Annotated in this window: 49 protein-coding genes, 1 tRNA gene and 6 pseudogenes (1 of these 56 cut by a window edge); 28 read left to right on the top strand and 28 right to left on the bottom strand. The window is 69.5% G+C overall.

What is annotated here, in order from left to right; all coding sequences use genetic code 11:
* Positions 1-93: 93 nt before the first annotated feature.
* On the bottom strand, positions 94-543 hold the full coding sequence (locus tag ACIOMQ_RS35885) for a MarR family transcriptional regulator (protein WP_362212912.1): 450 nt from the start codon (positions 541-543) through the stop codon (positions 94-96).
* A gap of 100 nt (positions 544-643) precedes the next feature.
* Positions 644-1,564 carry an alpha/beta hydrolase gene (locus ACIOMQ_RS35890; RefSeq protein ID WP_362212915.1) on the bottom strand — a complete coding sequence of 307 codons (921 nt, stop codon included), beginning with the start codon at positions 1,562-1,564 and terminating at the stop codon, positions 644-646.
* A gap of 176 nt (positions 1,565-1,740) precedes the next feature.
* On the opposite strand from ACIOMQ_RS35890, the gene ACIOMQ_RS35895 reads away from it, so the two are divergent.
* Positions 1,741-2,667: a helix-turn-helix transcriptional regulator gene (locus tag ACIOMQ_RS35895; protein WP_401944845.1), complete on the top strand. Its 927-nt coding sequence runs from the start codon at positions 1,741-1,743 to the stop codon at positions 2,665-2,667.
* Positions 2,668-3,652: 985 nt separating this feature from the next.
* Here the strand turns inward: ACIOMQ_RS35895 and ACIOMQ_RS35900 are convergent.
* The 4 genes from ACIOMQ_RS35900 to ACIOMQ_RS35915 all read right to left on the bottom strand — a co-directional run bounded on the left by ACIOMQ_RS35900 (position 3,653) and on the right by ACIOMQ_RS35915 (position 7,680).
* Entirely contained in the window at positions 3,653-4,198 is a 546-nt protein-coding gene (locus ACIOMQ_RS35900; protein ID WP_401270631.1) for a hypothetical protein, read from the bottom strand.
* A gap of 824 nt (positions 4,199-5,022) precedes the next feature.
* Positions 5,023-5,095 (bottom strand) — tRNA-Ala (locus ACIOMQ_RS35905).
* Between the two features lie 321 nt (positions 5,096-5,416).
* Positions 5,417-5,818: a hypothetical protein gene (locus tag ACIOMQ_RS35910; protein ID WP_401759285.1), complete on the bottom strand. Its 402-nt coding sequence runs from the start codon at positions 5,816-5,818 to the stop codon at positions 5,417-5,419.
* Between the two features lie 296 nt (positions 5,819-6,114).
* The gene (locus ACIOMQ_RS35915) at positions 6,115-7,680 is read right to left on the bottom strand and encodes a serine protease (RefSeq protein ID WP_402191944.1); all 1,566 of its coding nucleotides are present in this window, start codon (positions 7,678-7,680) and stop codon (positions 6,115-6,117) included.
* A 142-nt stretch (positions 7,681-7,822) separates the two neighbouring features.
* Here ACIOMQ_RS35915 and ACIOMQ_RS35920 point away from each other — a divergent pair, with 142 nt between their 5' ends.
* Positions 7,823-8,494, top strand: coding sequence for an RNA polymerase sigma factor (locus tag ACIOMQ_RS35920; protein ID WP_401270624.1), 672 nt, complete (start codon positions 7,823-7,825; stop codon positions 8,492-8,494).
* Positions 8,491-9,585, top strand: coding sequence for a CU044_5270 family protein (locus tag ACIOMQ_RS35925; RefSeq protein ID WP_402191946.1), 1,095 nt, complete (start codon positions 8,491-8,493; stop codon positions 9,583-9,585). The genes ACIOMQ_RS35920 and ACIOMQ_RS35925 overlap by 4 nt, the downstream gene beginning before the upstream one ends.
* A 71-nt stretch (positions 9,586-9,656) precedes the next feature.
* Here ACIOMQ_RS35925 and ACIOMQ_RS35930 read toward each other — a convergent pair whose 3' ends face one another.
* Positions 9,657-10,910, bottom strand: coding sequence for an MFS transporter (locus ACIOMQ_RS35930; RefSeq protein ID WP_402191949.1), 1,254 nt, complete (start codon positions 10,908-10,910; stop codon positions 9,657-9,659).
* Positions 10,911-10,968: 58 nt separating this feature from the next.
* Between ACIOMQ_RS35930 and ACIOMQ_RS35935 the strand changes: the two genes are divergently transcribed.
* Both ACIOMQ_RS35935 and ACIOMQ_RS35940 read left to right on the top strand, forming a co-directional pair.
* Positions 10,969-11,949 carry an ArsR/SmtB family transcription factor gene (locus ACIOMQ_RS35935; protein WP_402191951.1) on the top strand — a complete coding sequence of 327 codons (981 nt, stop codon included), beginning with the start codon at positions 10,969-10,971 and terminating at the stop codon, positions 11,947-11,949.
* Positions 11,950-12,390: 441 nt separating this feature from the next.
* The gene (locus ACIOMQ_RS35940) at positions 12,391-12,927 is read left to right on the top strand and encodes a hypothetical protein (protein WP_362208693.1); all 537 of its coding nucleotides are present in this window, start codon (positions 12,391-12,393) and stop codon (positions 12,925-12,927) included.
* 95 nt (positions 12,928-13,022) lie between these two features.
* On the opposite strand, the pseudogene ACIOMQ_RS35945 reads toward ACIOMQ_RS35940, so the two are convergent.
* A pseudogene (locus ACIOMQ_RS35945) lies at positions 13,023-13,244 on the bottom strand (SDR family oxidoreductase); the annotation flags it as partial.
* An 831-nt stretch (positions 13,245-14,075) separates the two neighbouring features.
* Here ACIOMQ_RS35945 and ACIOMQ_RS35950 point away from each other — a divergent pair.
* Complete coding sequence (locus ACIOMQ_RS35950) at positions 14,076-15,389, top strand: MFS transporter (RefSeq protein ID WP_362208688.1); 1,314 nt, start codon at positions 14,076-14,078, stop codon at positions 15,387-15,389.
* 71 nt (positions 15,390-15,460) lie between these two features.
* Here ACIOMQ_RS35950 and ACIOMQ_RS35955 read toward each other — a convergent pair whose 3' ends face one another.
* Positions 15,461-16,060, bottom strand: a complete 600-nt coding sequence (locus ACIOMQ_RS35955) for a TetR/AcrR family transcriptional regulator (protein ID WP_362208685.1) — start codon at positions 16,058-16,060, stop codon at positions 15,461-15,463.
* A 134-nt stretch (positions 16,061-16,194) separates the two neighbouring features.
* Between ACIOMQ_RS35955 and ACIOMQ_RS35960 the strand changes: the two genes are divergently transcribed.
* The 5 genes from ACIOMQ_RS35960 to ACIOMQ_RS35980 all read left to right on the top strand — a co-directional run bounded on the left by ACIOMQ_RS35960 (position 16,195) and on the right by ACIOMQ_RS35980 (position 21,405).
* Complete coding sequence (locus tag ACIOMQ_RS35960; RefSeq protein ID WP_401759270.1) at positions 16,195-17,787, top strand: AMP-binding protein; 1,593 nt, start codon at positions 16,195-16,197, stop codon at positions 17,785-17,787.
* Positions 17,788-17,823: 36 nt separating this feature from the next.
* A complete protein-coding gene (locus ACIOMQ_RS35965) occupies positions 17,824-19,020 on the top strand; it encodes an acyl-CoA dehydrogenase family protein (RefSeq protein ID WP_401759267.1) in 1,197 nt (398 codons plus the stop codon).
* A 40-nt stretch (positions 19,021-19,060) separates the two neighbouring features.
* Positions 19,061-20,236 carry a CaiB/BaiF CoA transferase family protein gene (locus ACIOMQ_RS35970; protein WP_401944835.1) on the top strand — a complete coding sequence of 392 codons (1,176 nt, stop codon included), beginning with the start codon at positions 19,061-19,063 and terminating at the stop codon, positions 20,234-20,236.
* Between the two features lie 94 nt (positions 20,237-20,330).
* Positions 20,331-20,630: a GrpB family protein gene (locus ACIOMQ_RS35975; protein ID WP_362208673.1), complete on the top strand. Its 300-nt coding sequence runs from the start codon at positions 20,331-20,333 to the stop codon at positions 20,628-20,630.
* A gap of 265 nt (positions 20,631-20,895) precedes the next feature.
* Positions 20,896-21,405 carry a hypothetical protein gene (locus ACIOMQ_RS35980; RefSeq protein ID WP_402191954.1) on the top strand — a complete coding sequence of 170 codons (510 nt, stop codon included), beginning with the start codon at positions 20,896-20,898 and terminating at the stop codon, positions 21,403-21,405.
* A 357-nt stretch (positions 21,406-21,762) separates the two neighbouring features.
* On the opposite strand, the gene ACIOMQ_RS35985 is transcribed toward ACIOMQ_RS35980, so the two are convergent.
* Positions 21,763-21,888 (bottom strand): hypothetical protein, encoded by a 126-nt coding sequence (locus ACIOMQ_RS35985; RefSeq protein ID WP_401944831.1) that lies wholly within the window; start codon positions 21,886-21,888, stop codon positions 21,763-21,765.
* 263 nt (positions 21,889-22,151) lie between these two features.
* Positions 22,152-22,754 (bottom strand): GNAT family N-acetyltransferase, encoded by a 603-nt coding sequence (locus ACIOMQ_RS35990; RefSeq protein WP_362208662.1) that lies wholly within the window; start codon positions 22,752-22,754, stop codon positions 22,152-22,154.
* Between the two features lie 821 nt (positions 22,755-23,575).
* On the opposite strand from ACIOMQ_RS35990, the gene ACIOMQ_RS35995 reads away from it, so the two are divergent.
* Positions 23,576-24,283, top strand: a complete 708-nt coding sequence (locus ACIOMQ_RS35995) for a recombinase family protein (protein WP_402191956.1) — start codon at positions 23,576-23,578, stop codon at positions 24,281-24,283.
* 301 nt (positions 24,284-24,584) lie between these two features.
* On the opposite strand, the gene ACIOMQ_RS36000 is transcribed toward ACIOMQ_RS35995, so the two are convergent.
* The 3 genes from ACIOMQ_RS36000 to ACIOMQ_RS36010 form a co-directional block, all read right to left on the bottom strand.
* On the bottom strand, positions 24,585-25,220 hold the full coding sequence (locus ACIOMQ_RS36000) for a DUF1707 domain-containing protein (protein ID WP_362208657.1): 636 nt from the start codon (positions 25,218-25,220) through the stop codon (positions 24,585-24,587).
* Positions 25,217-25,678, bottom strand: coding sequence for a hypothetical protein (locus ACIOMQ_RS36005; protein WP_402191958.1), 462 nt, complete (start codon positions 25,676-25,678; stop codon positions 25,217-25,219). Before ACIOMQ_RS36005 ends, ACIOMQ_RS36000 begins: the two co-directional genes overlap by 4 nt.
* A gap of 102 nt (positions 25,679-25,780) precedes the next feature.
* Positions 25,781-26,305 carry a GNAT family N-acetyltransferase gene (locus tag ACIOMQ_RS36010; protein ID WP_402191961.1) on the bottom strand — a complete coding sequence of 175 codons (525 nt, stop codon included), beginning with the start codon at positions 26,303-26,305 and terminating at the stop codon, positions 25,781-25,783.
* 219 nt (positions 26,306-26,524) lie between these two features.
* On the opposite strand from ACIOMQ_RS36010, the pseudogene ACIOMQ_RS36015 reads away from it, so the two are divergent.
* Positions 26,525-27,082: pseudogene (locus ACIOMQ_RS36015) on the top strand (helix-turn-helix domain-containing protein); the annotation flags it as partial.
* Positions 27,083-27,087: 5 nt separating this feature from the next.
* Here the strand turns inward: ACIOMQ_RS36015 and ACIOMQ_RS36020 are convergent.
* Together ACIOMQ_RS36020 and ACIOMQ_RS36025 are read right to left on the bottom strand one after the other, a co-directional pair.
* Positions 27,088-27,432 (bottom strand): annotated as a pseudogene (locus ACIOMQ_RS36020) (transposase); the annotation flags it as partial.
* Between the two features lie 157 nt (positions 27,433-27,589).
* Positions 27,590-27,655: pseudogene (locus ACIOMQ_RS36025) on the bottom strand (hypothetical protein); the annotation flags it as partial.
* Between the two features lie 257 nt (positions 27,656-27,912).
* Between ACIOMQ_RS36025 and ACIOMQ_RS36030 the strand changes: the two are divergent.
* A pseudogene (locus tag ACIOMQ_RS36030) lies at positions 27,913-28,412 on the top strand (integrase core domain-containing protein); the annotation flags it as partial.
* 503 nt (positions 28,413-28,915) lie between these two features.
* On the opposite strand, the gene ACIOMQ_RS36035 reads toward ACIOMQ_RS36030, so the two are convergent.
* Together ACIOMQ_RS36035 and ACIOMQ_RS36040 are read right to left on the bottom strand one after the other, a co-directional pair.
* Complete coding sequence (locus tag ACIOMQ_RS36035) at positions 28,916-29,533, bottom strand: FxLYD domain-containing protein (protein ID WP_401943866.1); 618 nt, start codon at positions 29,531-29,533, stop codon at positions 28,916-28,918.
* 340 nt (positions 29,534-29,873) lie between these two features.
* Entirely contained in the window at positions 29,874-31,454 is a 1,581-nt protein-coding gene (locus ACIOMQ_RS36040; protein WP_402191965.1) for an alpha/beta hydrolase, read from the bottom strand.
* Between the two features lie 997 nt (positions 31,455-32,451).
* Here ACIOMQ_RS36040 and ACIOMQ_RS36045 point away from each other — a divergent pair.
* On the top strand, positions 32,452-32,871 hold the full coding sequence (locus ACIOMQ_RS36045) for a hypothetical protein (protein ID WP_402191967.1): 420 nt from the start codon (positions 32,452-32,454) through the stop codon (positions 32,869-32,871).
* A gap of 204 nt (positions 32,872-33,075) precedes the next feature.
* On the opposite strand, the gene ACIOMQ_RS36050 is transcribed toward ACIOMQ_RS36045, so the two are convergent.
* The 4 genes from ACIOMQ_RS36050 to ACIOMQ_RS36065 are packed head-to-tail and all read right to left on the bottom strand — an operon-like array spanning position 33,076 to position 37,943.
* On the bottom strand, positions 33,076-34,224 hold the full coding sequence (locus ACIOMQ_RS36050; protein WP_402191969.1) for an XdhC family protein: 1,149 nt from the start codon (positions 34,222-34,224) through the stop codon (positions 33,076-33,078).
* A complete protein-coding gene (locus ACIOMQ_RS36055; protein ID WP_401943860.1) occupies positions 34,217-36,379 on the bottom strand; it encodes a xanthine dehydrogenase family protein molybdopterin-binding subunit in 2,163 nt (720 codons plus the stop codon). The genes ACIOMQ_RS36050 and ACIOMQ_RS36055 overlap by 8 nt, the downstream gene beginning before the upstream one ends.
* Positions 36,376-37,368 (bottom strand): FAD binding domain-containing protein, encoded by a 993-nt coding sequence (locus ACIOMQ_RS36060; RefSeq protein WP_401270583.1) that lies wholly within the window; start codon positions 37,366-37,368, stop codon positions 36,376-36,378. Before ACIOMQ_RS36060 ends, ACIOMQ_RS36055 begins: the two co-directional genes overlap by 4 nt.
* Positions 37,365-37,943, bottom strand: a complete 579-nt coding sequence (locus ACIOMQ_RS36065; protein ID WP_401270580.1) for a (2Fe-2S)-binding protein — start codon at positions 37,941-37,943, stop codon at positions 37,365-37,367. Before ACIOMQ_RS36065 ends, ACIOMQ_RS36060 begins: the two co-directional genes overlap by 4 nt.
* Positions 37,944-38,186: 243 nt before the next feature.
* Here ACIOMQ_RS36065 and ACIOMQ_RS36070 point away from each other — a divergent pair, with 243 nt between their 5' ends.
* The 4 genes from ACIOMQ_RS36070 to ACIOMQ_RS36085 all read left to right on the top strand — a co-directional run bounded on the left by ACIOMQ_RS36070 (position 38,187) and on the right by ACIOMQ_RS36085 (position 42,023).
* Entirely contained in the window at positions 38,187-38,813 is a 627-nt protein-coding gene (locus ACIOMQ_RS36070; RefSeq protein WP_362208626.1) for a TetR/AcrR family transcriptional regulator, read from the top strand.
* Positions 38,814-39,032: 219 nt separating this feature from the next.
* The gene (locus tag ACIOMQ_RS36075) at positions 39,033-39,266 is read left to right on the top strand and encodes a hypothetical protein (protein ID WP_362208623.1); all 234 of its coding nucleotides are present in this window, start codon (positions 39,033-39,035) and stop codon (positions 39,264-39,266) included.
* 74 nt (positions 39,267-39,340) lie between these two features.
* On the top strand, positions 39,341-40,900 hold the full coding sequence (locus tag ACIOMQ_RS36080) for a hypothetical protein (RefSeq protein ID WP_402191972.1): 1,560 nt from the start codon (positions 39,341-39,343) through the stop codon (positions 40,898-40,900).
* A gap of 181 nt (positions 40,901-41,081) precedes the next feature.
* Positions 41,082-42,023, top strand: coding sequence for an FAD-dependent oxidoreductase (locus tag ACIOMQ_RS36085; protein WP_401270570.1), 942 nt, complete (start codon positions 41,082-41,084; stop codon positions 42,021-42,023).
* A 162-nt stretch (positions 42,024-42,185) separates the two neighbouring features.
* Here ACIOMQ_RS36085 and ACIOMQ_RS36090 read toward each other — a convergent pair whose 3' ends face one another.
* Positions 42,186-42,338 carry a hypothetical protein gene (locus ACIOMQ_RS36090; RefSeq protein ID WP_402191974.1) on the bottom strand — a complete coding sequence of 51 codons (153 nt, stop codon included), beginning with the start codon at positions 42,336-42,338 and terminating at the stop codon, positions 42,186-42,188.
* A gap of 910 nt (positions 42,339-43,248) precedes the next feature.
* Between ACIOMQ_RS36090 and ACIOMQ_RS36095 the strand changes: the two genes are divergently transcribed.
* The 3 genes from ACIOMQ_RS36095 to ACIOMQ_RS36105 all read left to right on the top strand — a co-directional run bounded on the left by ACIOMQ_RS36095 (position 43,249) and on the right by ACIOMQ_RS36105 (position 45,772).
* Positions 43,249-44,271: a helix-turn-helix domain-containing protein gene (locus tag ACIOMQ_RS36095; RefSeq protein WP_401270568.1), complete on the top strand. Its 1,023-nt coding sequence runs from the start codon at positions 43,249-43,251 to the stop codon at positions 44,269-44,271.
* 16 nt (positions 44,272-44,287) lie between these two features.
* Positions 44,288-44,800 carry a hypothetical protein gene (locus ACIOMQ_RS36100; RefSeq protein WP_362208614.1) on the top strand — a complete coding sequence of 171 codons (513 nt, stop codon included), beginning with the start codon at positions 44,288-44,290 and terminating at the stop codon, positions 44,798-44,800.
* Positions 44,801-44,950: 150 nt separating this feature from the next.
* Complete coding sequence (locus ACIOMQ_RS36105) at positions 44,951-45,772, top strand: SAM-dependent methyltransferase (protein ID WP_362208611.1); 822 nt, start codon at positions 44,951-44,953, stop codon at positions 45,770-45,772.
* Positions 45,773-45,790: 18 nt separating this feature from the next.
* On the opposite strand, the gene ACIOMQ_RS36110 is transcribed toward ACIOMQ_RS36105, so the two are convergent.
* Positions 45,791-46,723 (bottom strand): helix-turn-helix transcriptional regulator, encoded by a 933-nt coding sequence (locus ACIOMQ_RS36110; protein WP_362208608.1) that lies wholly within the window; start codon positions 46,721-46,723, stop codon positions 45,791-45,793.
* 90 nt (positions 46,724-46,813) lie between these two features.
* Complete coding sequence (locus ACIOMQ_RS36115) at positions 46,814-47,044, bottom strand: DUF397 domain-containing protein (RefSeq protein WP_362208718.1); 231 nt, start codon at positions 47,042-47,044, stop codon at positions 46,814-46,816.
* Between the two features lie 184 nt (positions 47,045-47,228).
* On the opposite strand from ACIOMQ_RS36115, the gene ACIOMQ_RS36120 reads away from it, so the two are divergent.
* Positions 47,229-47,765: an ATP-binding protein gene (locus ACIOMQ_RS36120; RefSeq protein ID WP_401270563.1), complete on the top strand. Its 537-nt coding sequence runs from the start codon at positions 47,229-47,231 to the stop codon at positions 47,763-47,765.
* A 405-nt stretch (positions 47,766-48,170) separates the two neighbouring features.
* A complete protein-coding gene (locus ACIOMQ_RS36125; protein ID WP_402191977.1) occupies positions 48,171-48,782 on the top strand; it encodes a DUF3592 domain-containing protein in 612 nt (203 codons plus the stop codon).
* 146 nt (positions 48,783-48,928) lie between these two features.
* Here the strand turns inward: ACIOMQ_RS36125 and ACIOMQ_RS36130 are convergent.
* A pseudogene (locus ACIOMQ_RS36130) lies at positions 48,929-49,258 on the bottom strand (SUMF1/EgtB/PvdO family nonheme iron enzyme); the annotation flags it as partial.
* Positions 49,259-49,489: 231 nt separating this feature from the next.
* On the opposite strand from ACIOMQ_RS36130, the gene ACIOMQ_RS36135 reads away from it, so the two are divergent.
* The 3 genes from ACIOMQ_RS36135 to ACIOMQ_RS36145 all read left to right on the top strand — a co-directional run bounded on the left by ACIOMQ_RS36135 (position 49,490) and on the right by ACIOMQ_RS36145 (position 51,290).
* Positions 49,490-49,714, top strand: a complete 225-nt coding sequence (locus ACIOMQ_RS36135) for a hypothetical protein (protein ID WP_402191979.1) — start codon at positions 49,490-49,492, stop codon at positions 49,712-49,714.
* 142 nt (positions 49,715-49,856) lie between these two features.
* Entirely contained in the window at positions 49,857-51,059 is a 1,203-nt protein-coding gene (locus ACIOMQ_RS36140; RefSeq protein ID WP_401759224.1) for a protein kinase, read from the top strand.
* 24 nt (positions 51,060-51,083) lie between these two features.
* A complete protein-coding gene (locus tag ACIOMQ_RS36145) occupies positions 51,084-51,290 on the top strand; it encodes a hypothetical protein (protein WP_401270551.1) in 207 nt (68 codons plus the stop codon).
* Between the two features lie 72 nt (positions 51,291-51,362).
* Here ACIOMQ_RS36145 and ACIOMQ_RS36150 read toward each other — a convergent pair whose 3' ends face one another.
* Together ACIOMQ_RS36150 and ACIOMQ_RS36155 are read right to left on the bottom strand one after the other, a co-directional pair.
* Entirely contained in the window at positions 51,363-51,812 is a 450-nt protein-coding gene (locus ACIOMQ_RS36150) for a hypothetical protein (protein ID WP_401988855.1), read from the bottom strand.
* A gap of 1,063 nt (positions 51,813-52,875) precedes the next feature.
* Entirely contained in the window at positions 52,876-54,894 is a 2,019-nt protein-coding gene (locus ACIOMQ_RS36155) for an ATP-binding cassette domain-containing protein (RefSeq protein ID WP_402191981.1), read from the bottom strand.
* A gap of 703 nt (positions 54,895-55,597) precedes the next feature.
* Here ACIOMQ_RS36155 and ACIOMQ_RS36160 point away from each other — a divergent pair.
* A protein-coding gene (locus ACIOMQ_RS36160; protein ID WP_401270544.1) for a methyltransferase domain-containing protein crosses the window boundary here: on the top strand, positions 55,598-55,711 show its beginning. It continues 690 nt past the right edge of the window; 114 of the gene's 804 nt are visible here — the first part of the coding sequence; the start codon lies at positions 55,598-55,600; the stop codon falls past the right edge of the window.

Here is a 55,711-nt window from a genome sequence, read left to right on the forward strand (position 1 = left end):
TCGACACTCCGAAGAATCACGGGCGGCCGTGCCCGTTGTCAGGCAAACGGCGAACCCTAACAAGCAATGATCTTGCCGCGATTAAACGCCAAGCTAAAGGTCAGTATCCGCCAGGCGATTCATGATCTCCGCGGCCTTGTCGAGTGCCTTGCGCTCGTTGGCCCGAAGCGTGGTCCCGATCACCTCGGCCAGCCATGCCTTGCGCGCCGCCGGGATCCGCTCGCACAGCACCCGCCCGGCGGGCGTCGCGCTCACCAGGGACTTGCGCCCGTCGTCCGGGTCCTTGGCGGAGGTGATCAGCCCGCCGTCGCGCAGCGCGGCCAGGGTTTCCCCCATCGACTGTCGCCGCACGTGCTCGGCCTGGGCGAGCTCGGTCGCGGTCACCGGCCCGTCCTGCACGATGCGGTGCAAGGTGGTCAGATGCGACCAGTTCCACGGCAGGTCGTCGAGCGGGGTCTCGGTGCGCAGCCGGGCCCGCAGCCGTGTCATGGCCCGCATCAGCTCGACGGCGGTGCCCTCGGGCGGAACCGATTCGCTACTCACCGGGCCAGCATATTGCACGGCGCACACGCCCTGACCAGCGCCGGGATCCCGGCGCGCGAACGGGGGAGGCGACTCCTCCGCGGCCGGCGCGGTGGCGGGTCTACTGGGTGTCGGCCAGCTGTTCCGTAAAGAAGGTGGTCAGCTTCGCGACCGCAGGCGTGACGTACGCGTCCTTGTCGTACAGGTCGGTGTGCACCGCGCCATCGATCCACAGCAGCTCCTTCGGGCCGGGGGCCTTCTGGAAGGCTTCCACACTCATCCAGGAGGTCACCGCGGAGCGTCCGACGATCATGAGCAGCGGGCGCGGGGCGAGCAGTTCGAGGGAGCGGAAGGCGTCGAACGCGACGATGCGGTCGATGCTGGTCCAGGTCAGTGTCCTGGCCGAGCGGGGGTGCTGCGCGCGTGTGGTGCAGTAGTACTCCCAGCCTTCGAAGACGTGCGGGCCTCCTCGGCGGGCCTCTTCCTCGGTGCCGGGGAAGAGCGTGAAGCTCTGGACGCCCTCTCCCCGGGCCTCGGCGGAACGCGCCGCCGAGGCCGCCTGGAGCATGCCCCGGATGACGGCCGGATCCTGGGTTCCGTCGGCTCCCGTGCGGAACTGCCGGGCGATGTCGACGGCGCTGACGGTGCCGACCGCCCTGACTCGCCGGTCGGCCGCGGCCGCGGCAAGGACGTACCCGCCGGAGGCGCAGATGCCGAGCGCGCCGATGCGGTCCGGGGCGATCTCCTCGCGGGTGGTGAGGAAGGAGACGGCGGCCTTGAAGTCCTCGACCCGGTGGGCCGGATCCTCCAGGCCGCGAGGCTCGCCCTCGCTCTCCCCCTGAAACGCCGCGTCGAACGCCAGGGTGACAAAGCCCTCCTCGGCCAGGCGTCGTGCGTACAGGCCGGAGGTCTGCTCCTTCACCCCGCTTCCCGGGTGGCCGACGACGATCGCCGGACACGGACCGGCGGCCGCGCCGCCGGGAGTGTACAGGTGGCCGGCGAGCTCCAGGCCGGCGCTGAGAAAGGTGATGTCAGTCCTCATGACGGGAGTACTCCGGTGACACGGGGAGGGCGGGCTCACCGGGGTGGGCCCGGTGGCCGCCGGGTCTGCCGGCCACATCTCCACCGTCCTCCTGCCGGGCACCCGCTTCCAGGGAGGACCCTGCCTATGCAGACCAGTACCAGGCACAGGGCCACGGCCGAGCGGACACTGGAGCCATGGACCACCGTGCCACGCCCGCCAGAGACAACGAGCTCGGCGCCTTCCTGCGCTCGCGCCGCGCCGCCGTCGATCCGCACCGGGCCGGGATGCCGGACGACGGCCGTCTGCGCCGTGTGCCGGGCCTGCGCCGGGAGGAACTGGCCCAGCTCGCGCACGTGAGCGTCGACTACGTCGTACGACTGGAGCAGGGACGCACCCGCCGCGTCTCCCGTTCCGTCCTCGACGCACTCGCCGACGCCCTCCAACTGGCCCCGGACGAGCGGGAGTACCTGCTCACCGTCGCCGACGTCGCCCCCGTCGCGGCGGTGCGCCGGCCCGGTCGGCCGGCGGTCGCCCCGTGTCTTCGGCAGCTGCTGGACACCATGCCCGGCATCCCCGCCGTGGTCCTCAACCGCCGCATGGACGTACTGGCCTGGAACCGAGGCTCCGCCGCCCTGCTGACCGACTTCGGCGCGCTGCACCGGGACGAGCGCAACCTGATCCGCCTGACGTTCCTCGACGACCACTTCCGCGCCCTGTACGCGGACTGGTCCCGCGCCGCCCGTGAATGCGTCGCCGTACTGCGCATGGAGGCCGGCCGTACGCCTCACGATCCCGAGCTGAACGCACTGGCCGGCGAACTCGGTGTCCGCGATCCGGACTTCCGCACCTGGTGGGCCGGCCATCAGGTGCGCGGTCCACGGCAACTCACCAAGACCTACCTCCACCCGGTCGTCGGCGCCCTCTCACTCGACGTCCAGCAGTTCTCCGTCGACACCCACCCCGACCAGCAGCTTGTCGCCTACACCGCGGAACCCGACTCGCCCTCTCACGAGGCACTCCGAGTCCTCCTGCAGTGGTCCGCGGCCGACACCGGCCGTCGGGACGACCGCAGCACGAGTTCGGAGAGCCTCCAGCCAGGACTTGTCCGACGGATCAGGTGAGTGGAGTGACTGCCTGTGAGGCACCGCGTCCTGCGCGGGGACCGGGAGAGCGCTGACGGCACAGGAACTCAGCGGCTCCGTGACCCCGCGGGCGCGGACGCCCCAGGCGGGAGCGGCTCGCAGGGCCATGCTCCACCATGCGGGCGGACGTCGGGAGCCGATTGCGTCCGGGGGCGAGGCGGCGACATGACGCACAGCCCGTCGGACCGGTTGGTCACTCTCGTCGAAGGCCGATATCGGCGGCCCTTCCCGGGCGCCGGATGGGTCGAAGGCAGTGGCACCTCAGGTCGGGCGGCGGATCCACCCGATGCGGAGGATGCGCAGTCCGGCGGATTCAGCAGCTCCAGGCTCGGACCGGCGACCGGCGACCGGCGACCAGCGACCGGTGACTGGTCCGGAGGATGAGCGGGGACGCCGCCGACCACGTCGCGACGTGAGAGTGCGGAACGGTGTCGAAAGCCCAACTGGAGGGTTTCCAGGGTGTGAAGGGCCGGACCGGGGCCCGGGCGTGAGGCGCTGTCCAGTGGCCGATGTCTGCCGAATCCGGGTCGGTACCGGTCCGTTCGAGGACCATGCCGGCGGTGCCGAGCCGCTCTTCTCCTCGGCACCCCCGGCGGGAAGCCCTCGTCACCCCGGCAGGAATTCCTCGTCTTCCCCGACAGGAAGCAAGACGCCGACAAGCAGAACCGGCCCTCGAATCCGGGGGCCGGTCGTTGTCCGGTAACCGTCTGCGCGGTACCGCGGGCCGGCCCGAGAGGCCCTCAGCCGGGCTCGTCGTCGGCCCGGACGTGGGGTGGCGTCTGCCGCGCCGGTGCCACGTTGTGCCGTCCGGGTGGCCGGGTTTTCGCCGAGGGATGAGGGCCGTGGGCCGGGGACCGTGTGTGCGGGTCGGTGTGCTTCGCCCGGGGTGTAGGGGTTCGGGGTGGAACCCCGGCCCGATTCCGGCGGGCCGGGGTTCTGCGTCAGGCGGGTGGTGAAGGTCGGGTCACCGGCCTTCGTGGTGGCGCTCGATCACGCGGAAGCTGCCCACGACTCCGTCGCGGACGTGGACGCCGCCCCGGACGTGGCCGGGGAAGACGCCGTCGCTGGAGCTGTGCGGGCCGACGGTGGCGATGGGGGCGCCGTTGTCGCAGGTGGCACCGCGGAAGACCTCGATGGTCCGGCGGCTGTCGTTGCGGATGTTGAGGCTCCGGGAGCCCAGACCGCTGACGACGGTGATGCAGCCGCCGCGCTCGTCGGAGTAGGTCCGCTCGTTGATGTGGATGCGGCCCTCCTCGTAGTGCCCGCGCTCCCTCTCGTAGCCCCTGTTGTTGCCCTTGCCCTCGTAGCCTCCGCCCTCGTTGCCCTTGCCCTCGTTACCCTTGCCGGCGTCGCCGCCGTTGAGGGCCGAGATGGGGGCGGCAGCCTGCTGGACGACGGGGGCAGCCTGGGCCGGCTCGTAGGAGGCGGCCGAGGCGTAGGTGATGCCAGTCGCGGCCAGGGCCGCGGCAGCCGCGACAGCGGCCGTAACAACGGTGGAACGGGTAGTCATGTCACTTCTCCTGTCTCAGAGAGGCCGACTGAGCAGCCGACCCGTGATTGAACGTACTGACGGTCCCCATAGCTGTCATATCGGACGCGTTGGGCGCCGGTGCCGGAACGCCGATCGAGGTACACAAGGTACGCCATATGCTATTTCCATATAATCTTACATAAAGTCAACTAGCCCATAAATCAGGCGACTTGAAATCTGGTTAGCCTGTCCAGGCGACTTCCCGAAACCTGCTCACCCCGGCGACCGCGTGTCTTTCATTGACACGCCCCAGGCAGCCGCCCAACACCACCGCCCTGAGCACCTGTCAACCACCACCCCACGCCCTCTTTTGCCTGCTCAGACGGGCTGCGCAGGCACGGGCGGGTTTCCGCTTCCGTCGAGGTCCACCGTGTGGTCCCGTGCCCACGGTGCACCGGGTTGCGTGAGTGGACGCGTCCCATGGGCGGTGAAACCCCACCCCTCGGAGCCGGTGATGCCACCGCTGGGCGACAGGTCCTGTGAGCGCGGCCCTGGGAGCGGCCAAATCGATCGCGGCGACATGCCGATTCTCACGCGAGGGCGCGATCGCGCGCGTTGTGGAGCATGCCGATGCGGATCCCGGCGCGTGCTCTGCGGCGGTCGGTCGTGCGAACGGGACCGTACGCACACTCGGCACGTGGCTCTCGGCGAGACGGAGGCCGTGATCGGTGGTGGGCCCGACAGATGCGTGCTGACCGTCGAGACTTCCGATCGAGTCCTGAACCGAACCACCGGGACTGATGCTGTCCGTCCAGACAGACATCTCCGTGTGCGGCCCCGGCCGGAGATGTCTGTCGACGAGGTGGAGCCGACCGGATTCGAACCGGCGTCTTCCTACATGCCGTGAAGGCGCGACGACCTCTGCGCTACGGCTCCATTCCGTCCGCGATCCTAATATCTGCCCACGGGATGTCGTCAAACGACGTGGAGCAGTGGAACGCGACCGGTGCTACGTCGCAACGGACGGGGTCCGAAGAATGGGGCTCCGCAGTCCGGCGCTCGAATGTTCCTGAGGCAGGGGCCTTGAACTCCGCCCCGCCCGCGAGACCTCCGACCGCCCGTTCACCTTCGTACGCACTTCAGTGGCGAAGAGCCCAGCCGTATTCGGCTCACCTCGCCCGGAGACAAGGGCCACGGCTCCCAGGTTGTCCGGGCCTGCCGGAGTCACAACGGCGCCCGCGGCCGGACGGCCTTCGCCTACGACGGGAGCAGGGGGAGGCCCACCTTGATATCGATGGGTTCCGCGTGACCGCTGACCTGGGCAGAACCGCTGATGTGCAGGGCCCGTGCCCGATCGAGTGTGAGTTCGACGGTGACGTCGCCGTGCTCGTGGAGGTAGAGGCCGACGTCGTACAGATCGGAGACGGCTTCGTCGATCCGCACGGTGGCCACATCGCCGGTCCAGGTGGCGGGAACCGCCGTGACGTAGAGCGTCGGCGGATGGATCGCCCAGCTGAACGGGTCTGTGTCCCGCTGCGCGTCCACGGCCTCGTCGGTTCCGCACACGACGACCGTCACGAGGCCGTCCGGGGCCACCTGGACCGACGACGCCGATCGATCGACGGCGAAGTCCGTGTTGCCGAGGACGAATCGATCCATGGTGGGGCCCCAGTGAATGCCGTGCGGAAAAGGCTGTCCCCGCAGTCTGGCATGAGGACGGCCGGGTGCTGGTCACAGTCCCCCCGTTGGGGCTGCGACCAGCACCGTTGCCTCATCGCCGACGTCGACTCCTGGCCCGGCCCGGGTGCCCGGACACGTTCCGGGACGGCCCGGACCGGGCGCAATCACCTCGCTGCCGGCCCCCTCGTCCGCGGCGGACGGGAGCCGGATGACGATCCGGCAGCATCACGCCACGGTGAACGCGACCCGACGCCGGCTTCGGGTGGGAGTGGGGGTCACTGCGTGCGGTAGGCGTCGACGATGGTCTGGGTGAGGGTGTTCCCGCCGATGTCGGTCAGCTCCGCGCGCAGGGAGACGCCGGTGCCCGCGTGCGGGTTGCGGATCGTGACGGCGCCGCGTTCGACCGGGACCTGGGTCCATGAGGCACCGCCGTCCTCGGACACCGAGACCGCCAGCGAGCGTGTGCGTCCGCCCGCGGCGGCGCCCAGCACGGTGACGGGGACGCGGATACTCGCGTCCGCCGCCGCGGTACCGGTCGGGCTGAGCGCGGGCGAGAATCGCACGACGCTCACCGGCGCCGGGGTCGGAGCGGTCGTTGTGTCCGAGGTGAAGGTCCACGACGCGGTGACACGCGTAGCGGTGCCGGGCGCACCGTCGCGCTTCGCCGTGCTGGTGATCCGGTACGTCGCGCGCCCCCGCGGCACGGTGAATTCGGCTCGCCCGGGGGCGCCGGACTGCGTTCCGATGAGCACGCCGTTGCGGTGGAGAGTGGTCGAGGCCGCGTCGTACGGCGGTGACGAGGGCACGTGACCGTCGCCGTCGGCGAGCAGTGGGACGTCGACGCCGACGTTGTTGCCGTCACGTACGACGCCGGGGCGGCCGGTGAGGTCGGGACCGAAGACGGCGTTGTCGAAGGTGTGTGCCGTGGTGCGCCCGGCCCGCACGGCGATGCCGTTGGCGGCGTAGCGGTTGGTCGGCGCACCGGGCGCGCTGGGGGTGTGGTAGGTGATGTCCCAGGTGCCGCGCTCGGGCGTCACGAGGTACGTCGCGGTGCCGGGTTTCGGCAGCTTCGCGGAGTAGCCGATGGTCAGCCCGACACTCGGCTGAAGGTCGACGGTCGCGGTCCCTTCGGTGCCCGGCCGGGCCGCGCCGCGGACCTGCAGGGTGGCCAGGTCCTCCCGGGCGGGGTGTCGGGTGAGCCCGGCCAGGGCGCGGTTGCCGGTGAAGACGTAGCCGAGCCCGTAACCGAGGTTCTCGGTCGTCCAGTACGCGTCGAACCACTGCTTCACCGATCCGGCTTCGGCGTCCGGACCCAGGTGCGCGACGCGCAGATTCGGTTGGGAGTTCATCAGGTTGGCGAGTCGTGTGGTGCCGCCGTGTGTCACCTCGACGACCATCGCGCTGTACAGGAATCCCGCGGACTTGTCGGGCGGCCGTACGTCGACGGGGCTGGTGGTCCGTGCGTCGACGGTGATGGTGGTGTCGCGATCGAGGTCGAGGCGCGGCTGGACGATCCAGTCCGTGCCGCTCGCTTCTCCACCGGCGGTCAGGGAACTGTCCAGCAGGTACCGGCCCTTGGGCAGACGCACGGTCGTCGTGCCGGAAGCATCGTACGGACGGACGGCCTCGTCGGCACCCGGGCCGGAGATTCCGGTGACGTTGGTGACGTAGTCCGCTGTCTTGCGGCCGGTGCGGTCCAGGTGAGTGATGGTGAGGGCGTACGTCTCCGGCTCTGCGGCGAAGGCAGTGGTGTCCCATGCGGGCGTCGCGCTGCCGACGAGGGCCAGAGCGACGGTCAGAGTCCGCAGGACGCTCCGGCGGGTTACGGAAGAACTGTTCATGACCTGCACTGCGCTGCCGGGCACCGGCGTTCCCGTGAGCCGCGTCACATGGGGAGCGGGATCGCGGCCGAGGGCGGTTTGTGTGGCACACGTCACCGGAACCGGTGCAACGGACGTGGCAGAGCAGAGTGTGGAAACACTCATGAGGAATCGCTTCCGCCGCGGAGACCGCGATGCCCTGGGAGAGCTGTACGACGAGCACGCCCAGGTGCTGTACCGCTATGCCCTGCGGGTGACGGGCGACTGGGCGGAAGCCGAGGACGTCGTATCGGCGACCTTCCTGGAAGCATGGCGCAGCCGGGAGAAGCTGCGCCCCGACGGGGACAGCCTGCGCCCGTGGCTGCTGGGAATCGCCACCAACGTCATGCGCCGCAACGCACGCGCACGCCGGCGCCGCGATGTCGCGCTCGCCCGCGTCCCGGAACGCGGCACGATCCCGGACTTCGTCGACGATCTCGTCACCCACCTCGCGGATGCCGAGCAACTGCGCGCCGCACACACTGCGCTCGCCCGCCTGCGCCACCGTGACCGGGAGGTCTTCACCCTCGTGGTGTGGGCCGGTCTGGACTACGCGGCTGCCGCCGAGGCGCTCGGTGTGCCGGTCGGCACCGTCCGGTCACGGCTGTCCCGCGCCCGTACCCGACTGCGCGAGCTCACCGACGCCGAAGCCCGCGCCGCACGCGCGGAGTCCACGCGGGCCGGAGCCGAACGGCCCTCGGAGGAGGAGAGCAGGAACCCCTCCGCCATCCCCGGCACGCCAGTACCGGGCCGCATTCCCGCGGCCCGGTTGTCGACCCAGGAGAACAACGGATGAACACCACCCCGTGGCGCCGTACGCACCACCGCTCCGAGGAGAACGAACGCCTCGGCCTCACCGGCCTGCTGCCCCCGCCGCCGGTCCCCGGTCTGGACCCCGACCGCGAACTGCTGCTGAAGCGGGAACTCCTGGGCGGGGCCGCGCTCGCCGAAACGCCCGGTCGCCCCACCGTCCGGGCCTCCCACCCGGGGCGACGTCTGGTCCGCGTCGTGGCGCCGGCTGCGGCCTGCGCCCTGGTGGTCGGCGGTGTCGTGGCGGTGAACCTCGCGGACACACCCGGTCGCGCCACCACCGCGGTGACGAATCGCGGGGCCACCAGTAGCCCCGCGGTGACACAACTCCTCGACCGCGTCGCTCTCGCCGCCGCCGGAGCGAAGCAACCGGCGGTCCGCGCCGACCAGTTCGTGTACATCGAGAGCAAGGTCGCCTACGCAGGGCAGAGCGCTGGGGGAGACCCGGTGACCGTGGCTCCCGCGCACACGCGGCAGGTGTGGCTGTCCGCCGACGGCAGCCGCTCCGGTCTGCTGCGCGAGGCCGGCGAGCCCGACTCCCGGCTCGGCGACGACGCACCGGTGTACCACCTGGGCGGCCCGGGGGCGACACCCCGGCCGAGCACGCTGCACGGGTCGGATCCGTCGATCGGCAACCCGACCCACGCGTACGTCGCGTCACTGCCCACCGACCCGGACGCCCTGCTGAAGCTGATCCGGGACGAGACCCACGGCGAAGGCCAGGACCCGGACCAGCGCGCATTCACCGCGATCGGTGATCTGCTCGCCGAGACCTGGGCGCCGCCGCGAGTCAGCGCCGCACTCTACCGGGCCGCCGCGAAGATCCCCGGGGTCACGGTGGTCCACGGGGCCGCCGACGCCGCGGGACGCGAGGGCGTCTCCGTGGCCCGTACGGCACACGGACGGCAGACGCAGTGGATCTTCGACCGGACCACGTACGAGTTCCTCGGTGAACGTACCGTCCTCACCGAAGCGGGCGACGCCGGCCCGGCCGGGACCGTTCTCGGCACCTCCGCGATCCTCACCAGGGCCGCAGTCGACCGCCCCGGCGAGACCCCGGCGAACAGGACGGCGTAGCGCGGCAGCCATACGCACCGGCGGCCCCGCGGCGGCGTGTCACCGGGGCCGGTCGGTGCCCCTCCGGGCGTTCACGTCGGCCGCACGGGCCCTGGCACGGGTGGGACGGGGCCGACGTGGTCGCTTCGGGCATGGGGCAGTCGGCGCACGGCGGTGAAAGCCAGCGGGATCACGGCCGCGGCGGCGGCGAGGACGCCGGCGGCCGCGGCCACCCGGAAGCCGCCGAACGTCTGGGCCAGCGGTCCGACCGCCAGCTGCCCGACAGGGATCGCGATGTACGACAGCACATCGTCGTAGGACGTGACACGCGACAGCACCTGCGCGGGGACGTGTTCCTGCAGCGAGGTGTCCCAGGCGACGGCGGTGACGGAGGAGCCGAGCCCGGCGATGAACGCGCCCGCGACCAGCCATGGGGCATGCAGGTGTGCGCCGAGCACGAGCAGCGGCAGCGCGGCGAGCGCGCTCGTCAACTGCCCCAGCCGCAGCAGGTGCCTGACCACGATCCGGTACATCAGCAGGCTTGATACCAAGAGGCCGACGCCGCGGGCGCTGAGCACGAATCCCCATGTCGCCTCGCCACTGATCTGCCGGGTGAGCTGGGGGCCCAGGATCTGCCATGTGCCGGTCTGGACCAGGTTCATCAGACAGAAGGACATCGTGCCGGCCCAGACCCAGGGGATCCGGCGGAACTCGGTCCACCCGACGCGGATGTCGGTCAGGACGGTGGCCCGCCGGGGTGCGATCGTGCCGGTGGCAAGGGTGAGTCGTGCGAGGAGACCTGCCGCGAGCAGATAGGTGAACGCGTCGAAAGCGATGGCGGGACCGCTGCCGACTGCCACGACGAGCACGCCCGACAGGCTCGGTCCAAGGATCTTGCAGGCGTTGCGTGCCGATCCCAGCACCGAGTTCGCCTGCCGGAGAAGGGTCTTGTCGACGAGTTGGGGCACGATCCCGCGCAGGGCCGGAGTGATGAACGCGGCGAGTGCGCCGTTGAGGAACTCCAGTACGGCCACCAGGACCAGTGAGTAGTGGCCGGACAGCAGGAGCGCCGCGACGCCGCCCTGCGTGAGTGCCGAGCCGAGATGGGCCGCCATCAGGACGGTCCGGCGTGAGAACCGGTCGGCCGTGGCCCCGCCCACCAGAAGGAGCGCCAGCAGCGGCAGCATATGGGCGGACAGGACGATGCCGAGGTCGTGGGCGCTGCCCGAGGAGTCCAGCACCGCGAACGCCAGCGCCACCGGAGCCATCGAACTGCCGAGCAACGACACCAGACGTCCGGCGAAGAACGAGCGGAATTCAGTTTGCCTGAAGAGAGGGGAATACACCGGCCGCAGTCTGCGACGGCGCGACAGCGCACGCTAACGTTTCGGCAGGAGGCGAAAGATGGTGCTGCTACGGCTGAACTCGATGGCCCTGTCGCAATCCCGGTTCGCGCTGTCGCCGATTGCCGAGACGCTGGGGTCGATGATCGTGTTGACCCAACCCTGCTCCGATTCGTGGCTCACCCCCTGGTACACCCGCCACCACGACGAGTTCGGCGCGGTCCTTGACGCCGACCCCTTCGCCAAGGGGCTGGTCGAGTTGATCGGTTCGACCAAGTACCTGCCGGGCTTCGTCACGCTCCCGCCGTCCGGCGGCATGCGAACGACCCTCGCGGACGAATTGGAAGCTGTCGCGGGTGCGCGCGACGAGGACGTACGCGCCGACCTCGAAGCAGCGGTCGCGCACAGCTGGAAGCGGCACGACCTGAAGTGGCTGACCGGGCGCGGATGGGGAGCCCGAACAGCCGACCTGTTCCGATACGCATGGAACAGCTGCATCTCCCAGGACTGGCCGCGCCGCCGGGCGCTGCTGGAACGGGACGTCACCTACCGCGCCGGTCTGCTGGCCGCCTACGGCTGGCCGCGTGCCCTGGAACACATGAACCGCCGCAGCGCATGGGTCGGCACCGACGCGATCCGCTTCAGCAACCAGCCCGGACCGGACCATGTGGTCGGCGAGGAAGGCATGCTGTTCGTCCCGGTCTGCATGACGAGGGGCACCTGGTTGTGCGAGGCGCCGCATGCACGGTACGCCCTGGTCTACCCGGCCCGGGGATCCGCCGCGACGACCGAACAGCCCAGACCGGCCCATGCCTTGGAGCGGCTGATCGGCGCCGGCCGTGCCGCCCTGCTGCACGAGCTCGAACGCCCCGCCACCAGCAGCGAACTCGCCGCGCAACTCGGTCAGTCACTGGGCACCGTCGGAGGTCATCTGGCCGTCCTGCGCAATGCCGAGCTGATCGCAGGTACGAGAGTCGGCCGACGCGTTGTCTACCGGCGCACGGATGCCGGCGATCTCCTTGCCGGACGGAGCGAAACCTGACCCACGGCCGGGAAGGCGGAGGTTCTGCACGGCCGGCGACTGGCGGCCGGCGGCAGCGGACGCGCCGCTCTCGAAACGGCCGGGCGTCGTTCCTGCCCACGGCTTCCCGGCCTCATTGAGGTCAACCGTTTCCGCAGGAAGAATCCAGTTGTTCACTGGTTCGGGTCCTTGCCGCTCTCCGGCATCTCCGCTCGGGCATGGTCGAGGGTGTGGGCATGCGCCGCGACGCGGTCGCACTCGTTCGCGCGACGGCGGTCGGCGGTCGCGCAGCCCGGTCGACGTGAGCAGCGAGAAGGGGAGATGGGTGGAGCCCGTGTGGCAGACCGAGGAGTTCGGTGCGTCTCATGAAGGCCGTCCGGGGCGGTCCTGGCCGACGGCAGCGAGCCGAAGCCGACGATGGGAGTGTGATCGACCCATGCGCCGCATGCCACCATGCTGGGCATGGATGCTTCCGACGTGACAACCACCGCGCACCAGGTGAACCACCGGTGGCGGGCTCGACAGGCGCCCGACGGAGATTTCGTCGTGTTCGCCGACGGCTCTCTGTCGGTGATGAACCTCCTGTGTCTCTCCGGGCCCGATGAGCACGGCAGCCCAGGGACGGAGGAGTGGCATTGGACGGAGCTCCTGCGAGCCACTGAGTGGAGCGCCGGCAACTGGGTGGAAGTCGACTCCGCGCTCTCCACGCACACTTGTGCCGGCAGCCGTGCCTGGGCAGGAGAGTCGGCCGACCACGGGAGTATCGGCTGGGTCGCGCTGACCCGGGACGACGGCGAAGACACCCTGGAGTGGATCGCGATCTCCAACTGGTCCAACCCGTTCTGCGAGGTCACCCTGGACGAGACCACGGTGACCGCTGCCAGTACCGCGGGCCGTATATGGGCCTTCCCGCGAAACGTGCCCCAGAACGTGAAGATCACCGAGGACCCGGCCCACCCGAGGGGAGCGGCACCGGATGTACGGCGGGTGGGGGCTTGAGGGCCGGCCCGGGGCGATGGACGTACGGGTGCCGCGCCACGCCACGCAGTCTCCTGTGCCTCGGGCCGACGAGCGCATTGCCCTCGGGGGCGGGGCTATGCGGGGAGCATGGCGCGCCGCCCGGGGGCCGCGGAGGACTGCATGCTCATGCCGCCGTCGACGACGAGGAGTTGGCCGGTGAGGTAGCGGGACTCGTCGGAGGCGAGGAAGACCATGGTGTGGCCGATGTTCTCGGGAGAGCCCAGGTACGGCAGAGCATTGCCCATCTTCAGCGCTTCGACGACGTCTTCGGGCAGGTTGTTCTCCAGGGCGGGGCTCGCGTGGTCCCGCGCGGGTGGAGCGGAGAACCCCTCAGCCGCAGGCTGACCGAGAAATGCGGGGGGAGGCAAACCCTGGCGGGGAGGGGGGGCGAGCCGGACCCGCTCCGGGCTGCGGGTGCCAGCACCGACCTGGGGGCCCGGACCGAGCCGGTGAGGAGAAGAGGCCGGCGGCAAGCGCCGTGACGGGGCGGAAGCCGGCGGCAAGCGCCGTGACGGGACGGCCGGATCGGACTGCTCGCAGCTCACCCACGTACTCAACCGGCGGTTGACCCAGGGGCATTGACCGATGCGCCGGGCGGCGCGGTTGGTGTGGGAGAAGGTGCCCGAGGACTTCGCGGCGGACATCGCATGCCGGGCGCGAAGTCCGCAGCCCGTCCAGTACGTCGGCGACATGGAGCCCGGACGGATGAAGCCCGCCGATGGCCTCGCCCGCCGATGGCCTCGCCCGCCGCGCGGGCGAGGATGTGAAGACGGGACAGGGCCGCCCGAGGCCCTCGTGCGACTACGAAGCGTGCCCGCACCTGGACGGCAAGGTGGTGGCACCGGCGCCGCCCCGGCGGGAGCGGCCGTACCGCAGGGCCGGCAGCGGCACCTCGGCAACTTGGTTTCATGGCTTGTTCCAGAACCATTGACCGGAAGCGTCCACAACGTTAAGTTGCCGAACTAATAGCTCGTTACCAGACAACGTGTTCAGATGCTCTGTGGCGTCGGATATCCGAGGGGCACCCCGGGGCGGGAGCGACGTTCGTCGCCTGCGGCCGCCCCGTGCCCGTCCTCCCGCGGCAGAGCAGTTCGCCCCTGCTTCTCTCGAACCGCGGGAGTTCCTCCGTGCCCTCACAGCCATCTCCGCCGCTGCCCCTCGACGCGTCCGGCGGCCTTGAGGCGCCGGTGTTCGACCGGCGCCGTGCCTGGCTCGTCACCGCGTTGATCGTCACGTTCATGGTCGTCAATTTCGCGGACAAGTCGGTGCTCGGACTGGCAGCCGGCCCGATCATGGATGAACTGGACATCAGCCACAGCACCTACGGCCTGATCTCCAGTGCCTACTCGGTGCTTTTCAGCCTCTCCGGACTGCTCATCGGCTTCTTCTCCTCGCGCGTCTCCAGCCGCGTCCTGCTGTTCACAATGTGCCTGGTCTGGGGTCTGGCCCAGCTCCCGGTGCTGATCGTGGCGGCTGTGCCGACGCTGGTCGCCGGCCGGATCCTGCTCGGCGCGGCCGAGGGCCCGGCAACACCGATGTCCATGCACGCCCTCTACAAATGGTTCCCGGTCGGGCGCCGCGGCCTCCCGTCGGCACTGCAGATCAGTGGTGCCGCGCTCGGCACGCTCATCGCGGCGCCCGTGGTGACCTGGCTCATCACGCAGTTCGGGTGGCGTTCGGCCTTTGCCGTGCTGGCCGTGACGAGCTTTGTGTGGAGTGGGGTGTGGTGGTTCGCCGGACACGACGGTCCCCACGACCAGCCGCCCGCTCGCGCGGTGGTCAAGACGGCCGGGTCTGTGCGCGTCCCCTACCGCCGGCTCCTGCTGTGCGGCACGGTGGCGGGGAGTGTGGCCAGCGCGTTCGGAGCATCGTGGGCGATGGGGGTCAGCCAGGCATGGCTGCCCTCGTACCTCAGGTCCGAGCTGGCCATGAGCCCGGGTGCTGCGGCGTCGGTCATCAGCGCCGTGTCCGCCTTCAGCTTTGCGTTGCTGCTGGCGCTGTCGCCGGTGGTCGACCGGCTGACCCGGCGAGGGGTGTCGCTGCGCTGGTCGAGCGGCGTGCCGCAGGGTCTGGCGGTGATGTGTGCGGGGGTGGCCATGGCGGCGTTTCCCTTCGTCGGTTCGCTCCCGGTGAGGCTCGCCCTGATCGCGGTCGCCTTCGGGGTGCACTCCATCGCATTCCCGTTGCACTACATGACGGCCGCGGCGGTCGTGCCCGCCTCCCAGCGCGGCGCGCTCTTCGGGATCGTCGCCGCGACGGGGACGCTTCCGGGGCTGCTCGCCCCCTCCCTCACCGGTCGTCTGCTGGATACGGCGTCCTCGGAGAGTGCGGGCTACACCCTGTCGTTCGTCCTGGCGGCGGCCGTCATGATCGCCACCGGGACGGTGGCCGTCTGCTGCATCCGCCCGGCGCGTGACGCGGGGCGCATGGGCGTGTCCTAGGCGGGGTGCGGGAGGGCCGCCGGTGGACGGTGGGGCCCGGCCGGCCGCCGACGGCGCAGAGAGGCGGGGGTTCAGTCCTGGTCCGGTGCGGCGTATCCGCTGGCCCAGTACCGGCCGTGCAGGGCCAGGTCCAGGAGCATGCGCACGACCTCTTCGGCGGGCAACGGAGAGGCGTCCTCGGCCCACCAGCGCAACACGGCGATCTGTTCGCCGACCCAGACCCGGGCCAGGAGGTCGGCGTCGATGCGGGGCTCGACGCCGTTGCGATCGGCGCGGGCCTTGAACTCCTGCGCCGTCGCGGCGGCGCAGGAGTCCACGAACATCTGCAGGGGCCTGCCGTCGCCCTCGCCGCGCAGGACGACGCGGTACAGGTCCCTTTCGTCGGCCACATGCCGCAGCATCTCCAGCAGCGGCTTGCCGGTGAACCCGACGGCGCTGCCGGCGACCGCCGGTTCCAGGCGCTGCGCCAGTCGCTCCAGCAGGTCGGCGGTCACGCACGTGAACAGGTCGTCCTTGCCCTTGAAGTGCGCGTAGAAGGTGGCGCGCGCGACATCGGCCCGCTCGGTGATGTCTTCGACGGTGAGCGCGCCGAAGCCGCGTTCCAGTACCAGCTCCACCAGCGCGGCCGCCAGTGCCTTGCGGGTCCGTCTGGTCCGCCTGTCCCCGGCCATGAGGCCCCCTTCGCAGCGGTCGTGATCCGCGCACAGTCTAGATGGCTCTTGACAGAGCAGCAGTTACCAAACAATCTGTCTGGAAAAAGTCTGCGCGTTTGTAATTGGTTGAACTGCAAGGCTGGAGATCGTTGATGAACCTCGGTACCTACCTCACCCGCAGCGCCCGCTACTGGCCCGATGCCACCGCCCTGGTCTGCGGCGAGCGTTCCTGGAGCTACGAGGAGCTGGACGGCGCGACCAACCGGCTCGCCTCCGCCCTCGTCGCCCGCGGGCTGCGCCCCGGCGACGCGGTCGCCTCTTTGGCCTGGAACCGCGGGGAACTCGTCGAGGTCGAATTCGCCCTGTACAAGGCCGGGCTGACACGTGCCCCGATCAACGCCCGCCTCGGCCGGGGCGAGATCGAGCACATCTTGCGGTACGCGCCCGTGCAGGCCCTCGTCTTCGACGCGGAGCACCGAGAGGACGCGCTCGCCGCCATCGCGGCAGCGGGCACCGGTTGTCTTCCGGTCCTGCTCGACGAGGGCGAAGAGCCGGACACCACCGCAGGCGCGGCACCGGATGCCACCGCGGTCCTCGGCTACCGGGCCCTGCTCGGCGAGGCGGCCGACGCCCCGGTGGCTGTCGAGGTCGACGAGGACGCGCCGTGTGTCCTGAACTTCACCTCCGGTTCCACCGGCGCGCTCAAGGCCGCGGTGCAGACCTTTGGCAACCGGGTGGCCAACATGCGCAAGCAGCTCATGAGCGACGAGTCGCGCCCGGGACCCGGCACGCGCTACCTGGCCTGCGGCCCGATCACGCACGCCACCGGGATGACCCTGCTGGCCGGTGTGTTCGGCGGATCGACCACGCATGTGCTGCCGTCGTGGAGCGCGGAGGCCTTCGTGGACACGGTGGAGAAGGAGCGCATCACCGCCACCTTTCTCGTTCCGGCCATGATCAACATGGTGCTCGCCCATCCGGAGGCGGCGGGCCGGGACCTGTCCAGCCTCACCAGTGTGCGCGTGGGGGGAGCCCCGATCTCCCCCCAGCGCCTGCGCGACGCCGTGCAGTTCTTCGGCCCGGTCGTGGCACAGGGGTACGGGCTCGGCGAGACCACCAGTGTGGTGGCCGGGTTGAGCAGCCAGGAGGTCGCCCACGCCGTCGCGGACGATCCCGAACTGCTCCAGTCCTGCGGGCGGGCGATGTACGACACCGAGATCCGCGTCGTCGACGACGCCGGCCGGCCGCTGCCGCCCCGCGAGGTCGGCGAGGTCATCGTCCGCGGCCCCGACTGCGTGCGTGAGTACTGGCAGGAGCCCGAACTGTCGGCTCAGACCTTCCGCGACGGGTGGGTCCACACCGGTGACCTCGCCTGGATGCGCGAGGACGGCTATCTGTTCCTGGTCGACCGCAAGAAGGACATGATCATCTCCGGCGGGTTCAACATCTACTGCACCGAGGTGGAGGCCGCCCTCTACGAGCACCCCGGCGTCCAGGAAGTCTGCGTCATCGGTGTCCCCGACGAAAAGTGGGGCGAAGCGGTCAAGGCCGTCATCGTGCCCCGCCCCGGCCACGCTCTCACCGCCGACGGGATCGCAGCGTTCTGCGCCGAGCGCCTCGACCGCTTCAAGAAGCCGAAGACCGTGGACTTCGTCGGCGAACTGCCCCACAACCGCAACGGCAAGCTCGACCGCAAGGCCGTCCGCGAACCGTTCTGGGCAGGCGCCGACCGCCGTGTGAACTGACCCCCCCGCCCTCCGACCGGCAAGGACCACTACGAAATGACCTTCTCTCTCCGCCCCGTCTACGACGCCCCGCAGGTCTCCGGCCTCGTCGACCGGCTCCGCACCTACCTCGAGGGCGAACTCGCCGACTACGAGCGCGAGCGCGGCATCACCCACGACACGCGGCTCACCCGCGCCGACCTCGAACCCGTCTGGCACCGCAGCCGCGAACTGGGCTTCTACGGCATCCACCTGCCGGAGGAGTACGGCGGCCAGAACCTCTCCTACACCGCACTGGCCGCTCTCAAGGAGGAGGTCGGGGCCAGCGGGCGCGTGCTGGGGCACAGCGTGCTGGGCGACATGGGCGGTCCGCTGCGCGCGGGCGACATCCTGCGGCACGCAACTGAATACCAACTGGACAAATTTCTGGTGCCCTTGGTGCGCGGCGAACGCGCCTGCTGCTTCTCGCTGACCGAGACCGATGCCGGTTCCGACGTCCGCTCGATGCGTACCACCGCCGTCCGCGACGGCGACGGCTACCGCTTGAGCGGCCACAAGGTGTTCAGCTCAGCGGGCCCCTTCGCGGACTTCGCCATCGTCGTCGCCCGGATGGCCGGAACCGGCGAACAGGAGGGTGACAAGCCGTCCTTCTCCGCCTTCCTCGTCGACCTGGACAGCCCGGGTTGCCAGGTCGACGACGGCGCGACCCCCATGTCCGGGGAACACATCGAGAGCGACATCATCCTGGACGACTGCCACGTCCCCGCCGAGAACCTGCTCGGCGAGGAGGGCAAAGGCATGCGGATCGCCCTCGGCCGCGTCACCACCAACCGGCTTCTGCACTGCCCCAGCGTCATCGGCGCCACCCGCCGCGCCCTCGATCTCACCCTTGAACGAACCCGCCACCGCAAGGTCGCCGGCGGACAGCCGTTGCTGGCCCTGCAGTCCATTCAGCACAAGGTCGCCGACATGGCCACCGACCTCTATGCGGCCCGGTCCATGACCTACGCCGCGCTCGCCGCCCTCGACCAGGGCAACGAGGTGCGCACCGAGGCGTTCATGTGCAAGCTGTTCGTCGCCGAGTCCGCCTTCAGGATCCTCGACCAGGCTGTCCAGATCCACGGCAAGGAAGGCCTCACGCAGGGCAATGAGATCGAGTTCCTGTTCCGCAAGATCCGCATGTTCCGCATCCTGACCGGCACTTCCGAGATCCAGCGCAACGGCATCGCCCACGGCCTCGCCTTCATGGCCTGACCCGTCTCACTGCCCCTCCACCGCAAGACAGGTGCATCCGATGACGGACTCCGCTCGACCCGCGGCCCCCACATGGTCGGCGCTGACGGGCAAGCGCATCCTCGACCTCTCCCGCCTCCTGCCCGGACCCTACGCCACGTCTCTGCTCGCCGACCTCGGCGCCGACGTCATCAAGATCGAAACCCCCCGCACCGGCGACCCCCTGCGGGTCGCCCCGGACCTCTTCGACGCGCTCAACCGCAACAAGCGTTCCGTGACTCTGGACCTGCGGGACGAAGACGGGCGTGACGCCTTCCTGGACCTGGTGCGCACGGCCGATGCCGTCGTGGAGAGTTTCCGCCCCGGTGTCCTCGACGGTATGGGCCTGGGCTACGCCACCCTTCACGAGGCCAACCCGCGCCTGGTGCTGTGTTCGCTCAGCGGCTACGGGCAGACCGGCCCCTACGCCCAAAAGCCTGGCCACGAGCTCAACTTTCTCGGCCTGTCGGGCTTCTTCACCGTCCCCGGACGCCTCGATGGCCACATCACACGTCCCGGCGTACGGATCGGTGACATGGCAGGTGCCATGCACGCGGCCCTCGCGCTGACCGCCGCCCTCGGCGCCGACGGTGAAGGCCAGCACATCGACGTGTCCCTCAGCGAGTCCATCACGGCGTGGTGCTCCCTGTTCGCGCTGCCGTTGCGCAACATCCCCGACCCTCTCGACGCAGGTCTGGTCCAGGGCGACAACGACGTCTTCACCACCGCCGACGGACGCTGTCTTTCCCTCGCCACGTACGAGGACAAGTTCTGGCACCGCTTCCGCACCGAACTCGCCGACGAATTCGAGGCGTTGAAAACGTCCGCCTACGACCGGCGCGCTGCCCGCACGGCAGCCAGGCAGGCAGTGGGAGACCTGCTGCGCGGTGTGTTCCAGGCCCGCGACTTCGCCTGGTGGGAGAAGCGGCTGGCCGAGCTCAACGCACCATGGGCCCCTGTCCTCACCAGTCCCGGTGAGCTTCTGGCCGACCCCCACACCACTGCCCGGCAGCTGTTCACCGTGCCTTCCGACTCCGCGGTCTGCCCACAGGCTCGATTCCCCGTCACCTTCGGGGCCGGCCTCGACACCTTCCGCAGCCCTGCCCCGTCCCTCGGTCAGCACACTCAGGAACTATTCGACGAACACGCACTCACCACCCGGCAACAGATGTACTCGGACCATCACGCGAGCACCTGACAACGGCCGCACGCCACGGCTGTCCGGCGGTCACCACTGAAGACCGAACAGCCGTGGCTGCCACAGCATCCACCGGCCACCGCATGGGGCTCCGATGGCCCGGTGCAACGTCCACCTGCGGCAGGTGAACGGGCCCAACGCCCGCTTGGCCCTCCTGTTCCGTGACTACCTGCGCGCCGATGAAGCCGCCCGCCAGGCGTGGGGGGCGTTCAAGAAGCGCCTGGCCCTGAGCGTGCCGGACCTGCTCGACCACGGGCAGATCAAAGCTCCCGCCACGGAAGTTCTGATGGCGGCCGCCGAACGATGGGCCGCCGAAACCCGCTGGCAGCCCGCTCCGACTCCAGGCGGTCCTCAGCTGACGAAAGCGTTGGCAGCGTGCCACCGCGAGCTGTAAGGGTGAGGGAAGGACGACAACGTGCAGGAAGTAGCGTGCCACAGCGCCGGCGAGGAGCGGATCGCCCAGGCCCTGGAGAACATCTACGGGCGTGCGTTTGGCCGTTGGCAGCGACTGCGCTACGGCGCCCTGACCCTGAAGTCCCTGCAGGAGATGTGCGCCGAACTCCTTGACCACGCCGCCGCTCGTGCCCTGGAGGACCCCACGCTCAGTGCCGCCCCCTCACCCGTGGTCCTGCGCACGGCGGCGGAGTGCGCCCCTCGGGGTGCTGAGCCTCGGCGCCTTCCCCAACGGCGACTTCGAGGTCCCTCTTCCTCTCATCGACGAGACGCTCAGCAGCGAGGACCTCAGTTTCGCAGACACGGTGGACCAGGCGCCCACCACGAGGACCTGGCTCGACGCCTTCGCGCTCTGCCTGGTCAGCGGCGCGGTCTGGGAGCGGGACCGGGCGATCGGACTGCTGCTACGGGGGGACTACGCGCCCGCGATCCGCGACGGGGTGCCGTACTCGCCGCTGGAGTCGCGGTCGGATCCGGCGGGCCTCGCGGAGATGGACGCGCTGTGGGGCTACTTGACCGAGGCACACGGGCACCTGCCCCGGGACTGGCCCTCTGTGACTCTGTGCAAGCCAGCCGTCGAAGCGCGCGTCGAGGCGGCGACGCGAGGACGAGCCCGGCTTCAAGCAGACCTGGCACACCTGCCCGAACGGGCACGGCTTCCCCGGCCGCACCCCGTGCGCCTTCCGCGACTCCGAGACCAAGGCCCGCACCGCTGACGGCACACCGATCGAGCACCAGCGGCGACCGCAAACCACCGGCCTCGACGACCTGGTCCCCAAGGCCCGCGCGTGGGCCACCGTGCTGGTCTCGCCCACGTGATGGCGCCTGCCGGCCGAACACCGGAACGCGCACCGCTCCGGCGTCGAACTCGCCTTCTGGGCCAACCGTCAGGTACGCCGCAGCGGGCTGTGCACCTCCTTCTGGATGCGCGGGCGCGAGCCCGACATCCTGTTCTGCGAGGGCTGCAGCTGTCACAACTCCACCCGTCTCCTGGGGCCTCCTCGCCTGAACCACCCATGGCTCCGGGCCTGGCCGCATTGCGTGTGATTGGCTGCGGCCAGCCTGGTTGCGGGCTACGGCCGGGCCGGGAGCAGGGTGATCCGGATGTTGTGTTTCAGGTACAGGCTGAACGACGCCGCCAGGTCCTCGCCGACGTTCTCGGCCAGCCACCCGTGGTCCCCGGCCTCGCCGCAGCGCACGTACGGCGTGCCGTCGGCCTCCAGGAGCAGCAGGGCCCGCTCCAGTCGCTCACGGATGTGGTCGGCGTCGATGTTCCGGCCGGTGTCCAGGCGTCGCGGACGCGCTTGTGCACGGTGGCAACGTGCTCGGCCTCTACAGCTTCACCGCCTCCGCCCTGGCAGCCGGCGTCCTGCGCCCGCTGCGCGATCCGGATGCGCCGGAGTTGGACGAGGGCGACGAGGTGGGCTGAGCACGGCCCCGTCGAAGGTGAGAATTCAGGTTCTCAGCGCGGGTCCCTGCGCATGCACCACGTGCGGGGGCCGTTGTCGGGGAGCAGGACATCGGCTGTGACCTTGAAGCCGAGGCGCTCGTAGAATTGCACGTTCGCCTCGCTGGAGGTCTCCAGGAACGCTGGATAGCCAGCGCGCTCGGCCTCCTGGATGCCGGGAATCAGCACCGCACTGCCGAGGCCCTGCCCCTGGGCCTCGGGGGCGGTTCCCACGGTTTCCAGGAACCAGCCCGGCTCTTGGGGCCGGTACGGGGCAATGGCCGCGTCCGCGGCCGCGGACGCGGCGGCCCGGTCGCCGCTGAGTTCGCCGAGGATCGGCCCGAGTTCGGCGAAGGCGGGCGAGGGATCCTGGCCGGGAATGGCCCAGACAGCCACAGCGCGGCCTTCGTCGGCGACCCAGGCTCGGCCGTACACCATGCCGATGCGGGTCAGGCACAACTCCTGGAACCGCCGGATCCGCTCCTCGTGATCGTCCGCTGCGATCACGTGCCGCGTGTAGGGGTAGTCGGCGAAGGCGCGGGCGAGGGTATCGACCGCGGTGGGAATGTCGGCGTCGGTGATCGGACGCACGACAGGGGCTTTCTGGTTCTGTGCCATGTTCACCGAGCCATCCTGCCACCGGGTGAATCCCTAGCCAACGCATTTTGACCAGGGGAGAGTGTCGGACACCCCAGCCCAGAGAGGACTCGTTCACAGGCTTGGCGCACAGACCGCAGCTCAAGCACCCTGGAGGTTCTCTGACGCCAAGGTTTCCACCTCCATAGGGCGTCGCCCTCGCGGGCCCGGCACTCCCGTGTTCTCACAAACGGCCCTTTGCCCGAGCAAGATCAAGAACGGTCCGCCGGAGATCGACAAGACCGGTTCGGGTTGCAGAACCCGTTCTCACTCAAAAACGGGACGCACCCCCTTCCGAGAGTTGCATTTGTGCGAAAAACCGGGCTCAGGACGGCTCCTCAGCAGCCCTCCCCAGCCGACCGGCCGGACGCGGACGACATCGAGCAGCACGCCTGTCCGAAGTGTGACGCACAGCCGGGCTCGCCGTGCCGCTCGCGCGGCGGCGCGGTCGCCTCCGCCCACCACACCCGTCGCTTCACCCAGGTGCCCCGCCTGAAGATGGCGCTGCGGGTGCCGACTCCCCGCGGACCGGAACCTCGGCAGGCCCTGGCGGCCCGGACACCCGCTACCCGCGGCCGTCGACCCGGACCTGCCGAGCGCGGACATCCGCATCGGCTACGCCCGCTGTCCGCACCTCAGCCAAGAACTTGACTCCCAGCTCGACGCGCTCGCGGGGCACGGAATCCCCCGGGACAAGATCTTCAGCGAGGAGATCAGCACCCGCGTGCGGGTCCGCCGCCAGTTCGAGCAGGCGCTGAAGACCGCGCGGGGGATCAAGGCGCAAGCCCCCGCACTGCCGGGTCATGTTCACCGTGTACGAGATGAAGCGGCTCGGCCGCGACGCTGCTGAACTCACCGCGCTCGCCGACCACCTCACCGCCCACGGCCTGGTCCTGGAGATGCTCGCCGGGCCCCTGCCCGGCATCTACGACCCCACCGGCGCGGCGCCGTTGCTGTTCGCGTTCTTCGCCGCGATGGCGGAGACCGAGCGGGAGAACATCCGCGAGTCGACGCTCGAAGGGCTCGACACCGTGGCCCGCAAGGGCAAGCCCGGCGGCCGGCCGCCGGTCGTCACCGACGACATGCTCCACACCGTGCTCCCCCGGAGGGCGAACGGCGAGCCCGTCGAGCAGATCCAGCCCGACCTGATCATCCCCACCGGCAAACGCAAGGGACGGAACCCTTCCGTCGCCAGCATCTACCGGGCGCTCGCCGAGCACGCCAAGCGCGAGGCGTACCCGGAAGCCGTCGAACAGGCCCACGCCGACTTCGCCGCCCTCCAGGCCGGCGAGCTCCCGGGCCCAGCCGCAGACCGTACGGTGACCCACTTCAGACTTCAAGATCACTCCGTGGCCCCTTTTGGGCTTACCTCGGAGATCCCCCGGAAGCGGCTTCTGAGCCCGAGCAGCGTTGATCCCGAGTCGGGGCAGGGAGTGAAGAGATCCGGCCGCCGGACGGATCCGTGGCGGAATGCGGGGAAGGGGGCTTCCTCCTCCCGGTGCCGCAGATGATGCGGAGCGTCATGAGAGCGACCACAGCCCAGATGATCAGTGTCTGGGAGTGCTGGACGAGCCGTTTCTAGTGCCGGTCACGGCACTAGTCCCAGGGGATGCCGGCGAGCGTGCGTGATCCCCGCAGGCGGCCGTTCCTCAACGACGTGACCGTCAATCGTCACCGCGGGCTGCCCGAAGAGGTCGCCGACGCCGCCGTCGACCAGGCATGCCAGATGCTCAGGTTGCCCACTGTTCGGCCAGTTCCCGGAACTGGCCGAGGCCGCCGCCGGGGGATGAGCGTATGTCTGAGAACCCGTCTTCAGCGGCCGCTACTCCTTGGCGTGCGGCGCACCCAGGCCGAGAATTTCTGTCGCGGCGGTCGAGCGATGATGTCGCCTCCGCGGGACCGTCCGGTCAGTTGCACATGCAGGGTAGTGGCCGTGTCCGGGCCGGATACAGGCCGGATCTTGATGTCGCCGCTGCCGCGCTCCAGGTCATCTGTGTCGACGACGATCCCGGGCCTGGTCACCAGGGTCAGGTTTCCTCCGATGCGCAGGTCGACATCGATGTGCAGGGTGTGGTGGGTGATCACCGCGTGGGTGAAGTCGAGCTTCGCTTCGCCGAACATCAGCCGGATTTCCATGCGACGCGGAACCAGCCAGCGGCCGGCGCGTGTGACGTCGCCGAATCGCTGGTCGATCCGGACCAGATCCCTGGCTTGTGGGGGTAAACCTTCTGAGGGCAGGTCGGCGGTCAGTCGAGCCAGGTCGCCGGTGGTACGGGCGGACAACGCGGCGTCCAAGCGCTCGTCCATCTCAGCCACAGTGAGCCGACCGTCGCCCGCGGCAACCTGCAGGATCTCTACGACATGGTCTCGCTCCCGGTCGGATGCCCGTAGCTCGGGCGTTGGGCTGTGCCCGGAAGAGTCGTCAGCTGGCTGGAGTTCACCCGTCATGCTCGCATTCTGGTGGACAGCCTGGAGTCCCGCAACGATCGGTGATCGCGACTGAGCCAGAGGCTGTCGCGGCATTGGGCCAGGGCGTCACTGCGGCGACGGTCGTGTTCCAGCGTGAGCCCCGTGACCTGCATCGATCCGAACTGACCAGCACGCTCCCGGCAATACTGGTTCAGCTTGAGGAGTTGCGTCAGGGACGGGCCTTCGCGGCGGGCCGGGACGAGCTCCCAGTGGGGCCGCAGTGCGCTCACTCCCCAGCTCCTCGTCTGTTGCCGGGGATCTCGCGTCCGGCCGTGTGCGGCGTCGCACACCTCGTGTGCGATCCGCAGGGCCTCGGTAAGGGGAGTCCGCCTCGGCGGCGCCTTCTCCTCCATCGAGTGGCTGAACGCCGCCTTCATCGAAATCAGCCAGCTCGTCGACGCCCGGCCGTCGCCGACCTGGGCTGCGGGCCCGGTCACGTGACGGCACCTGCACTACCTGCCGGACGATGCTGACCACGCACCGAGGCAATCCAGGGCATTCTGTCACTCTCGTCCGACCACGACGAGCGCGTAAGAATCCTATTCTTCTCCGTCACGTAGGGACTTTTCGAGGAGCGTGAAGGACTTGGGCGTACCGTTCGGCTGCGGCTTGCCCTCCTTATGCCCGACAACCTGATAGCCGGCGTTGAGGTAGTACGCAGTCAGGGGGACGTTGTCGGCCAGGCAGTCCAGACGTACCAACGGTCGGCCCGCCTCGGCCACGCGGCGCTCCGCGACCCGCAGGAGCTGCCGTCCCGTCCCGGGCGGCACACTGCTGTGATCCACCATCAGCCGGTGCACATAGCCGGCCGTCGGCAGCTGTGGCCCCCACGCCTCCTCGTCCTCCCACCACAGCTCCCAGGCCCCGACCACACGATCGGCAGCCTCCGCGAGCCATACCTCCCCGTTTTCCATGATTCGGCGGAAGTGGTCCCCTCCCAGCTCGCCGGGCCGCCACTGACCAGTGACGCCCTTGGCAAGCATCCAGCGGGCAGCGTCGTCGCGTAGACGTACGACGGTGGCAAGGTCCGTGTCGTGAGCGAGACGGAAGCGTAGAGCATTCACGTCGCGATCTTCGCACGAGTGTCCACCCCTGCGTCGACCGGCTGCAAGGGGCCTCCGGGAGAAGGAAGTTGAGTAGGAGAAGGAAGCAGGAAACCGATGTTGTTGTCGGAGGAAGTGTTGATAGCCAAGCCTCTGAGATCCAACTCCAGGTGCGAACCCAGCAGTCCTAGTGCCGTCTCAAGCGACCCTGACCTGCTGTGATGTGACGCAGCGTCTGGGATCGCCGAGGTCAGGTTCACGAGAGCGGACCGGGCGCCTGGGGTGTGGTGCACAAATTCAAGGCCGACGGCTTCGACTTCCTGTAGCCGAAGTACCGGGGTGGGTCGCCGAGAATCTTCACCTTGCCCGAGCGCCGGGAGATCATGAGGATCACCAAGTCCAAGCCGGTCGAGTACAACCTGCCCTTCTCGACCTGGAGCCTGGTCAAACTGGCCGACATCCTGGTTGCCGAGGGGGTGGTCGACAACATCAGCCACGAGGGCCTGCGGATCCTGCTCCGCGCGGAAGGCGTCTTCCTCCCAACGTACAAAGACCTGGAAGACCTCACGCGGCCCCGACTACGCCGCCACGAAGGCCAGGGGCGAGCAACTCTACGCAATTGCCGACGGCGAGGTCATACCCGAGCCGGGCGAGCCCGAAGTCTCCTTCCTCGTAGATGAGTTCGGCCCCCTCAACCTCCAGCCTCGCCCCGGCCGGCACGGGGCTGAGCGCGGCGGCAAGCACAAGGACTGGTCGGCCTTGTACGGGATGGTGCAGCGGATGCCGCGCCTACGCAGGTGGACGCGGTTGCAACGGGGCGCATACGCCTTGTCCGCCCGTACCTGCCGGGGCCGGGTCCGGGGCCCGCCTGGACCAGGGCGAGGAACCCGGATAGGCTGAAGAACCGTCTCGAACTGGGGAAAGTCGCCCCGCCGCCCGGCGGTCACGACGATCGACATGGGCTTCCGTCCCTGCTCGACAGCCAGGTGCACCGTGGTGGTGAACCCGCCGCGCGAGCGCCCAGCCCGTGGCCACTCGGCTCGACGAAGACGCCACCGGGCGGCTCCTTCTGCAGATCCCCCTGTTTGCGGGTCCCGGCCGCGTGCTGATGGGGTCGGCACACCGTGGAGTCGACGTTGAGATCCCACGTGATGGCTCCTTCCGCGGCGGCCCAGGACTGGCAGGGAGAGGATCCGGTGCCAGGAACCGTCCCGTTGCCACGGCGGAACAGGTCGTAGATCCGACCCCAGGGCACGTCCGCCACGGGACGCCGGTACGGACCCGGGATCGTATGCCGTCGATCAACTGCCGCCGCGACCACACCCGCGGCCCCCCGGGTTTGCGGCCCCTCGGCAACAACGGCTCCAGCACCGATCACTGCTCGTCTGCGAGATCTCCCTGCGCCACGAACCACGGTCATCCAACGCTAAAGATCCGCTTTCGATACACGTCCTAGTTGTATTGATCACGAGCGTTGTTGACGGTCGTGGGTCTTGATCACGGCGAAGACCTCCGGTGTGGTGGAGGTGTCTAGGCTCCACACCGCACACAGAGGTCTTCATGTCGCACCGTAATGCGGCGGCTGGCGGACGGTCGGCAGAACAACCGGCAACCAGAAACGCTAGACCACCACCGGTCAGCGCAAGAGCTGCAAGCCGGTGATCGGTTACAGCTACGTCCACTCTGCCGTCGACGACCACTCCCGACTGGCCTGCAGCGAGGTCCTGGCCGACGAACGGCAGCACACGGCCATAGGCTTCTGGCAGCGTGCCCAGCGTTCTTCACCCGCCACGGCGTCACCATGGGGCGGGTCCCGACCGACAATGGCCTGCCGCACGTCCAAGCTCTTCACCCAGGCCCTCACCGCAGCCGGCATCGCACACAAGCGAATCCGGCCCTACCGGCCGCAGACGAACGGCAAGGTCGAACGCTGCAACCGCACCCTGCTGGAGAATTGGGCCCATCTGCGGCCCCGCACCTCCAACGACGAGCGCACCGCGGCCCTGGCAGGCTCCTGCACATCTACCACCACCGCTGCCACACCGCACTCGGAGGCCAGCCTCCGAGCAGCCGCGTGAACAACGCTGTGGGTCAATACGCCTGGCCTTGTCGTTCAACCTCGGCGTGAGACGAGTCGGATGAGTGCCTCTGTGGGCCAGCAGAGCCAATCGAGAAGAGGGTTGGTGACCACGAACCAGTGGAAGCTGATCCGACCCCGCTCCTTGTCCAGGATGTGTCGGGCCTCATCCCGGTAGACGTAGCGGAGGTATCGACGGCGGACTGTCGCTCCGGCTATCAGCAGTACGGGTGAGGTGACAAGGATGGCCACCGGGGCCAAGGCTCTCGCGAAGGTGAGCTTCGCTTTCTCCGCGTATCGCATGTGCTCAGTGTGCTGATCCTCGATGTCGCTCGTCAGCCCGTCCTGCGGGGTTTGGTGCCGACCTTGTGGTGGGCGGGTCGACTGTGTGACTCGCCGGTGGCGAGGATTCTGCACGCTCGATCGACTGCTCGAAGTGTTCCTTGATCCGTCGTAGGTACCGTCCGGGCCGGTTCGTGCGGCGTCGAGCACCGGCAACGCCCCGCCACCACACCAGATGACGGGGCGTCGACGCGCTCAGACGGCAGGCGCCGTCACCCGCCGGACGGGTACCGAGTCACCTTCGACACCTTGCACTTCGTGTCGGCCGGCGCCTCCCCGATCCCCTGCGCCTTCTGCTCGGACTTCTGCCCCGCAGCGAGATTGTTCGCCGCGGCGATGCCCTCAGCCAGCCGCGTCCCGGACCCGTCGACGAACTCCACCGACACGATGTAGTTCGACTGCGCGTCGCTGTGGTTCTCGATCTCCACGGTCACGGACGGCCACTTGGTCACACTGTTGACCTCGCACCCCGTCAGCTTCACGTCCGACTCGGCACTCGCGTCCGCGCCCTTCTCCTTCTCGGCCGGCTTCTCCGCAGGGGCGTTCTCGGCCGGTGCGTTCTTCTCGGGCGCCGCGTCCGCCGGCGATTCCCCCGTGGCGCTGCTCTCGTGCGTCGAGCCGCTGCTCACCGTGGCCACCAGGGCGCCACACCCCCCGAGCAGGACCAGGCCGCCGAGCACGGACAGGGTGACGATGAGCCCGGTCTTCGACTTCTTGGGCGGCGGCATCGGCGCACCCCACCCCGGCCCCGGTTGCTGGGGCCATTGCTGATACGGCTGCTGCTGCGGGGGCTGCTGAGGCTGCTGACCGGGCGGCGGCGGGTACGACATGGAATCCCCCCATGGGATGCGCAGGTGCGAGGAAACATCGTATGACCCACCCGGAATGCATGACACCAGAAGTGGTCAAATTGTGACGACACCGTGAACGCTCGCCACGCATGGAGCCCGCCGCCACGCCGGTCGACCAGCCGGGCTGCTCGACATCCGAGGACTCGCTGTCGTGCCAACGGCTCCGGCGTCGACGCGCCCGGGGTGACAGCGGCGACGGTGAGGGCTGCTGTTGAGTGTCAGCGCGCGCAGAATTCCTGTCAGTCCCTGCCTTGAGCCACTGACTTAACCTCTCGACTCATGACTCCGATCGAGCCCCGGTCCAAGCGGCATCGGGCGGTCAGCCGCTCTGCTTGACGCAGGTCCGGTCGTGTGCGGGCAGCTTTCCGGTGGCCAGGTACCGGTTGACCTCATTGTCCACGCAGGCGTTGCCGTACTGGCCGTAGAGTGCGTGCCGGTTGGCGCCCTTGAGGGTGAGCAGCTTGGAGCTCGGCAGCAGGTTGTGCAGTGCCACGCTGCCCGTGTACGGGGTGCGCGGGTCACCGGTGGCGGCCACGATCAGTGCCGGGACGTCCTGACGCACCTGGGTGGGCTTCTCGCGGGGCCGGTCCCAGAAGGCGCACGGCCCTATGTTGTTGGTGAGGGGGCCGAACAGCGGGTGCGCGGCGCGGCTGCGTTCGATGTCCCGCCAGTAGCTCTCGGGGGCGCGCGGCACGGAGACATCGCCGCAGAGGATCGCGGACTGCGCACTGCCGTTGCGTGACCCCTCGTTGGTGAGCGCGCCCCGCAGCATCGCGGCGAACTGCGGTGACAGCTGGGTAGGTTGCCCTGCCGCGGCCCTGGCGAGCGCGGACATCTGCTCCCCGGCCGCCGCTCGTGCCTCCTCGGTGTCGTCCGCGGTACCGGCGAAGACCACGAAAGGTACCTGGGTGTCGTCCAGCCGGAATGTGTCGGCGCCGGTGCCGAGGGTCAGCGGGTGGCGCGCGGAGGCCGCGACGACCCGGTTGATCGTGGCGAGCACCTGTCCGCGCGTGCGGCCGAGACCGTAGACGCTGTGGCGCCGCGCCGCCCAGGTGGCCCAGTCGGCGAGGGCCTGCTCGTTCTCGCGCTCCACTCCGCGCATCAGCCGCGGGTTGTAGCGGCGCGGATCCAGTGCCCCGTCGAGGACCATCCGGTCGTAGCGGCCGGGGAACATCTGGGTGTAGACCGTGCCCAGGTAAGTGCCGTAGGACCAGCCCAGGTAGGAGACCTTGCGCTCGCCGAGCGCGCCCCGGACGACGTCCATGTCGCGGGCCGTGTTGCGGGTGGTGACGTACGGCAGTACGGACGCGTTGGTGGCCCGGCACTTGTCGGCCAGGCCCTTCTGCAGGGCGACCTGACGCTCGAAGCCCGCCCGGCTGCGACCGGCCGAGAACACGGAGGAGCCGACGGGCCAGTCGCAGTCGAGTGGGGCACTGCGGCCGACGAAACGCGGGTCGAAGCCGATGACGTCGTAGCGTGCACCGGTCTCCTTCATCATCTGGCGAACGAGCGGGGAGTAGCCGAGGCCGGGTCCGCCCGGCCCTCCGGGGTTGAACAGCAGCGAGCCGACCCGGTGACGGGTGTCGGTGGCAGTGAGCCGGGATATCGTGACCTTGAGAGTACGTCCCCGGGGGGCCGCGTAGTCGAGCGGGACGGTCACGTCGGCGCAGCGTGCGCCGGCCTTCTCCAGTTCATGGCCCGTGGCGTCGTCCGGGCCCAGGACACAACTGCCCCAGTCGAGGTGCTGGTGGTAGTAGCGTTCGAGGCCCGTTCCGGCCGTCACCGCTCCGCCGTCACGGTTCGCGGCTGTCGCCGTCGCGCCGGGCAGCGCGGTGAAGCAGGCGGTGAGGGCGAGGCCCACGGCCGAGGCGCGGCGCACGGCTGCGCTGATGGGGGTCACACGGTCTCCTTGAGTGGGTGCCTGAGGTGTAGCGGTACATGGGATGGTGGCGAGAAGAGCGCGGCGGTCCGACCCGACCGGGGCCCCACCGGACCGACGTCCCCGAGAATCCGGCGGCTGGGCCGCACGTCCGGGTACCGGCGTGCCGGGCCCGGCCCACCAGTGGGGCGGATCGGACCGGCGGGGCCGTAGAAGATGGATCAGGGAACGCGGAGCGTGTCCTCAGCCGCCCTCTGCCCCGGGCGTGCTCGTCATGAGGGCCAGCCTTTCACCGCACCTGACACCGCGTCATCGTCTCCCGGGAGTAGCGTGCGCATACGTCAGTGGCCCTAGCCGGCCCATGGGACAGGGCGTCGGGGCGTACGCCGGAAGCCGCGGTCCCACCGAATACGACAGTTGCTCCTCGGCCCCGGGCGTAGCCGCGCGCTGCCTCCGCCGCGGAGCGGGGCGCGAAGCGGAGCGCGGAGCCAGGCCCTCGCCGAGCGGAGCCAGGCCCTCGCCGAGCGGGGCGAGGGACATCGACGTCCGGGCCGACGGCGTACCAAGGGCAGGAACGGCCCGGCCCCGCGCAGAAGATCCCGTCTCACCGGCGGCTGCCAGCGGCTCGTCGCAGCAAGGACAGGGCGTCGCCGCGCCATCGCGACGGCGAACGCAAGGCCGATCAACGGTGCGGGGTGCGCGGCGAAGGACACGCCAAGCTCGTCTTCGACCGTGAGACGTACACGCAGCAACTCATGTCGCCGCCCCGTCGACTCCGCTCCGGGGCCGCTCCCGCCGGGCCGGGACGCCGTCCGCACTGTTCGGGCAGGGACGAAACCATCGCGACCCGCCAGGATCGCCTCGCATATTTGTGGTGCGCCGCGGTGAAGCGAAAGCGGTCATCCGGACAAGCGAACCGTCGACGTGAACAGGGTCCAACGCCCGTGGTCCTGATGAGGGCCACCCCACACCCGGGCTCCGTGACAAGGACCCCGCGACCTCACCAAGGAGGACACAGATGAAAGCCGCACGCTCACGCGTCGCTTCACTCGCCCTGGCCGCCGTCATGCTCGGGGGCGTGACGGCCGCCGCGACAACGGTCTCGGCGACCGCCGCCGAGCCGGAGGCCGTTACGGCGATCCAGTCCTGCTACGGCAGCGCGCAGAACTACACGGCCAAGGCCTACCCCGGCCAGGACATGGCGCACTGGCCGTACACCGGCTACGCCCACACCACTGCCAACTGTGCCGACATCAACGTCAAGACCAGCTACGACCGCAAGGTCAGGGTCTGTTTCGCGCCCAAGAACACCTGCAACGCCTACCGGTTGGCCAAGAAGGGGCGGTGGACGGTCGCCGCCTCCGACGTCCTCGACGGCTCGGGTTTCTACATCCAGTTCACCGGTGCCGACAACGGGACGGGGCAGATCGCCTACTGAGTCCGGAGCCGCCGCGACGCCGGGGCCCCGCCGTCCGTGCATCGGACGGCGGAGCCCCGGGCGCCCGGCACGGGCACGCACGCACGACACGTCCGGAACCGCCGCACAACAACCCGTGTGATCCCGCCGCGAAGCCGGTCCTGAGGTGAAACCGGTCTCATGGCGCGGCTGGACACAGCCGAGTCGGTCACTCGGCGGGGCAGGTCACGCGGCCGTCCGGGAGTGGGTCTTGCCCTCCTCGCTCCCGGCCGCGTCATGGTGGATGGGCACCCTGGAGTCCGTCAGTGGCAAACCCGTCCCGCCCCGTCGCAGCGCGACGATCTCCGCCGTGATGGACAGGGCGGTCTCCTCAGGGGTGCGGGCGCCGAGATCGAGGCCGATCGGGGAGCGCAGGCGGGCCAACTCCCCTTCGGTGATACCGGCTTCGCGCAGGCGACGGCTGCGGTCCTCGTGAGTGCGACGCGATCCCATAGCACCGACGAACGCGACCGGCAGCCGCAGGGCCGTCGTCAGCACCGGGACGTCGAACCTGGTGTCATGGGTGAGTACGCACAGAACGGTCCGTTCATCGGTTTCGGTGCGCCGGAGGTAGCGGTGCGGCCAGTCGACCACGAGCTCGTCGGCGTCGGGGAAGCGGGCGCGGGTGGCGAAGACGGGCCGGGCGTCGCACACGGTCACGTGGTAGCCGAGGAACCTGCCTGCCCGTACGAGCGCCGTCGCGAAGTCCACGGCACCGAAGACGATCATCCGGGGCGGTGGCACCCTCGACTCCACGAACAGCGTCACACCGTCCCGGCAGCGCGACCCGTCCTCCGCGATCTCGACCGTGCCGGTGCGGCCCGTGTCCAGCATCGCACGTGCCTCCGCCGCCGCTGTCCGGTCCAGGTCCGGATGTCCGCCGAGGCCGCCCTCGCAGGATCCGTCGGGACGGACGAGCAGTGCCCTGCCGAGCAGGTCGCCCGGTCCTCGGGCCACCCGGGCCAGGGCCACCGCCTCCTTGCGTGCGGCGGCCGACACCCCGACCCGCAGGGCCGGCGCCTGCGCACCCACCGGCGTGACGAGGACGTCGATGACGCCGCCGCAGGTGAGTCCCACCGCGAAGGCGTCGTCGTCGCTGTACCCGAACCGTTCGCGTACCGTCCGGCCGTCCTGGAGCGCCTGGACGCACAGCTCGTACACCGCTCCTTCCACGCACCCGCCGGAGACGGAGCCGATCACGGTGCCGTGGGCATCGACGGCCAGCGCCGCGCCGGGCCCCCGCGGCGCGCTGCCGTCGACGGCCACGACGGTGGCGACGGCGAAGTCCCGGCCCTCCTCGACCCAAGGATTCAACTCCTCGGCGATGTCAAGCACGCGGCTCACCCCGCTCTGCGCGACGGCGGGCTGCGTCCGCGGCGCCCAGGACACGGTCCGGGCGGATCGGCAGGTCCCGGTGGCGTTCACCGGTCGCGTGCCACACCGCGTTGGCGATCGCGGCGGCGACGCCCACGACACCGATCTCACCGATGCCCTTCATCCCGACCGGGTCGCCCGGGACGGGATCATCCACCCAGTCCGCCTCGATGTGCGGCACGTCGGCGTGCGCCGCGAAGTGGTAGCCGGCGAGGTCGGCGCCCACATGCCCGCCGGTGGCCCCGTCCCTGATCGCCTCCTCGTGGAGGGCCATGGACAGTCCCCAGGTCATGCCACCGATGAACTGGCTGCGGGCGGTGAGCGGGTTGACGATGGTGCCCGCGGCGAAGATGCCGAGCAGCCGCCGCACCCGCACCTCACCGGTGGTGACGTCCACCGCGACCTCGGCGAACTGCGCCCCGAAGGAATGGCGTTCCTTCTTCTCCAGCGCGCCGACGGCTTCGGCGGTGTTCGAGCGGGTGGTGATTCCCCCGGGCGGAATGGCGCCTCCGAGGGCCAGCCGCTTCACCAGTTCGTCCGCCGCGAGCGTCACTGCCCAGGCCCAGGAGCGCGTCCCCATGGAGCCGCCGGCGATCATCGCCGGCCCGAGGTCGCTGTCCGCGATGCGGACACGGACGCGGTCCGGAGCCACCTTCAGCGTGTCCGCGGCGACCAGAGCCATCGCGGTCCGTGCCCCGGTGCCGATGTCCGCCGCGTTGATCCGCACCGTGAAGGTTCCGTCCGTCTCCGCGGTCACGGCCGCCGTGGACGGGCCGACCCCCGAGGGGTAGGTGGCCGCCGCCGTGCCGGTCCCGAGCAGCCAGCGCCCCTCGCGGCGCACTCCGGGACGCGGGTCCCGGTCCGTCCAGCCGAACCTGCGGGCCCCCTCCTCGAAGCAGGCGAGCAGATTGCGACTGCTGAACGGCAGGCCGGACACCGGACCCGCGTCGGGCTCGTTGCGTACGCGCAACGTGATCGGGTCCACGCCGCACTTCTCGGCCAGTTCGTCCAGGGCGGATTCGAGTGCGAACGATCCCGGTGCCTCGCCCGGCGCACGCATCCAGGACGGGGTCGGCACGTCGAGCCGGACGAGCCGGTGAACGGTGTGATGCGCGTCGGCGTCGTACATCACCCGCCCCAGCACGGCGCTCGACTCGATGAACTCGTGCACCGTCGACGTCAGACTCTGCGCCTGGTGGTCGAACGCGTGCAGCCGGCCGTCGGCGTCGGCGCCGAGCCTGATCCGCTGCGCGGTCGGGCTGCGGAAACCGACGAGGGAGAACATCTGGCGGCGGGTCAGTACGACGCGGACCGGGCGGTCCAGCACGGTTGTGGCCATCACGGCGGCCACCTGGTGCGGGCCGACACCCTTCGATCCGAAGGCGCCGCCGACGTGTTCGGACCGCACGCGTACGGACGCCGGATCGAGGGAGAAGAGCGACGCGAGTTCGCCCGCCACCCATGTGCTGCCCTGGTTGGCGTCGACGACATCGAGCCGGCCGCCGTCCCAGCGAGCCGTCGCGGCATGCGGCTCCATCGGATGGTGGTGCTCCTCCGGAGTGGTGTACTCCTCGTCCACGACGACGGCGGACTCCTTGAGCAGGGCCGCCACGTCGCCCTTTGTCGTCTCGGCCTGGACCATCGGATTGCTCTCCGGCGTGTACGCATCGGTGCGTCCGGCGGAGAACCCGACGTCGTGCGGCTCCTCGTCGTACCGGACCGCCAGCGCCTCGGCGGCTTCCCTCGCCTGCTCGGGCGTCTCGGCCACGACCAACGCCACCGGCCAGCCCGAGAAGGGCACGCGGTCGTGCTGGAAGAGGCCGATCACCGGGTTCGGCCGCCCCAGCATGCCCACGTAATCGGTGTCGACACGCGGCGCGTTCCCGTGGTGCACCACGGTCAGTACACCCGGCATGGCCAGGACGGGGGCGTCCTCGACGGAGCGGATCCGGCCGCGGGCCACCGTCGACAGCACCAGCCAGCCGTGCGCGAGGTCGGCGAAGGGGATCTCTCCGGCGTAGCGGGCCGCACCGGTGACCTTGTCGCGGCCCTCCAGGCGGGTGTGCGCGGAGCCGACGGCCCCGGTCGACGCGGGGGTCCGGGTCGTCGTGGTCATCGGGCGGTCTCCTCGGCGAGTTCGGACAGCACGGCCACGACCAGGTTGCGCATCAACGTCACCTTGTACGCGTTCCCGGGAAGCGGCTGGGCGGCGGCCAGTTCGGCGTCCGCCGCGGCGGAGAACGCCTCCGCCCGCGCCGGGCCGCCGACCAGGGCCCGCTCGGCCGCACGGGCCCGCCACGGCCGCGACGCGACCGCCCCGAACGCGAGACGCGCATCGCGTACGACCCCGTCCCGGACGTCGAGCGCGGCGGCGACCGAGCCGATCGCGAAGGCGTAGGAAGCGCGCTCGCGCACCTTCCGGTAGCGCGAGAGGGCGGCGAGCGGGGCCGGTGGCAGCGTGATGGCGGTGACCAGCGCTCCCGGTGGCAGGGCGGTCTCGACGTGCGGGGTGTCGCCCACCGGAAGGAAGAGCCCGTCGATCGGCAACTCGCCCGGTCCGTCGGCCGTTTCGTAGGAGACGACGGCGTCGAGCGCGGCCAGCGCGACCGCCATGTCCGAGGGGTGGGAGGCGACACAGTGCGCGGAGGCGCCGAGAATCGCGTGGTTGTGGTGCTCGCCGGTGCGGGCGGGGCAACCGCTGCCGGGAACACGCTTGTTGCACGGCATGCTGACATCGGTGAAGTATCCGCAACGGGTCCGCTGGAGCAGATTTCCGCCCACCGTCGCCATGTTGCGCAACTGTCCCGAGGCGCCGGCCAGGACAGCCTGCGCCAACGCCGGGTAGCGGCGCCGTACTTCCGGGTGCGCCGCGAGATCGCTGTTGGTGACGGCCGCTCCGACACGGAGCCCGCCGTCGTCCGTCACCTCGACGGCGTCGAGGGGGAGCCGACGTATGTCGATGAGCAGCGTCGGGCGTTCCACGCCCGCCTTCATCAGGTCGACGAGGTTGGTGCCGCCGCCGAGCAGCCGGGCGTCGGGCGCGGCACCGAGCAGGGCAACCGCTCCCGCCACGTCGAAGGCGCGTTCATAGGCGAACTCCTTCACGCCGACGCCTCCTCGACGGCCTCGGCCCGGGTCTCCCGCGCCGCCCGCGCGACCGCCTGCACAATCGACACATAGGCGCCGCAGCGACACAGGTTGCCGCTCATCCGCTCGCGGATCTCCTCGGTGGTGAGGGCGGGTGTCCCCGCTTCGGGCCGGACGTCGTCGGTCACGGCACTTGGCCAGCCGGCCGCGTGCTCCTCGATCACCGCGAGCGCCGAGCAGATCTGGCCCGGGGTGCAGTAGCCGCACTGGTAGCCGTCCAGGTCGAGAAACGCCTGCTGAACCGGATGCAGCCGGTCACCCTCGGCCACACCTTCGATCGTGGTGATCGCGCACCCCTCGGCCGCAACCGCCAACTGGAGGCAGGCAACGACCCGTCGCCCGTCGAGCAGCACCGTACAGGCGCCGCACTGGCCCTGGTCGCAGCCCTTCTTGGTGCCGGTCAGACCGAGACGCTCGCGCAGGGCATCGAGCAGGGTGGTGCGGTGGTCGACGGGCAGCGTGTACTTTTCGCCATTGATGTGCAGTGTGATGGTGCTGGACGTCGTGAGGGCGCCGGACGTCGATGGAGCCATGCTCAGCCTTCTTTCGCCTTGCGGATGCGCGTCGAACGAGACGATCCCTCCGGAACGGTCCGGGAGGGAGAGGGTGATGCAGGTCGATGAAGCCGGTGACGAGAGGCGTCGGCCGACCGCACGGGCCGGACGGGCCGCTATGGTGAACGCAAGCGGACAACTGTCCGGTAGTCGTCGAACCTAGCGGACGGCCCTTCGCTCAGCAAGGCAGGGCCGGACCGCGACCGCGGGGGAGGAGGACAGGTGCGGGAGGAGAAGGGCGCAGCTTTGCGTCCGGACGCGCAGAGGAATCGCGAACGCATCCTGGAGGTCGCGCTCGTCGAGCTGACGCGGAAGGCGGACGTCCCGCTGAGCGCGATCGCGAAGCAGGCCGGGGTCGGGCAGGGGACCTTCTACCGGAACTTCCCCCACCGCGAGGCCCTCGTGCTGGAGGTCTACCGCTACGAGATGCAGCAGGTCGCCGATACCGCGGTCGAACTGCTCCGCACCCGGGCGCCCGATCACGCGCTGAGGGAATGGATGGACCGGCTGGCCCAGTACGCCATGGCCAAGGCCGGTCTGGCCGACGCGCTGCGCAAGACCACCAGCAGGTACGGCAGCCTCGCCCAGTTGGGGCACGGCCCGGTGACCGGGGCGGTCACGCTGCTGCTGAACGCGAACGAGGAAGCCGGCACCATCCGTCCGGGCCTGACCCCCGACGACTTCGTGCTCGCCATCGCCGGGCTCTGGCAGATCGACCCGCACGGCGACTGGCGGCCCCGGGCGACGCGCCTGCTGGACCTGGTGATGGACGGGCTGCGGGCGGGGGCGCCGGGAGCGCGCGAGGCCGCGGCGGGCGGCTCCGACGCGGAGGAGGGACGGCCCGGGTGACGAGGCGGGCCCGAGTGCCGGCTTCCGGCGCTCCGAGGTCCGGCCGGGCTGCCGGGATCCGCCTCGACGGGGACGTCACGAGAGGGCGGACGTCACGAGAGGGCGGACGTCACGAGGGGGAGTCGATGCGAACCGGCGGATGGGCACCGTGTGCCGTCCGGGCTCCTTGCCTCTCCGGATGTGGCATGGCCATGTTCTTGTTCGGGGAGGGAGTCGCCCATGCAGCCGATCGCACCGCAGTCGCCGCTTCAGCCGACGGCCGTGCGACGTGGGGCGCTCGCTGCGGCTCCGCGGCGAGCCGGGCAGGGCCCGGCACGCGCCGACGGCGTGCTCCCGGCCGGGCGGCCGGGAACCGGTGAGGTGCGCGACCGGGTTGCCGGCGCGGGGCACAGTACGCAGGACAGCCCCGGCACCAGCAGGCAGAACCTCCGCGGCACCACCGACCCGGACTGAGGGCCACGATGCTCCGGCAGAAGACAGGACCGGTCACCAACCGGCTGTCGGGCAGGACCCACAGAAACGTCGTGATGGCGGGCCACATAGGGCGTGTGGTGCTCGCGGTCCGCCTGAGCGCCCCGTACGCCCTCATCGCCTTCGCCGTGGTGCTTCTGGTGGCACGTCCCGCGCTGCCGCAGCCGGTGGGACACACACTCGGCGCCGCGCGGGCGGGCTGGCTGCTGATCGCCGCAACACTCGCCTTCGAGACATGGGTGCGGGTGCGTCGGCGGATCCTCAACAGGCGCGGGGCGGCATGGCTGTCGGAACAGTCCCTGAGGCAGGCGGCCGAGGAACTGACCGAGGAACTTTCCTTCGTGTACGGGCAGGACGAGCGCTGGAAGCAGATTCGGGACCCGGAACCCATCGAGCTCGCCTGGCGTGTCCCGGACCGGCCGTCCGACCTCCGACTGGGCTCCCCCTCACGGTACTTCGTGAGAACGGCCGGGCAGCGTCTGGTCGTCCTGGGGAGCGCCGGTGCGGGCAAGTCGGTTCTGGCGCTGCGCCTCGCGCACGAACTCCTCGAACTCCCCTCCGGCATCCGGAAGACGGCGATGCACGAGCTCACGCAGAGCCTGCGGGGCGGGCACCGCTCCGTGCTCACCAGCCGTGAGCCCGAGTACGGCGCGCACGTGCCCGGCCACGGCGTCTTCATCAGGGACGAGATCGTCCTGTGCCCCCTGACCACCGGCGCCGTGGCCGCGTTCCCGAATCCGGGCGGCCGGACGGGAACACAATGGTCCGGGATACTCGACCGTCTCGGCGACACGGACGACCGGGCCTCCGAAACCGTGCGCCTGCGCAAGACGCTCCGCGTGCCGCTCATGGTGACGCTGGCCAAGGTCGCCTACGGCCGTGAGGGCGCCGATCCGGCGGTGTTGCTGGAGTACGGGCGGTTCAGCAGCCGGGCGGACATCGAGAGGCATCTGTACGACGCCTTCCTCGACGCGGTCTACAGCCGGTCGCACGACGACCTCGCTGCGAGCGGTGGATGGACTCCGGACCAGGCGCGTGCGTGGGCGGGCTTCCTGGCGGCGCGCATGCAGGCGCACCACCAACAGGACCTGGCGTGGTGGCACCTGGACGACGAAGTCCCCACCTGGGTCAGAGTGTGTGGGCTCGCCCCCGCCTACGCCCTCAGCGTGGTGTTGGTGGCGTGGCTGGGACTGGGCAGATCCTCGTTCTGGTGGCCGAAGTGGGACGGGGCGACGGTGTGGGGCGCCCTTGCCGTGCTGTGCGGTTCCGCCATGCTGCGGTCCTGGTCGACGGCCAGGACCGACTGGCACCGGGCCCCGAGTCGCCTGGCACTGCACCGCGCGGGATTCGACGCCGCTGTGAAAACCGCCGACGCCCGGACCGTGGCCGACGTACCACGCGACAGGGCCCCCGCCGAGGGCACCCGGTTCAACGTCTACATCGACCGCCCGTACCGGCCCCTGTACGGCGAGGTCTGGCGGCGCGACGAGAGCGCGTACATCGAGCAGATAGTCGAAGTGCCGGACGACCACTCCGATCTGGCGCAGAAGATCGTGAACGACATCTTCGGGCAGACCTGCAACTTTCCCTCCGCCAAGCCCGGTTGCTCCTCCTGACTTCCACGTCGCAACGCCGTCGCTCTTGTGGCCCCTGGGCGGGAAGCGATGCGTCGGTACCCCGTCTGGAACGGCTGGGCCCGGGGGACCTGACTCGGCCGTGTCCGCCTCAGCGGCGGACCGGCTGGTGGGTGAGGCGGGGCGCGCGCGGAGGAATGAGCCGCGGTGCTGGAATAGCCCCATGGCCGATACACCGTCCCACCCCGGTACGCCCCTCATTCCCGACAGCGATACCGATACCGACTTGATCGTTGTCGGCGGCGGCCCCGCCGGCTGCGCCGCCGCGCGCATGGCCGCCGGCGTCGGCATGCGCTCCGTCCTGATCGAGCCGGACATCCTGTGCCGCAACCTCTACCGCATCCCGGCACTCGACAACGTCCTCGGCGGCCACACCAGCGGCCCCGAACTCGCCGACTCCATCACCACCGAGCTGAAAAGCACCGAACCGTGCCGCCTCGAACTCGGCCGCCACGCCACCCGGCTCCGCGCCCACGACGACCACGTTGCCGTCACCCTGGATACCGGCGCCCGCCTCACCGCCCCGTACGCCATCGTCGCCACCGGCGTCGGACCCCTCCAGCCTGCGGACGTCTCCTGGATCACCGACCCCACCAACCGCGTACTGCCCCCGCTCTGGCAAGCAGACGCGGACGACATCCAGGGCCGCACCCTCCTCGTCCTCGGCGGTGACCGCCCGATCGGCACCTTCCTCCGCGCCCACCCGACCGCCGACACCCGCCTCCTCGTCGCCCACCCGGAGAACGACGACTACAAAGTCGAGGAGATCCGTGACGACCCCCGCGTCATGCTCCTTCCCACCAGGCACCTGACCCTGCGCACGTCGGAAGGCGCGGTCACGGCCGAAATCGTGGACCGGTCCGGCAACCAGCAGACACACACGTCCGATGCTGCCTTTCTCAGCATCGGAAGCGCCCCCGTCTCCCCGCCCGGCGACCTCGTCCGCGATGAAGCCGGGTACTGCCCCCCTGCCGATCAGCACCCCCGCGTCATGGTTGCCGGAGACCTGCGATCGGCCCGCTACCAGCGCATCATGACCGCCCTCGGTTCAGGCAGCGAAGCTGCCCTCCGCGTCTACTACGCCGCACAGGAACTCCGGATGTGAGGACCCCGGGCGGGTTCACGGCCGGTACCGGCGCGGCGGCCACCGGGTCCACCATTGGTCCGTGCGCCCGCCCAGTTCCATCGTCGGCGTGAGCGGACCGCTGCGGCCACCCTCGTCGCAGACGGCGGATGGTGTCGGGCCCGTCTGCCATATGTTCGCGGCTCATATGCGGGGAGTCCTGGGACCTGGGATCCCGGCCGGAATGAAGACCGTGCCGTCGAGTGCCTGCACGTTGTCCGGCGCCGTCAGCGCGAACGGGGCAGAGATGCGGGAGGACATCTCGTCGGGGCGGCTGACGCTGCGGTGGGCGATCACCCAGTGACGCGGTCCTCCGACTGCCAGAGCCGCAGCTCGGCACGCGCTCGACACCGCCCTCGCAGGGGGCGCGTAGAGGACACTCCGAAATTCCAGAGAGAGTTTCAGCGCTACCTGTCGCAACAGTCAGAACGCGCCGATCAACAAGAAAAACAGTCGATCAAAATAAATCAACTGACATCGCAATGTGACCCGCAGGGTCGATTGAGTGTCGATGCTGTCGATGTGATTTTCTTTTCGCGTCTCGGTTCCGGGCATATATATCGGATTACGGTGGGAGTGCGTGGCGAGGGCATACAGAGTCGCGTTAGTGTCGCGATCGAGAGGAGGCCTGGGCCGGGATCGAGGACCCTGCGAACCGAGCCCCCTTCAGTATTCCGTCCAGACATGAGATCCCGAAGGGGAAGCACATGCCTTCCGATATGCGATCCGGAGCGCCGTGGCGTCTCGGGGCGTCGATGACGGTAACAACGGGGGTGGGGATTTCGCACGGCTCCGTGCCTGCATTGTCACGTTCAACCCGGGGGAGTGTTCGCGCTGCTCGGCCTCTGCGTGAGCACAGGGGACGGCGTCTTGGCGGGACCGTGGGGCCCGGAGGCCTCGGGAGTGGTCGCTTGGGTGTGCCGGGGCTCCCGGATCTCCTGCCTGCGGGCACAGCTCTCCTGCCTGCGGGCACGAACGGACTGACTCCGGCTCAGGAGTCCTCTCGTCACGAGGTGCCGCGGGTCGCGACGAGCCCCGTGCTGCGTGCCGGAATGTGCCCCTGCCGGAAGCGGAGAAATTGAGACCAGATATCGGATGGCTGTCTCCCCGGTGCTCCACCGCGGAGAAAGCCTGGGCAGCGATGGTGGATGGGGAAGGGATGCATGCCCAGCCGGACAGGCGCACGTGCGGTTTCTGCGGGAAGGAGTTGCCTGAGGTCAGCGGGCCCGGGCGGCGCCGCTCGTACTGCGACAACGGGTGCCGAAGGCAGGCGCAGCGACGCCGGGAGCGCGAGAGGCCGCGCATCGGCGAGGACCGGCGATCGCTGGGTCAGGAGATCGCGGCTGAGGTGCACCGGCTCGCGGGCTCCCTCACGGAGGCCGCGTACGCGGGGGAGGACCTTGCAGAACTGGTTCAGCGCGCCCGCACGGTGGAGAACGAGATTGTGTGCTTCCTGGCCGCTGTGGTTCGGGAGAACCGTGCCCGGGGTGCGAAATGGGAGGACGTAGCGAAGGCCATGAACGTGACGGCCGAGACAGCACGAGGCAAGTGGAACTCCGACCGCGTCCGACGCCTGCTGGACCACCGGGCGGCCGCGCAGAGAGCGGTGCCGATACCGGGACCACGAGTGGTTGCTTCCCTTCAGGGGGAGGGCTACGGGCCGGCGCGCGAGCCCGGTGCGACACCCGGGACGGCGGGACGCCGGCTCGCCGCAGCACTCTCTCAGCTCCAGCGGGAGAGAGGCATCAGCATCCGCGCACTGGCGGACCACACCATGCTCTCCCCCTCCTTCATCTCCCGGATCCTGTCGGGCGAGCGGCTTCCTTCATGGGACCTGGTATGTCACATGTGCAGCGTCATGGGGCAGGAACCGCGGGACCTGCGCCTGCTGTGCGAAGTGGCCCACGGCATCACCCAACGTCCGCGGCAGACAGCGACCGAGCACATCGCCTCCTTGAAGGCCGCACTGCGGGGGCTCCACCTGGCCGCGGCCAGACCGACTCCCCAGCAGATCCAGCGACGCAGCAACGGCAAGGTGCCCGCCCGCGTCGTCACCCAGGTACTTCGAGGAGAACTGGTACCGGAGTGGGAGACGCTGGGAGCCCTCGTCATCGCGCTCGGCGGCCAGGCCGCCGACCTGAAACCCTTGTGGGAAGCCGTCCACTACAGCTTCCTGATGACGGACGACCCATCCGTCACCGATCTCGCCGCCGACCCGGCAGCAAACTGATGGTGGGACCAACGAGATGACGACGACACACCGCTCCATACGTTCCCAGGCCGACAACTGCCCGCGCCCTGCCCGCCGGGCCATCGGCGGCCGGGCTGCGGTGATGGCGTTTCACGCGTTCCGCGCCCTCTACAAGGAGAGCTACCTCGCCTACGCGACGGCCCGTCTGGGATCCCGCCAGTCGGCCGAAGAGGCAGTCGAGGACACCCTGACCGCGCTCGCGGTCAACTGGTCCAGCGCTTTGGGCTGCTCGCATCCGGCTGCCGTGGCCTGGCGACTGCTCTGCGAACACGTGGACCACGCGGGAAAGGACGCGCCGCTGCTGCCGCCCTGCTGTTGCCGCCACCGCTGCGTGAGCGACGCACTCATGCTGTGCGTCCAGTTGCGGATGGATACCGCAACGGCGGCAGAACTCATGGGACTTTCGCACAGCGAATTCCTCGCCGCACTACGCGGAGCGAACGAGCCAGGACTCGGCCGGTGTCCCTGCAGTCCACCAGGACGGTGCGAAACGGGACAGCCGCCTTGACGCGCGCCGATTCCACCTCCCCGAGCCCCGCAGACGCTCCGCACGCCTCCCTCTCAGCCGTTCGTGGTCTCGTGCCCGCGCTGAAATCCCACTAGGCTTTCGGCTTCCGAGCGGGCCGACCGCGGCCTCGCTGTGACTGCCGGGGGACACATGCGGGCCGAGAGCGGACTTCCGTACGGAGTGGATGTCCGGACACCGAGCGTCGCGCGGATGTACGACCATCTGCTGGACGGCAAAGACAACTTCGCAGCCGACCGCACCGCCTGCGCCCACCTCTTACAGCAGGTGCCGAGCATGAAGGCGCTTGCCCTCAACAACCGCGCATTTCTCAAGCGAGTGGTCGGTGTGCTGGCCAAGGACTACGGGATCAGGCAGTTCATCGATCACGGGTCCGGGCTGCCCACCCAGGACAATGTGCATCAGATCGCCCAACGAGTCGACGACCGTTCCCGCGTCGTGTACGTGGACACCGATCCGATCGTGCGAAGCGTGGGCGGCGCACTGCTGGAGACCAACGACCGCACCGCGGTCCTTCAGGCAGACATGCGAAACACGGACGTGATCTTCGACAGCCCCCAGGTGAACCGTCTGATCGACTTCGGTGAACCCGTCGCGGCACTGTTCGTGTCCGTGCTGCACTGCATTCCGGACGAGGGCCGACCCCTGGACCTGATCAGAAACGTCAAAGCCCGGCTCCCCAGCGGCAGCGTGATGGTCATCTGCCAGCTCGTCAGCGAGCGCCCGGAAGTTCGCGACGGCGTCTCCGACTTCATGGACCGGGAGACCCACGGGCACTGGGGCCGGGTCCGCACACGAGCCGATGTCAGGTCCTACTTCGAGAAGAACGACCTCACCGTCCTGGACCCCGGCCTTGTCGAAGTGTCTCAGTGGCGGCCCGACCGGACCGCGGCCGCCCCGCCGCAGCTCAGCTTCGAGTGGGAAGAGTTCGGCGGAGTCGGCCTGGTGTCCTGACCGGTCGCCGGTCGCCGGTCAAGGGCGGTTTCGGGCGAGTTCATCTCGCCGGTCCTCCAGCAGAGTCAGGGTCTGCGCAGCAGGATTGGCCATCGCGGACAGGCCGTTGATGCGGGAGCGGTAGCGCTCCGCCTCGCCCTCGCCCTCAACGCACCGCGCGTTCTCACTCTGCTCCAAGTAAACGAAGTCCGTAAGGAGCGCGTCCGCGAACCTCAGATGGACGATCGGATGCCCCACCGCTCCCACCGTCCCGATGGCCAGCGGCGCGATATGCAACTTGATCCGGTGCCGCAGATCCCCCTGGAGAATGCCGATCAAGTGCTCGATCTGCCGGTACATCACTCCGGGACTTCCGACGGGGCGGCGCAGCACGTCCTCGTCCATGACTGCGACCAGGACCGGCGGTTCCTGCGACCGCTCGAACATGGACAGCCGACTCGCCCGGGCCCGCGCCCTCGCCTCGATCTCACGCTGATCCGAGTCGGGGAACCCGGCCCGGATCACAAGCTGGGCGTATTCCTCCGTCTGCAGCCAGCCCGGGACCAGCTGCGGCTCGTAGGACATGATCCGCTGAGCCGCAGGCTCCAACGCGAGCAGCGGCTGCACCCACCGTGCGATACAGGAGCCGTACGCCTCCCAGACGTCCGGGCGCTCACCCTCGGCCGCGACCGACAGTGCGTGGGAGACCTCACCCTCGTCGGCCACACCGCACACCCGCAGCAGAGCGGCGGCATGATGCCCGGCGTTCTCCGTCCGATCCCCGCTCTCCAGCCGGCTCACCGTCGACCCCGACGTACCGATATGCCGTGCTGCGGCCTTGCCGGTGATGCCGCGGCTGTTGCGGCAGCGCCGCAGGTGCTCACCCAGAGCCCTGCGATGCGCTGCCGCCCCGAGATACGGACGTGGCTGGAACCCCCGTATGGATGGAATCCCCGTGTGCTGGCCAGCCATGCCGAAACCTCCCCTGGGCCGATGTCTGAGGCGACAGTATGTCAGCGCATTCAGCCGGGGACAGCCAGTGGGGAGAGCCTGACTGTGCGTCTACAAGACAAAGTCGAAATCACCCTCCTTCACGCCCAGGAGGAACGCCTCAGCCTCGGCAGGTGTGTAAACCAGCGCGGGACCCGACGGGAACCGCGAGTTTCGCACCGCCATTCCTCCATCCTCCAGACGGGCGACCTCGACGCAGTTCCCCGCCGCATTGCTCCGAGCACTCTTCCGCCACACCACGCCCTCGATCCTGCCGGCACTGACACCATTGACCTGCATCATCGCGACCACTCCGATTCCTGACGATCACGCACCCCGCATTCGCGCCATCGCGAAAGCAGAACAGTTGTACGACAGGATGCGTGCTGAAATTTCAGCTGTACTTGCAGGAACGAGCATTAACGCCCTGGGTAGCGGGACAAAATGCGGTGAGCGCACCGCACGCGCCCACGACCGGGAGACGGGTATGCCTGAAACGCACAGCCAGCACCGCGGCGAGCAGGCTCCGCGCAGCCATCAGCCACCCGGACCAGCCGACCTCGCCCCACATCTCAGTCTCGGCGCGCCTCCCTTCGCAGCACACCGCATCCAGAACACCACCTCCTGCCTGAAGGAAGCCCGGCAGTTCACCGCAGAGGTGCTGCACCGCTGGAGCTTGGACCTCGTACGCGAGGACACCGTCCAGATCGCTTCCGAGCTCGTCGCCAACGCGGTACGCCACGGGCGCCGCCGCACACCACTGCCCGACGGGAGCGCTCCGGCCGTCTGGCTCGCACTCACCCGACGTCCTCAGACACTGCTGTGCATCGTCTACGACCCGAGCCCACGCCGACCGCACCTCACTCTGCCCGCACCCCTGTCCGAACGCCACCGTGGTCTCCCCATCGTCAGAGCCCTGAGCGAGGACTGGGGATGGAAACCGTCCGGCCACACCGGAAAAGCCGTATGGGCCCGCGTCCCCCTGCATCCGCCGGACACACAACACCCAGGGTCACGCATTTGACCATTTCCAACGGCCTCTGCCTCTTGCCGGTCACGCAGCCCGGCGAAGACCTGTGGGACCAACGCCGGCCGCGCTCTTGCGCGGAGGGGCTTCCAGAACGTCTTCTCCCGTACGGCAGCGATCAGTCGTCCCCGGGTGAAGTTCTGCGGCTTGTGTCTCAGGGTGGCGTTCGCGGCTTGAACGGTGTCCTTGTACGGTCCTGGGCGCCGGGCGGCGCTCGGTCCCGATCGTGGGGTCGGCCTGGATCCCACGCCGTGTTGGCCAGCCGCCGGTGGTCTTGCGCGCGATGGACAGCTCCCGGTTGTCTGGGTCGGCGTCCGGCGTTCGCTGATTCCCAGGCGAGGGCAGTGGGTGCGAGACTGCCGGTCGCACGGTGAGTAAAAGGTTCTGCCGGTAGAGGTTTGTATGAGGGGAAGAACTCTTCAGAGGCGCGCGGAGAGGCCGTCTGGCGCGAGGTCGGGTAGGAGGGGCCGTGACCCATTGGGCGGGTGGGCGCCGGTGAGCACCGGTGGGTGGCTGCGCCGGTCGGGGAAGTGGGCTCGCGTTGCAGGCAAGGTCGCGTGCGGGGTGGCCGTGACGGCTTTGGCGGTGTGTCTTGTCGTTCTGGGGTACGGGTTCGTCCGTATGGGACTCGACGGGCTGAGCGAGGCCTCCGCGATCGCCGCGCGAGGACGGTCGGTCGACGGGGTCGTTCTGGCGAAGGACAAGGTGAGCGGGCCACAGGGGAGCAGCACCAAGAGGATCGAAGTGCGTTTCACCTTGCCCGCCGGGAGGTCCTACCAGTTCTGGGAAGGCGGTGACGCGGACATCGGCGACAAGATCCGCGTCCACTACGAGCCGGGGCATCCTGAGACGGCGAGCACCCACTCCGTGATGGGCAACAGGGTTGGGTACGGCATGCTGACCATTCTCGGGCTCGCGCTCGTGATCCTCATGCCGCTGCTGGTACTCAGGCTCGGCTGGGATGGCCAACGCAACATTCGGCGGGCGGTGCGGAGACGGTCAGCCGTGGAATGACGCTCCCGACGGGGGGCGTCCGCATCCCAACGCCACTCCCCGAGCGCCTTTCTCGCCTCCGTAACCCCGCACCACCAGGGGGTCCGCTCGGGTCGCGGGGACGTGCGGCGCAGCCGGGCCGGCAGGAACCCGGCGAAGACGTGCGACCAGCCGATCCGTTCGGCGTCGGTCCGGTAGCCAGTGTCTGCGACGAAGGCGGCGAACCGGTCGTTGGTGACCGGGTGGGCGTCGAGGTGGAACGGGCCGATGCGGACCTCGCGTACTGGGCCTTCGGCGTCCGAGGGGAACCCTTCTGCGTCGTTGCTGCCCATGAGAAAGGTGCCTCCCGGCAGCCGCACCATGCCGTCGAGGGAGCCGAGCGCGGCGTTCACGGCGGGGCGGGGCGGGGCGCGGCGGGTGCGAGGGCGCAAGCGGGGGCGGAAGCGGGGTCGTGCGGGGGAGCGCAGCATCGTTCGACGGGCGGAGACATGGGGCATCTCCCAGCAGATGAATCGATTGTGAGTTCGAGGTGAGGGGTGAGGGGGGTGGCCAGTACGGCAACATTGGCCGAGGCCGTGGAAGGCAGCTACGTCCTCGCCCTGGTCGAAGTCTTCCCCAGTAGATGAGTGCAAGGGTCTCCTGGGTTGCCGACACCAGCTATGACGAATTGCTGGACCAACTCATGAGCAGTCAGGCCGGCCGCGCACTGCGCGGTTTCGCGGAAGCCGGTGATCTCCGTCGAACTCTGTGCCTCCGAGCCGCAGGCACAGTCGGGCAAGCTGATCGACACCATCGAACCCGAACTGACGGCTTGGCCGGACCGCGAACTGGTCTACGCAGCAAGGAACTTCACCCGAACCCCCGACAAGCTGTCGAACGACCGCGACATCACCCGGCTCACGGCGGCGAAGCTCCGCCCCCAGCGAGTCGTACGGCGCCCGAAGGAGAGCTGAACGGGCTGGCCCGATGGGAAAGTTGTGCGAGAACCTCTGATGAGAACGCCGATGCTGCACCGAGCGCATCAGGCGGATTTGCCGATGCCGGCGCTGCCTCCGCCGTACCCTTGGCATTTCCAAGAACCAGCGGGGGTGGGCAGTGAAACCGGGGGAGCTGATCGCGGGCCGGTACGAGTTGGTCAAGAGGCTCGGGCGGGGCGGGATGGGCGAGGTGTGGGCTGCACGGGACCGCAGTCTCCGCCGTGACGTCGCGCTCAAGCTGCTCGACCTGGGCGGGTCTGTCCACCCAGACCTGCCTCAGCGGTTTGAACGCGAGGCGGTAGCCGCCGCGCAGATCAACCACCCGAACGTGGCTGCCCTTTACGACCGGGGCGTCCACGAAGACATGCTGTTCCTGGTCATGGAGAAGGTCGGGGGTGCGACGCTCGCCGATCACCTCCACGCCAAGAGCTCCATGACCCTGGCCCGCGCCCTGGAGATAACCAGCGAGATCTGCGCGGCGCTGATCGCCGCGCACCGGGCCCAGGTCATTCACTACGACATCAAGCCCCACAACGTCATGATCACCTCGGACGGGCGGGTCAAGGTCGTCGACTTCGGGATCGCGGGGTTCGTCCAGACCGCGTTCTCCGTGGCGCGCTCCTCGCAGCTGGAACCTGCCGGCACCGTGGAGTACGGCGCGCCGGAACAGTTCCTCGCCGAGCGCGGGGACGAGCGCTCCGACCTGTATGCACTCGGCGGGGTGCTGTTCGCCCTGCTCGCCGGTCGACCTCCCTTCACCGGTCACAACTGGCTCGCAGTCATTCGGCGCAAAGATGAAGAAGAAGCCCCACGCCTGGACGTGCTCCGCCCTGACCTGCTGCCCGAAGTGACCGCGCTCGTCGCCGAGCTTCTGCGACGCGATCCCGGGCAGCGCCCCCGGTCGGCGCGGCAGGTCTACAACCGTCTCCAACAGCTGCGGTCGGCCCTCGAACCGAGGGATGCGAGCAGGCTGACTCCGCAGGCCATCATGGTTCCGCCGAGTTCCATGAGTGCCAAGGCTGCTCCCAGGATCCACGTGGCCCACGTTGCGCGTCGAGACAGGTCGCTGGACAGAGGAAACTACAGGTACCACCGAATCCGCGTCTTCCTCGAAGGGGATGACGACGGCGATCTCGATCGCGTCACCAAAGTCGTTTACCACCTTCATCCGACCTTCCCCGAGCCGGATCGTGTGGTCACGGACCGGGCGACAGAGTTCGAGCTGAGGATGTCGGCATGGGGAGAGTTCACGATGACGGCAGACGTCCATGTGGAAGGCCGTCAGGAGCCCTTGAGACTTGAGCGATACCTCAACTTCTGACCTTGCCGGACACCCGGTCGGGTCGTGATCCGACCGGCGCAACCCGTCGGCGCGCACCGGGCCGGTGCCGTCGGCGGCGACGCGTTTCTGCTGATCACCATTCTGCGAGGCCGGGCGTATGACGTCGCCGCGCACCAGCAGGCTGTGCTGCCCGAGCAGTTGCTCCCGTACCAGGGCGCCGACGCCGCCGCCGTGCCGGACCGTCCGGGGAGCGGGTCCCGGTCAGGCTGACGAGTGCCGTACGGGGTGCGCGAACGTTCCCGGCCTTCGCACCGGGGGCACACGGGTACGCTCAGCGGAGTGTCAGAACTGGACGGGGACCAGGACCGCCTTCGTCGCGCCGGTGATCTCCGGCGGCTTCTCAGGAAGCTCTGTCGGATCGTAATCGAGCTTCAGGTACGGCGACTTGGCCCAATGGCCGCACACCCCGGGGGAGTAGTCCTCCCACGCGCCAGAGGGGGTTTCCCAGTAGATGTACCAGGCCACGCATTGGCCGTCCGGCTCGCCCCAGCCGCTGCCCGGCAGCAGGTCCTCCACGTAGCCGGTCACTCGTGCATTCCCGTTCTCGACGCAGATCTTGATTTCGCCGCGGCCCCATTCCTCCTCCTGGCTGTTCGTGAGGCACGAAGGGCGCGCGGGGCCGGTGGGTGCGGCGGTTGCTGTCGGAGCCGTGATCAGGCTCATCGCTCCGACGACTGCGGCGAGTGCTGTCGCGACTGCGGATCGGTGCACGATTGCATCCTTTCGTTTCATCTTGCCCCCCTGAGCAGGGCCCGAGGGCGAATGGCTTGCCCAGCTCTACGACGACCTCCCGTTCGCCCTGGCAGGGCTGGCGGTTGTGCGTCGTACGGACGTTGTCGATACGGGAGGACCGCCGCGCTGCCGCTGCTCGCGCATGGTGTGCTTCTCGTGCACCGCGTCGATGTCGTCGACGGTCTCCCGGCCGAGCGTCGAGTCGTCGCTGACGAAGGCGTGTGGAACGGGAGATACGCCCGGCCGATCTCGCTGAGGAGATACTCCTGTACCTCCGGCGCCACCGTCCACATGTTCAGAAACGCGATGGGGCTGAACCATGGCCCGAACCACCATCGTTCAGCCACCTTCCCCCCCCGTGGCCCGGGGCGGTATCCAACTGCGGCCAGGGAGCATTTGAACAGCCCTATGCGGCAGCGCACGAGCCCCCGTGCCGTTGAGAGAGGTGTTCGAAGCCTCAACCCGACGACACAGGAGCCTCGTTGGTTCCCTGCCCTGCCGCATTCGACCTGTTTCAGGCGCTGGTCGAGTAGGTCGCGATGCTTGTCGCGCCCGCGAGGGTGACCACCGCTGCCGCCTTCCGTCGCATCAGCGTGCCCTGGTCGGGCTGGTGCACCTGCGCAGGTACGACGCCCTCGCCCTTCCGAGGGGTCGCGTGGCGCCGTGTCCCGCATCGGCCGGTCCTCGGGCTTCCTACCGCCGCCGAGCAGTGCAGACGCTCCCGGCTCCCAGATTCCAGGCAGGTTGTCCCTCAGATGAAGCGGACAACGGCCGTGGTCGTCGCAGACCCGGTGCGGAGGCGTTCACCGGCTCACCCCGGCCGTCGAACGTGGAGTCCAGCAGCCTGGTGCGCAGCCCAGGGGAGCCGACCTGCTCGCAGGGGCGCAATTCCGCTCCCGAGACACCCTCGTCCTGCAGGGCGATCCCGGCCCCTTCTCTGGGCCAGGCAGAAGACGAAGCGGAGGCCGTCGTGCCGGTGCTCCGGCCCGCCCTTGGATGTCAGCACCTCTCGGCATCGGCGGTCGGGTGTCAGCAGGCTTGACGTGCGAGGGGTCGGCGAGGATCACTTCGCCTCCTCCTCCTCGACGGCGGCTGCCGCGGCGCGGGGCCGGTAGCCGCCGGCCTGCAGGGTGAACATGGCGGCGTAGGCGCCGCCCAGGGACATGAGGTCCTCGTGGGAGCCGGACTCGACGATGCGGCCGCTGTCGAACACGAAGATCTTGTGGCAGTCGACGACGCTGGCCAACCGGTGGGAGATCAGCACGGTGATCTGGTCCTTCCGTAGCCGGCCGCGCAGCACCGCCTCGTAGACAGCATGCTCGGACGGCGGATCCATACTGGCCGTCGGCTCGTCGAGCAGGAGCAGTGGCGCCTTCTTGTACAGACCACGGCCCACGGCGATCTTCGCCCACTGCCCGCCCGACAGCTCCTGGCCACCCTTGAACCGCTTGGACAGGAGTGCCTCCCACTGCCGGGGCAGAGCGGCGATGACACCGGCAGCACCGGAGGCTTGCGCGGCGTCCATCGCCCGTTGCGGATCGGCCTTCATCAGACTGCCGGTGGAGATGGTGATGTTCGACAGGGCACTGAAGGGAAAACGCGCCGGTTCCTGCAGCACGCAGGCAACCTGCCGGTGAATCGACTGGGCGTCCATCTCACGCACGTCGACGCCGTCCCAGCACACGCTGCCCCGCTGCGCCTCGTACAGGCCCGCCAGGAGCTTGGCGCAGGTGCTCTTGCCCGAACCGTTGAGACCGACGAACGCGACCGTCTCCCCGGCGCAGAGGCGCATGTTGATCCCGTCCAGGGCCGGGGTGTCCTTGCCGGGGTAGGTGAAGTGCACGTCCCGCAGCGCGATCGTCTTCACACGCCCGGGCGCCTTCAACTCGGCTTCGCGAGGCAGCAGCCGGCGGCAACGCTCCTGCACGGCGAGGAGGTCCGTGACCCACAAGGCGTGCTCGTAGACGAGATGGGCGACTTCCACGAGCCGGGTCAGCGAGGCCTGGCCGGCCTGGATGGCGAGGACGGCGCCGGCGCCGGCCGCGAGGGGCAGCCACCCGGCGATCAGCATGGCAGCCAGCGCCGTGTAGGTAATGCCGGTACCGAGACCGCCCACGGCCCGCCCGGCCAGGTTCAGCAGGGCGGAGTGCATGCCCAGACGCGTGTCCTCCGCCGCGATCTTGGTGGTGAGCCGGCGGTGCTCGTCCAGGAGCGCACCTTGGGCGGAGTCGGAACGCAGCTCGGCGGCGGCGTCCACGTCGAGCATCAGCCACGAGAAGACCCGGACCCGGCGCTGCAACGCATTCCAGCGTTTGAAGGAATGGAATCTGGCGCGTGCGCTACGGACCGCGGCTGCGCCCACCGGGACGACGGACAGCAGAAGCAGCGGTAGCAAGATCGGGTGCAGGACGCTCAGTACGCCGGCGGTGCCGATGAGCCCAAGAGCGGCGGAGGCGAGGGAGACGACCTGCCCGACGATCTGGCGCGCGTAGAACAACCCCCTGTCGTTGGCACGGTGGACTTCGTCGTGCCACTCGGCGTCCTCCACCGCTTCCAGACGTACGTGCGCGGTGAGCCGGAAGAATTCGCATTCGAGCGCGGTACGGATCTTGGGCGTCACCCGGGCCTGAGCGGCCGCGACGGCGGCCTCCAGGAGCGCGCGGGTCGCGAGGAAGCCGACCACGAGGAGGATCTGGGGAATGGCGTCACGTACGCGATCAGGTGTGGGGCCCTGGGCGAACAGGTGCTGGAGAACGGCGACCGAGGCGATCAGCCCGAAGGCGCTCATGGCAGCCGATGCCAACTGGCAGAAGAGGACCGTGACCGTTGCGGCGCGGTCCGCATGCCAGGCGAGCCGCCCGATCAGGGCCGTGATCCTGGGCAGACGGGCGAGGACCTGCCGCACAGTGGCGTTGGCGGCCGCGCCGTCGTGGACGGACCAGTACGCCTCCTCCATCTCGTCGGTCACATCGCCGTCCTGCGGGCCGGCGGGGACCGTCGCGGGAGGCAGGGGGAGCGGGGCGGGCCGCGGCGCCGGAACCCCCCTGCCGTCGGGGACCTCTGCATCGTGACGATCGGTCATGCTTCCCACCTCGTACTCGGTCGAGCTGAGCAGCGGGCGAAAACGCCCGCCTGCACCCCAGGGGTGGGAAGAGCCGGGACGGGCCGCTGTCGTTCGAATTCGAGGAGCTGATGTGCGGGGGCGGGTACAGGATTCATCGTGTCCTCCAGCAGGTCATCGAATGGCACGGGTGCTCTAGAAACGGGGCCTCTGGCTCGCCGTAACGGGTGACGGCGGGGGGAATTCGGAACGTCTGTGCGAATTTCATGGCAGATGCCGGGCTTCGTGGGACGGGTCCTTTGAAACGCCCTCGTTCGAGGGATGGTCGCCCGTTCGGCCGCATCCCCGGGGGATTCCGGCCAACCCGAATCCCCGGCCGCCCGGGGCGGCCAATGCGCGGCGACGGCGCGCACCGCGAGGAGTCACGGTGGCGGCAATGGCCGATTCCGCGCGGCCGCATCCCCGTTGACGAGTCGGTGTGCCGGACCGCCACCCGCCGAAGCGGGTCGGAGGGGGCTTCCTTGCCGCGGTGCCTGGCGCCCGCCTTCCTGCCGCAACGTTGTTCATATCGCGGAGGACATGGCCGCCTGGAAGCGGGGATCCACCGCATCGGCTGCCAACTGCTTCCGCACCGCCCTCGTCGGTTCGGACATCCAGATACAGCTGCGGGCCTCGGACGCACCCGCAAACGGGATCCGACCGCCTCTTCTGCCAGAATCGCCATATGGCTGAACACGACACGGATCAGGGCTACCTGCTGGACAACCAGCAATCGGAGGCAGGGATCCGCTTCGGCGCCCTCAGCGAGTTGTTCGATCCGGTGACGTTCCGGCATGTC

Source organism: Streptomyces sp. NPDC087845 (assembly GCF_044742755.1).
Lineage (GTDB): Bacteria > Actinomycetota > Actinomycetes > Streptomycetales > Streptomycetaceae > Streptomyces.

Coding starts and splice junctions, on each gene's coding strand:
- ACIOMQ_RS35935 (WP_402191951.1), top strand. CDS start 10,969: ATGGTGCTGCTACGGCTGAACTCGATGGCCCTGTCGCAATCCCGGTTC.
- ACIOMQ_RS36105 (WP_362208611.1), top strand. CDS start 44,951: ATGCGGGCCGAGAGCGGACTTCCGTACGGAGTGGATGTCCGGACACCG.
- ACIOMQ_RS35975 (WP_362208673.1), top strand. CDS start 20,331: ATGGCCCGGTGCAACGTCCACCTGCGGCAGGTGAACGGGCCCAACGCC.
- ACIOMQ_RS36110 (WP_362208608.1), bottom strand. CDS start 46,723: ATGGCTGGCCAGCACACGGGGATTCCATCCATACGGGGGTTCCAGCCA.
- ACIOMQ_RS35965 (WP_401759267.1), top strand. CDS start 17,824: ATGACCTTCTCTCTCCGCCCCGTCTACGACGCCCCGCAGGTCTCCGGC.
- ACIOMQ_RS36075 (WP_362208623.1), top strand. CDS start 39,033: ATGCAGCCGATCGCACCGCAGTCGCCGCTTCAGCCGACGGCCGTGCGA.
- ACIOMQ_RS36055 (WP_401943860.1), bottom strand. CDS start 36,379: ATGACCACGACGACCCGGACCCCCGCGTCGACCGGGGCCGTCGGCTCC.
- ACIOMQ_RS36125 (WP_402191977.1), top strand. CDS start 48,171: ATGAGGGGAAGAACTCTTCAGAGGCGCGCGGAGAGGCCGTCTGGCGCG.
- ACIOMQ_RS36115 (WP_362208718.1), bottom strand. CDS start 47,044: ATGATGCAGGTCAATGGTGTCAGTGCCGGCAGGATCGAGGGCGTGGTG.
- ACIOMQ_RS36080 (WP_402191972.1), top strand. CDS start 39,341: ATGGCGGGCCACATAGGGCGTGTGGTGCTCGCGGTCCGCCTGAGCGCC.
- ACIOMQ_RS35895 (WP_401944845.1), top strand. CDS start 1,741: ATGGACCACCGTGCCACGCCCGCCAGAGACAACGAGCTCGGCGCCTTC.
- ACIOMQ_RS35920 (WP_401270624.1), top strand. CDS start 7,823: ATGAGGAATCGCTTCCGCCGCGGAGACCGCGATGCCCTGGGAGAGCTG.
- ACIOMQ_RS36000 (WP_362208657.1), bottom strand. CDS start 25,220: ATGACGGGTGAACTCCAGCCAGCTGACGACTCTTCCGGGCACAGCCCA.
- ACIOMQ_RS35890 (WP_362212915.1), bottom strand. CDS start 1,564: ATGAGGACTGACATCACCTTTCTCAGCGCCGGCCTGGAGCTCGCCGGC.
- ACIOMQ_RS36085 (WP_401270570.1), top strand. CDS start 41,082: ATGGCCGATACACCGTCCCACCCCGGTACGCCCCTCATTCCCGACAGC.
- ACIOMQ_RS35900 (WP_401270631.1), bottom strand. CDS start 4,198: ATGACTACCCGTTCCACCGTTGTTACGGCCGCTGTCGCGGCTGCCGCG.
- ACIOMQ_RS36035 (WP_401943866.1), bottom strand. CDS start 29,533: ATGTCGTACCCGCCGCCGCCCGGTCAGCAGCCTCAGCAGCCCCCGCAG.
- ACIOMQ_RS36155 (WP_402191981.1), bottom strand. CDS start 54,894: ATGACCGATCGTCACGATGCAGAGGTCCCCGACGGCAGGGGGGTTCCG.
- ACIOMQ_RS36100 (WP_362208614.1), top strand. CDS start 44,288: ATGACGACGACACACCGCTCCATACGTTCCCAGGCCGACAACTGCCCG.
- ACIOMQ_RS36045 (WP_402191967.1), top strand. CDS start 32,452: ATGAAAGCCGCACGCTCACGCGTCGCTTCACTCGCCCTGGCCGCCGTC.
- ACIOMQ_RS35910 (WP_401759285.1), bottom strand. CDS start 5,818: ATGGATCGATTCGTCCTCGGCAACACGGACTTCGCCGTCGATCGATCG.
- ACIOMQ_RS35940 (WP_362208693.1), top strand. CDS start 12,391: ATGGATGCTTCCGACGTGACAACCACCGCGCACCAGGTGAACCACCGG.
- ACIOMQ_RS35955 (WP_362208685.1), bottom strand. CDS start 16,060: ATGGCCGGGGACAGGCGGACCAGACGGACCCGCAAGGCACTGGCGGCC.
- ACIOMQ_RS35995 (WP_402191956.1), top strand. CDS start 23,576: ATGTTCACCGTGTACGAGATGAAGCGGCTCGGCCGCGACGCTGCTGAA.
- ACIOMQ_RS35960 (WP_401759270.1), top strand. CDS start 16,195: ATGAACCTCGGTACCTACCTCACCCGCAGCGCCCGCTACTGGCCCGAT.
- ACIOMQ_RS36150 (WP_401988855.1), bottom strand. CDS start 51,812: ATGAAACGAAAGGATGCAATCGTGCACCGATCCGCAGTCGCGACAGCA.
- ACIOMQ_RS36065 (WP_401270580.1), bottom strand. CDS start 37,943: ATGGCTCCATCGACGTCCGGCGCCCTCACGACGTCCAGCACCATCACA.
- ACIOMQ_RS36120 (WP_401270563.1), top strand. CDS start 47,229: ATGCCTGAAACGCACAGCCAGCACCGCGGCGAGCAGGCTCCGCGCAGC.
- ACIOMQ_RS35915 (WP_402191944.1), bottom strand. CDS start 7,680: ATGAACAGTTCTTCCGTAACCCGCCGGAGCGTCCTGCGGACTCTGACC.
- ACIOMQ_RS35925 (WP_402191946.1), top strand. CDS start 8,491: ATGAACACCACCCCGTGGCGCCGTACGCACCACCGCTCCGAGGAGAAC.
- ACIOMQ_RS35990 (WP_362208662.1), bottom strand. CDS start 22,754: ATGGCACAGAACCAGAAAGCCCCTGTCGTGCGTCCGATCACCGACGCC.
- ACIOMQ_RS35970 (WP_401944835.1), top strand. CDS start 19,061: ATGACGGACTCCGCTCGACCCGCGGCCCCCACATGGTCGGCGCTGACG.